General features: G+C 44.9%; 57 protein-coding genes and 3 pseudogenes (1 of these 60 running past the window's edge). 6 read left to right on the top strand and 54 right to left on the bottom strand.

Features of this window, described 5'->3' with window-relative positions; translation table 11 throughout:
• The 11 genes from C6P11_RS05560 to C6P11_RS05510 all read right to left on the bottom strand — a co-directional run.
• On the bottom strand, positions 1 to 694 hold the 5' portion of the coding sequence (locus C6P11_RS05560; protein WP_135519372.1) for a SepM family pheromone-processing serine protease. Its footprint begins 362 nt before the window's first position; only the first 694 of its 1,056 coding nucleotides appear in the window; the start codon lies at positions 692 to 694; its stop codon lies beyond the left edge, outside the window.
• Between the two features lie 3 nt (positions 695 to 697).
• Complete coding sequence (coaD, locus tag C6P11_RS05555; protein ID WP_135519369.1) at positions 698 to 1,177, bottom strand: pantetheine-phosphate adenylyltransferase; 480 nt, start codon at positions 1,175 to 1,177, stop codon at positions 698 to 700.
• Positions 1,177 to 1,734 (bottom strand): 16S rRNA (guanine(966)-N(2))-methyltransferase RsmD, encoded by a 558-nt coding sequence (gene rsmD / locus C6P11_RS05550; RefSeq protein WP_135519366.1) that lies wholly within the window; start codon positions 1,732 to 1,734, stop codon positions 1,177 to 1,179. Before rsmD ends, coaD begins: the two co-directional genes overlap by 1 nt.
• The gene (locus C6P11_RS05545; protein ID WP_135519363.1) at positions 1,734 to 2,045 is read right to left on the bottom strand and encodes a YlbG family protein; all 312 of its coding nucleotides are present in this window, start codon (positions 2,043 to 2,045) and stop codon (positions 1,734 to 1,736) included. Before C6P11_RS05545 ends, rsmD begins: the two co-directional genes overlap by 1 nt.
• Positions 2,046 to 3,275, bottom strand: coding sequence for an FtsW/RodA/SpoVE family cell cycle protein (locus C6P11_RS05540; RefSeq protein WP_135519360.1), 1,230 nt, complete (start codon positions 3,273 to 3,275; stop codon positions 2,046 to 2,048). It abuts the gene before it with no gap.
• Positions 3,276 to 3,417: 142 nt separating this feature from the next.
• Positions 3,418 to 5,262, bottom strand: a complete 1,845-nt coding sequence (gene typA, locus C6P11_RS05535; RefSeq protein WP_135519357.1) for a translational GTPase TypA — start codon at positions 5,260 to 5,262, stop codon at positions 3,418 to 3,420.
• An 89-nt stretch (positions 5,263 to 5,351) separates the two neighbouring features.
• On the bottom strand, positions 5,352 to 6,134 hold the full coding sequence (locus tag C6P11_RS05530) for an inositol monophosphatase family protein (RefSeq protein WP_135519354.1): 783 nt from the start codon (positions 6,132 to 6,134) through the stop codon (positions 5,352 to 5,354).
• A 3-nt stretch (positions 6,135 to 6,137) separates the two neighbouring features.
• Positions 6,138 to 6,425 (bottom strand): UPF0223 family protein, encoded by a 288-nt coding sequence (locus C6P11_RS05525; RefSeq protein WP_135519351.1) that lies wholly within the window; start codon positions 6,423 to 6,425, stop codon positions 6,138 to 6,140.
• Between the two features lie 5 nt (positions 6,426 to 6,430).
• Positions 6,431 to 7,018, bottom strand: coding sequence for a peptide deformylase (gene def / locus C6P11_RS05520; RefSeq protein ID WP_003609338.1), 588 nt, complete (start codon positions 7,016 to 7,018; stop codon positions 6,431 to 6,433).
• Positions 7,019 to 7,064: 46 nt separating this feature from the next.
• Complete coding sequence (locus tag C6P11_RS05515; RefSeq protein WP_135519348.1) at positions 7,065 to 7,547, bottom strand: hypothetical protein; 483 nt, start codon at positions 7,545 to 7,547, stop codon at positions 7,065 to 7,067.
• 1 nt (position 7,548) lies between these two features.
• Positions 7,549 to 8,142, bottom strand: coding sequence for a hypothetical protein (locus C6P11_RS05510; RefSeq protein ID WP_135519345.1), 594 nt, complete (start codon positions 8,140 to 8,142; stop codon positions 7,549 to 7,551).
• A gap of 184 nt (positions 8,143 to 8,326) precedes the next feature.
• Here C6P11_RS05510 and C6P11_RS05505 point away from each other — a divergent pair, with 184 nt between their 5' ends.
• Entirely contained in the window at positions 8,327 to 8,539 is a 213-nt protein-coding gene (locus C6P11_RS05505; protein ID WP_003609333.1) for a DNA-directed RNA polymerase subunit epsilon, read from the top strand.
• A gap of 3 nt (positions 8,540 to 8,542) precedes the next feature.
• A complete protein-coding gene (gene rnjA, locus C6P11_RS05500; RefSeq protein WP_003609332.1) occupies positions 8,543 to 10,222 on the top strand; it encodes a ribonuclease J1 in 1,680 nt (559 codons plus the stop codon).
• A 50-nt stretch (positions 10,223 to 10,272) separates the two neighbouring features.
• Here rnjA and C6P11_RS05495 read toward each other — a convergent pair whose 3' ends face one another.
• The 8 genes from C6P11_RS05495 to C6P11_RS05460 all read right to left on the bottom strand — a co-directional run bounded on the left by C6P11_RS05495 (position 10,273) and on the right by C6P11_RS05460 (position 19,086).
• A complete protein-coding gene (locus C6P11_RS05495) occupies positions 10,273 to 10,809 on the bottom strand; it encodes a flavodoxin domain-containing protein (RefSeq protein ID WP_135519343.1) in 537 nt (178 codons plus the stop codon).
• A gap of 113 nt (positions 10,810 to 10,922) precedes the next feature.
• Entirely contained in the window at positions 10,923 to 11,612 is a 690-nt protein-coding gene (locus C6P11_RS05490; RefSeq protein WP_135519341.1) for a YjjG family noncanonical pyrimidine nucleotidase, read from the bottom strand.
• A 79-nt stretch (positions 11,613 to 11,691) separates the two neighbouring features.
• Positions 11,692 to 12,636 carry a diacylglycerol/lipid kinase family protein gene (locus C6P11_RS05485; protein ID WP_135519338.1) on the bottom strand — a complete coding sequence of 315 codons (945 nt, stop codon included), beginning with the start codon at positions 12,634 to 12,636 and terminating at the stop codon, positions 11,692 to 11,694.
• Positions 12,637 to 12,781: 145 nt separating this feature from the next.
• Entirely contained in the window at positions 12,782 to 13,306 is a 525-nt protein-coding gene (gene msrA, locus C6P11_RS05480) for a peptide-methionine (S)-S-oxide reductase MsrA (protein WP_135519335.1), read from the bottom strand.
• 26 nt (positions 13,307 to 13,332) lie between these two features.
• On the bottom strand, positions 13,333 to 14,175 hold the full coding sequence (locus tag C6P11_RS05475; RefSeq protein WP_135519333.1) for a MetQ/NlpA family ABC transporter substrate-binding protein: 843 nt from the start codon (positions 14,173 to 14,175) through the stop codon (positions 13,333 to 13,335).
• A gap of 412 nt (positions 14,176 to 14,587) precedes the next feature.
• Complete coding sequence (locus tag C6P11_RS05470; RefSeq protein WP_135519330.1) at positions 14,588 to 15,925, bottom strand: FAD-dependent oxidoreductase; 1,338 nt, start codon at positions 15,923 to 15,925, stop codon at positions 14,588 to 14,590.
• A 254-nt stretch (positions 15,926 to 16,179) separates the two neighbouring features.
• Complete coding sequence (locus tag C6P11_RS05465; RefSeq protein WP_135519327.1) at positions 16,180 to 17,901, bottom strand: ABC transporter permease/substrate binding protein; 1,722 nt, start codon at positions 17,899 to 17,901, stop codon at positions 16,180 to 16,182.
• A gap of 6 nt (positions 17,902 to 17,907) precedes the next feature.
• Positions 17,908 to 19,086 carry a quaternary amine ABC transporter ATP-binding protein gene (locus C6P11_RS05460; RefSeq protein WP_135519325.1) on the bottom strand — a complete coding sequence of 393 codons (1,179 nt, stop codon included), beginning with the start codon at positions 19,084 to 19,086 and terminating at the stop codon, positions 17,908 to 17,910.
• A 252-nt stretch (positions 19,087 to 19,338) separates the two neighbouring features.
• Between C6P11_RS05460 and C6P11_RS05455 the strand changes: the two genes are divergently transcribed.
• Positions 19,339 to 19,959: a TrkA C-terminal domain-containing protein gene (locus C6P11_RS05455; RefSeq protein ID WP_135519322.1), complete on the top strand. Its 621-nt coding sequence runs from the start codon at positions 19,339 to 19,341 to the stop codon at positions 19,957 to 19,959.
• Between the two features lie 52 nt (positions 19,960 to 20,011).
• Here C6P11_RS05455 and C6P11_RS05450 read toward each other — a convergent pair whose 3' ends face one another.
• From C6P11_RS05450 to parE, 3 genes are all read right to left on the bottom strand, one after another.
• Positions 20,012 to 20,938: a manganese-dependent inorganic pyrophosphatase gene (locus C6P11_RS05450; RefSeq protein ID WP_135519319.1), complete on the bottom strand. Its 927-nt coding sequence runs from the start codon at positions 20,936 to 20,938 to the stop codon at positions 20,012 to 20,014.
• Between the two features lie 146 nt (positions 20,939 to 21,084).
• Positions 21,085 to 23,544 carry a DNA topoisomerase IV subunit A gene (gene parC, locus C6P11_RS05445; protein WP_135519317.1) on the bottom strand — a complete coding sequence of 820 codons (2,460 nt, stop codon included), beginning with the start codon at positions 23,542 to 23,544 and terminating at the stop codon, positions 21,085 to 21,087.
• Positions 23,545 to 23,561: 17 nt separating this feature from the next.
• Positions 23,562 to 25,583, bottom strand: a complete 2,022-nt coding sequence (gene parE, locus C6P11_RS05440; protein ID WP_135519314.1) for a DNA topoisomerase IV subunit B — start codon at positions 25,581 to 25,583, stop codon at positions 23,562 to 23,564.
• Between the two features lie 224 nt (positions 25,584 to 25,807).
• Here parE and plsY point away from each other — a divergent pair, with 224 nt between their 5' ends.
• Positions 25,808 to 26,437 (top strand): glycerol-3-phosphate 1-O-acyltransferase PlsY, encoded by a 630-nt coding sequence (gene plsY, locus C6P11_RS05435; RefSeq protein ID WP_135519311.1) that lies wholly within the window; start codon positions 25,808 to 25,810, stop codon positions 26,435 to 26,437.
• 121 nt (positions 26,438 to 26,558) lie between these two features.
• Here plsY and C6P11_RS05430 read toward each other — a convergent pair whose 3' ends face one another.
• The 31 genes and pseudogenes from C6P11_RS05430 to C6P11_RS05285 form a co-directional block, all read right to left on the bottom strand.
• On the bottom strand, positions 26,559 to 27,440 hold the full coding sequence (locus C6P11_RS05430; RefSeq protein WP_135519308.1) for an aldose 1-epimerase family protein: 882 nt from the start codon (positions 27,438 to 27,440) through the stop codon (positions 26,559 to 26,561).
• 127 nt (positions 27,441 to 27,567) lie between these two features.
• Positions 27,568 to 28,488, bottom strand: coding sequence for a tyrosine recombinase XerC (gene xerC, locus C6P11_RS05425; protein WP_135519305.1), 921 nt, complete (start codon positions 28,486 to 28,488; stop codon positions 27,568 to 27,570).
• A 2-nt stretch (positions 28,489 to 28,490) separates the two neighbouring features.
• A complete protein-coding gene (gene topA, locus C6P11_RS05420) occupies positions 28,491 to 30,611 on the bottom strand; it encodes a type I DNA topoisomerase (RefSeq protein ID WP_135519302.1) in 2,121 nt (706 codons plus the stop codon).
• Between the two features lie 141 nt (positions 30,612 to 30,752).
• Positions 30,753 to 31,391: pseudogene (gene dprA / locus C6P11_RS05415) on the bottom strand (DNA-processing protein DprA).
• A 267-nt stretch (positions 31,392 to 31,658) separates the two neighbouring features.
• Positions 31,659 to 32,423, bottom strand: coding sequence for a ribonuclease HII (locus C6P11_RS05410; protein ID WP_135519299.1), 765 nt, complete (start codon positions 32,421 to 32,423; stop codon positions 31,659 to 31,661).
• On the bottom strand, positions 32,410 to 33,288 hold the full coding sequence (gene ylqF, locus C6P11_RS05405) for a ribosome biogenesis GTPase YlqF (protein WP_135519296.1): 879 nt from the start codon (positions 33,286 to 33,288) through the stop codon (positions 32,410 to 32,412). Before ylqF ends, C6P11_RS05410 begins: the two co-directional genes overlap by 14 nt.
• A gap of 45 nt (positions 33,289 to 33,333) precedes the next feature.
• Entirely contained in the window at positions 33,334 to 33,555 is a 222-nt protein-coding gene (locus C6P11_RS05400; protein WP_003607899.1) for a YozE family protein, read from the bottom strand.
• A complete protein-coding gene (locus C6P11_RS05395) occupies positions 33,555 to 34,169 on the bottom strand; it encodes a YpmS family protein (RefSeq protein WP_135519293.1) in 615 nt (204 codons plus the stop codon). The genes C6P11_RS05400 and C6P11_RS05395 overlap by 1 nt, the downstream gene beginning before the upstream one ends.
• Position 34,170: 1 nt before the next feature.
• A complete protein-coding gene (locus C6P11_RS05390) occupies positions 34,171 to 35,055 on the bottom strand; it encodes a GDSL-type esterase/lipase family protein (RefSeq protein ID WP_135519290.1) in 885 nt (294 codons plus the stop codon).
• 85 nt (positions 35,056 to 35,140) lie between these two features.
• Positions 35,141 to 35,986: a DegV family protein gene (locus tag C6P11_RS05385; RefSeq protein WP_135519287.1), complete on the bottom strand. Its 846-nt coding sequence runs from the start codon at positions 35,984 to 35,986 to the stop codon at positions 35,141 to 35,143.
• 164 nt (positions 35,987 to 36,150) lie between these two features.
• On the bottom strand, positions 36,151 to 37,017 hold the full coding sequence (locus tag C6P11_RS05380; RefSeq protein WP_135519284.1) for a DegV family protein: 867 nt from the start codon (positions 37,015 to 37,017) through the stop codon (positions 36,151 to 36,153).
• Between the two features lie 17 nt (positions 37,018 to 37,034).
• Positions 37,035 to 38,273, bottom strand: a complete 1,239-nt coding sequence (locus C6P11_RS05375; protein WP_135519281.1) for an MFS transporter — start codon at positions 38,271 to 38,273, stop codon at positions 37,035 to 37,037.
• Positions 38,274 to 38,275: 2 nt separating this feature from the next.
• Positions 38,276 to 39,569 (bottom strand): annotated as a pseudogene (locus tag C6P11_RS05370) (alkaline phosphatase family protein).
• A 10-nt stretch (positions 39,570 to 39,579) separates the two neighbouring features.
• Positions 39,580 to 39,996 carry a MarR family winged helix-turn-helix transcriptional regulator gene (locus C6P11_RS05365; protein ID WP_135519278.1) on the bottom strand — a complete coding sequence of 139 codons (417 nt, stop codon included), beginning with the start codon at positions 39,994 to 39,996 and terminating at the stop codon, positions 39,580 to 39,582.
• 76 nt (positions 39,997 to 40,072) lie between these two features.
• The gene (locus tag C6P11_RS05360; protein WP_135519275.1) at positions 40,073 to 40,726 is read right to left on the bottom strand and encodes a copper homeostasis protein CutC; all 654 of its coding nucleotides are present in this window, start codon (positions 40,724 to 40,726) and stop codon (positions 40,073 to 40,075) included.
• 147 nt (positions 40,727 to 40,873) lie between these two features.
• Positions 40,874 to 42,586 carry an NFACT RNA binding domain-containing protein gene (locus C6P11_RS05355; protein ID WP_135519272.1) on the bottom strand — a complete coding sequence of 571 codons (1,713 nt, stop codon included), beginning with the start codon at positions 42,584 to 42,586 and terminating at the stop codon, positions 40,874 to 40,876.
• A 24-nt stretch (positions 42,587 to 42,610) separates the two neighbouring features.
• Positions 42,611 to 43,552 carry a riboflavin biosynthesis protein RibF gene (gene ribF, locus C6P11_RS05350; protein WP_135519269.1) on the bottom strand — a complete coding sequence of 314 codons (942 nt, stop codon included), beginning with the start codon at positions 43,550 to 43,552 and terminating at the stop codon, positions 42,611 to 42,613.
• A 125-nt stretch (positions 43,553 to 43,677) separates the two neighbouring features.
• Complete coding sequence (locus tag C6P11_RS05345; protein ID WP_135519266.1) at positions 43,678 to 44,823, bottom strand: DNA/RNA non-specific endonuclease; 1,146 nt, start codon at positions 44,821 to 44,823, stop codon at positions 43,678 to 43,680.
• Positions 44,824 to 44,914: 91 nt separating this feature from the next.
• The gene (locus tag C6P11_RS05340; RefSeq protein ID WP_135519263.1) at positions 44,915 to 45,229 is read right to left on the bottom strand and encodes a PTS sugar transporter subunit IIB; all 315 of its coding nucleotides are present in this window, start codon (positions 45,227 to 45,229) and stop codon (positions 44,915 to 44,917) included.
• Positions 45,230 to 45,373: 144 nt separating this feature from the next.
• Positions 45,374 to 46,594: pseudogene (locus C6P11_RS05335) on the bottom strand (NAD(P)/FAD-dependent oxidoreductase).
• Positions 46,595 to 46,724: 130 nt separating this feature from the next.
• On the bottom strand, positions 46,725 to 47,636 hold the full coding sequence (gene truB / locus C6P11_RS05330; protein WP_135519261.1) for a tRNA pseudouridine(55) synthase TruB: 912 nt from the start codon (positions 47,634 to 47,636) through the stop codon (positions 46,725 to 46,727).
• A gap of 195 nt (positions 47,637 to 47,831) precedes the next feature.
• Entirely contained in the window at positions 47,832 to 48,188 is a 357-nt protein-coding gene (rbfA, locus tag C6P11_RS05325) for a 30S ribosome-binding factor RbfA (RefSeq protein ID WP_135519258.1), read from the bottom strand.
• A 26-nt stretch (positions 48,189 to 48,214) separates the two neighbouring features.
• A complete protein-coding gene (gene infB / locus C6P11_RS05320; RefSeq protein WP_135519255.1) occupies positions 48,215 to 50,476 on the bottom strand; it encodes a translation initiation factor IF-2 in 2,262 nt (753 codons plus the stop codon).
• A 12-nt stretch (positions 50,477 to 50,488) separates the two neighbouring features.
• Positions 50,489 to 50,794: a YlxQ-related RNA-binding protein gene (locus tag C6P11_RS05315; RefSeq protein ID WP_135519252.1), complete on the bottom strand. Its 306-nt coding sequence runs from the start codon at positions 50,792 to 50,794 to the stop codon at positions 50,489 to 50,491.
• Positions 50,784 to 51,083 carry an RNase P modulator RnpM gene (gene rnpM, locus C6P11_RS05310; RefSeq protein ID WP_003607921.1) on the bottom strand — a complete coding sequence of 100 codons (300 nt, stop codon included), beginning with the start codon at positions 51,081 to 51,083 and terminating at the stop codon, positions 50,784 to 50,786. The genes C6P11_RS05315 and rnpM overlap by 11 nt, the downstream gene beginning before the upstream one ends.
• Positions 51,084 to 51,095: 12 nt before the next feature.
• On the bottom strand, positions 51,096 to 52,235 hold the full coding sequence (nusA, locus tag C6P11_RS05305; RefSeq protein WP_003607922.1) for a transcription termination factor NusA: 1,140 nt from the start codon (positions 52,233 to 52,235) through the stop codon (positions 51,096 to 51,098).
• 18 nt (positions 52,236 to 52,253) lie between these two features.
• On the bottom strand, positions 52,254 to 52,940 hold the full coding sequence (locus tag C6P11_RS05300; RefSeq protein WP_135519250.1) for a ribosome maturation factor: 687 nt from the start codon (positions 52,938 to 52,940) through the stop codon (positions 52,254 to 52,256).
• Positions 52,941 to 53,099: 159 nt separating this feature from the next.
• Positions 53,100 to 53,246 (bottom strand): hypothetical protein, encoded by a 147-nt coding sequence (locus tag C6P11_RS10960; protein WP_167849537.1) that lies wholly within the window; start codon positions 53,244 to 53,246, stop codon positions 53,100 to 53,102.
• Positions 53,247 to 53,346: 100 nt separating this feature from the next.
• Positions 53,347 to 54,501, bottom strand: coding sequence for a hypothetical protein (locus C6P11_RS05295; RefSeq protein WP_135519247.1), 1,155 nt, complete (start codon positions 54,499 to 54,501; stop codon positions 53,347 to 53,349).
• Positions 54,502 to 54,525: 24 nt separating this feature from the next.
• Complete coding sequence (locus tag C6P11_RS05290) at positions 54,526 to 54,855, bottom strand: hypothetical protein (protein ID WP_245299788.1); 330 nt, start codon at positions 54,853 to 54,855, stop codon at positions 54,526 to 54,528.
• A 4-nt stretch (positions 54,856 to 54,859) separates the two neighbouring features.
• Positions 54,860 to 55,660 (bottom strand): matrixin family metalloprotease, encoded by an 801-nt coding sequence (locus C6P11_RS05285; protein WP_135519244.1) that lies wholly within the window; start codon positions 55,658 to 55,660, stop codon positions 54,860 to 54,862.
• Positions 55,661 to 56,041: 381 nt separating this feature from the next.
• Between C6P11_RS05285 and C6P11_RS05280 the strand changes: the two genes are divergently transcribed.
• On the top strand, positions 56,042 to 56,398 hold the full coding sequence (locus C6P11_RS05280; RefSeq protein ID WP_135519241.1) for a hypothetical protein: 357 nt from the start codon (positions 56,042 to 56,044) through the stop codon (positions 56,396 to 56,398).
• Positions 56,399 to 56,464: 66 nt separating this feature from the next.
• Here C6P11_RS05280 and C6P11_RS05275 read toward each other — a convergent pair whose 3' ends face one another.
• Positions 56,465 to 56,683 carry a hypothetical protein gene (locus tag C6P11_RS05275; RefSeq protein ID WP_135519238.1) on the bottom strand — a complete coding sequence of 73 codons (219 nt, stop codon included), beginning with the start codon at positions 56,681 to 56,683 and terminating at the stop codon, positions 56,465 to 56,467.
• Positions 56,684 to 56,881: 198 nt separating this feature from the next.
• Between C6P11_RS05275 and C6P11_RS05270 the strand changes: the two genes are divergently transcribed.
• Positions 56,882 to 57,671, top strand: a 790-nt coding sequence (locus C6P11_RS05270) for a transposase (protein ID WP_167849536.1), incomplete at its 3' end; no start/stop codon positions are given.

The raw sequence follows: 57,671 nt of genomic DNA, 5'->3' as shown, positions 1-57,671 counted from the left end.
CCGCCGTAACATTTCGATCAGACGTCACATCGACAGCGTCTGTCAGCGCGATACCGATACCAGGTACTTTCTTAGTCCCGGCCAAAGCGACCGTCTTACCGGTTGCTTCTTTTGTCTTACCATTATGTTCGTAGTTAATCGTCAGTTTTGAACCCACTTTATTTTTGCGGATGTAATTTTGAAATCCCTTTGCAGATTCAAATGACTTACCATCGACTGAGGTAATCAAATCGCCAACGTGCAGGTGCTTTTTAAAGTTAGAGTTGTCTTGCACTGCCATGACATAGATACCGTTAAACGTGCGCTTATACGGAACCCCAGCTGCCTTAAACGCTGTTACTTTAGCTTCATTCACCGCAGAATCCATGTAAACCTTGTTAATGGCCACATTATCTGCTTGTGAGCCACCACCATTAGCTTCGTAGGATGTCATTAATGATGCTGTTGGATCGAGCCACGCCATAATAGCGCCGATTCCATTGACTTGCGACATGTAAACGGCTGTAATCATATACTCACCGTCAACTTTAGGATTTTTGCCGTCTACCTTGATATAACCAGACAGATTGTCAGCCTCGCCAGGCGTTTCAGCATATAGTGGCAATGGACTGACCAGTACCAATAACACCAACACAGCCGCGATAATGCCAGAAATTTTCAGCCATTTATGGGATTTCTTTTGTTTTTCAGCCATATGCTACTTCTCCGCAAACTTCTCAGCAAGCGCATTAGCAACTGGTCCAGGTACCAATTCATGCACATCGGCGCCAAAACTAACAACTTCTTTCAATATAGAGCTTGAGATGTTTTGGTGCTCTGGGCGTGCCATCAAAAAGACCGTCTCAACCTTGCCCAAGAAATGATTCATTTCAGCAATGTCACGTTCGTATAGGTAATCAGTTTCGTTACGCAAACCACGTACCAACGTATCAGCGTTGATTTCTTTCATATACTCAATCGTCAAACCAGCCATTTCACGTACTGAAACATTTGGCAAATCAGCAACAGATGCCTCAATCAAGGCAATCTTTTCTTCAAGTGAGAAGAGATACTTTTTCATCTTGTTAGTGCCGACACCAATGACAACCTCGTCAAAGAGCGTTGCAGCACGCTTAACAACATCTAGATGTCCATTTGTAAATGGATCAAAACTACCCGGAAATAATACGCGACGCATTATGCTTCCCCCTTATATTGATATAACTTGACCACCGTAATGCCGTAATCCTTTTCCTTTAAGAAGTCAAAATTAGGCATATCTTCTGGTAGGTTTGCATTTTGATCAGTTTCGGCCACAATCAACGCATCTGGCGCAATCAAGTTTGCCGCAACAAGTTTTTCAAGGTCAGCGGTAATTGTTTGCTTGGCATATGGCGGATCAAAGTACAAGACGTCAAATGGTTGTGACCCCATCAAACGTTGAATGGCTGCATCTGCCGTACTCTTAATCACCGTGAATTTCCCTGGTGCTTTTGTAATCGCGATATTTTCGTTAATGGTCTTGATCGCCGCAAATTGACGGTCAACCAACACTGCTTCGTCCAAACCGCGAGAAACACCTTCGATACTTAACCCGCCCGAACCAGCATACAAATCTAATGAACGGCCACCATCGAAATAAGGACCAATCATGCTAAAGATTGCTTCTTTTACCTTATCTGTAGTTGGTCGGGTTGCATCACCCGGGACCGCCTTCAATGGGCGACCACCAAATTCTCCACTCACAATACGCATTACAATTCCTCTTCTTCAGCCGGCTCATCCGCCAATTCTGATGGATCAACCGAAAATTCAAATGCCTCACCTTGGCTACCAATGGTTGTATCAACCTCAGGCCAGTGCGAAACATCAACAGATGCCACGAAGCCCAAGCGTTCAATCAACGCTGACTTTGATGCAACATCCTCTTCATTCATATAAATAACAGCATACTTCATTTTCTCTGAAATATAACTGACAACGCCAAAACGACGCAATTGGCGCGCTTGGCGAACATTTTTCAAATAAACCACGACACTTCGACGTGGCGTTACTTCAAAAGCCATTTATTCACGCTCCCGTAAACTTTCATTCTTTTTCAACACACCAATCATGTTAAAGGCGATTCCAAACGTAATTCCCCATGACATCAATGATGATCCACCATATGAAATCAATGGGAACGTCACACCAGTAATTGGCACGACGCCCACGACACCACCAAGGTTAACCAAAATTTGGATACCAATGTAGGCAGCAATACCGTACAACGTTAAGCGAATTTGCATGTTACGGGCCTTCACCGCGTAGATGACCAAACGCCAAATGATAAAGCCAAATACAGCAAGAATAATTAAAATCCAAGCAGCACCTAACTCTTCACCGACAATCGCCATAATAAAATCGGTATTCGGTTCAGGCAGATAACCCGCTTTTTGAATACTATTTCCTAAGCCGCGACCCCAGAAACCGCCGTTTGAAATAGCGTAGTAAGAATTAATCAACTGGTGACCGGCATCTTCTGTCTTCCAAGGATCGATGTACGACTCAAAACGCAACAACTGATAGTGCATCAATGGTAACTTTTCAAGCACTGGCAACAGCACCGGTACCAAAATCAGCACACCAATGACAATCCCAACCATTGTAATTAAACCCGTTGGTCGAATACCAGAGGTCAAAAATATAATCGCAAATAGCGCAAACAAAATCAACGCACCACCAAGATCGGGCATCAAACCAGTTAGCAAGATACCAACTCCTGGTGCAATGAAATCCTTATAGTAATGGAGGCGTTCTTTTACACCCGCACCAACTTTATACGGATTAACAACATTACGGGCAAAGCGTTTGGCAAACCATAAAATCATGGCTACTTTAAAGTATTCAACCGGTTGAATTCCGAATGTGCCAATATAAATCCAGCCTTTTGCACCCGAGGTAACTGGTCCAGCGATCAACGCTATGGCCAAGGCGAAGTCCGTCGCAACTAGGAATACCGATATCAGGTAATTAACCCTAGTCGACGACCAATTAATGTTGACACTAAATATCAAAAGCATCGCAGCCACGCTAATAACGCTGAACAGGGCTTGCTTAAATAAGAAAGATGTAGAAGATCCTGAATTCATATTTGAACTAGCTGAATACACCATTGTCACACCGAAGACTAAAACGCCGATGATTAATAGTAGCAAGACCAAATCGAGATATTTAAATTTTTCTTTGACGCGTTTTGGGGTCTCGCGGATGGTTCTTAACAACCGATAACCACGTCGCTTTTTCACAGCTTGCATCGCTCAGGGCTCCTTCATTAAAGTGGATAACTTGTTATATTTTAGCACACTTCACCCCTGAACATTTCCAACTTCACGAAATCACAAAAAACGCCCTTCAGCATGATGCTAAAGGGCGTTCTATTTGTCTAATTTAAAAAGATTAGCCTTGTTGAGCAATCTTCTTACGCTTAGCAGCCTTCTCACGCTCGGCCGTAACCAAAATTTGCTTACGGATACGTACGTGTTCTGGCGTTACTTCGGCGTACTCATCATCGTCCAAGAACTCCAATGACTCTTCAAGCGTCATATCACGTGGCGTCTTGATTGAGGCAGTTTGGTCCTTGTTTGATGAACGAACGTTCGTTTGGTTCTTTGCCTTCGTAACGTTAACTGAGATGTCGTTGTCACGGCTGTTCATACCAACAACCATTCCTTCGTAGATGTCATCACCAGGGTGAATAAACATGATTCCACGATCTTCAACACCCATGATAGCGTACGTCGTTGCTTGACCTTGGTTAATTGAAACCAAAGTACCGTTACGACGACCTGGGTTCCAGTTCTTAACAACTGGTGCGTACGTCTCAAACGTGTGGTTGTAGATACCGTATCCACGAGTCAATGACATGAATTCAGTTGAGTAACCGATCAATCCACGTGAAGGTACCAACCACTCCATACGAGTCGTACCAGTACCAGTTGGCTCCATGTTACGCATCTCACCCTTACGTTGGTTCAATGAATCGATAACTGATCCTGAGTACTCGTCAGGCGTGTCGATTTGAACAGCTTCGAATGGCTCTGATTCAACGCCGTCAACTTCCTTGAAGATAACTTGTGGACGTGAAACTTGCAATTCGAATCCTTCACGACGCAAAGTTTCGATCAAGATTGACAAGTGCAACTCACCACGTCCTGATACCAACCATGCACCAGCTTCATCAGTGTCATCAACACGCAATGAAACGTCAGTGTGCAATTCGCGGCGCAAACGATCTTCCAATTGACGAGCCGTCACGAATTTACCTTCGCGACCAGCAAATGGTGAATCGTTCGTACGGAACGTCATTTGCAAAGTAGGCTCATCAATACGCAAAACTGGCAATGCGTCCAAGTGTGATGGTTCAACAACAGTTTCACCAACTGAAATTTCTTCCATACCTGAAACGGCAATCAAGTCACCAGCAATAGCTTCGTTGATTTCAACACGGTCCAAACCGATGAAACCAAACAACTTCGTAACACGGAAGTTTTGCGTCGTACCATCAAGCTTCATAACAGTAACGTTGTCGCCAACCTTGATCTTACCACGGAAGACACGTCCGATACCGATACGTCCAACGAAGTCGTTGTAATCCAACAATGAAACTTGGAATTGCAAAGGCTCGTCTGAGTTATCTTCTGGCGCTGGAATCGTTTCGAATACAGTGTCGAAGATTGGCTTCATTGTGTGCTCTTGCGTTGCCAAGTCAGCATTCAATGATGACGTTCCGTTCATAGCTGAAGCGAAGATAACTGGGAATTCCAATTGGTCTTCGTCAGCACCCAATTCGATAAACAAATCAAGCACTTCGTCAACAACTTCAGTAGGACGAGCACCTGGACGGTCAACCTTGTTAACAACAACGATTGGCGTCAAGTTTTGCTCGAAGGCCTTCTTCAAAACGAAACGAGTTTGTGGCATCGTACCTTCAAAGGCATCAACAACCAACAAAACACCGTCAACCATACCCATGATACGCTCAACTTCACCACCGAAGTCCGCGTGTCCTGGCGTGTCCAAGATGTTGATTTGCTTGTCCCCAACCTTAACGGCTGTGTTCTTAGCCAAAATCGTGATACCACGTTCCTTTTCAAGATCGTTCGTATCCATGGCACGATCGCCAAGTTCAGTACGCATATCAAGCGTGTCTGATTGCTTAAGCAATTCATTAACCAACGTCGTCTTACCGTGGTCGACGTGGGCGATGATTGCAATGTTACGGATGTTTTCGCGCTTTGCCAAAATCCTATTCTCCTTGACTATACGTCACTTTTATTACTCTAATCGGTGTAACAACTAACAAATACGAGCCGCTGAACACGCGGCCCGGCTTATAGGTCACGTTCAATTGACATGATATCGTTATATGCTTGTTGTGTTGCCACTAGAACTGCTCCTGATAATAACATATTCACAGGTTGATCGTCAATTTTTCCGACTTTAAACCCTAATGCTTCACCAAGTAACGTCCCAGCAGCGTAGTCCCAAGGCTTCATAACACTGGCGTAAGCAACTGCTCGACCAGTCAAAACATATAAGTATGAAATACCTGCAGAACCATAGACACGGTACCCAATTGCTTGCTTCGCAATTTCAGGGAAACCGTATTGTTCATATAAGAGGCGTGCTCCTGACAAAATAACCAAACCATCTGCTAACGACGTGTTAACAGGCTGATTTAGTTTTTCATCATTGTGGTAGACCCCATATTCTGGACCACCGTGTACAATGTCGTGATTGACAACGTCCATAATCCACGCCATTACCGGCTTACCGTCTTCATAGACCGCCAGCATGGTTGCAAATTCAGCATGTTGCTTCACAAAATTCATTGTGCCATCGATAGGATCAACAAACCAAACACGGCCGTCCAGACTGTTAACTGCATCCCCAAACCCTTCTTCACCAAGAATCTTGGCATGTGGATCAAATCGTCGAATCGCATCCACATAGAATTGTTCAGTTTCTCGGTCAACATTCGTCACTAAATCGCGATGTCCTTGCTTTGTTTCGACCTGCATCCGTTGAGAGACACGCTTCAAAACATTATCGTGGACAGTATCTAGCCAACCAAGAACAGTTGTATCCAGCTTCTTTAATTGTGTCTCGTTCAACTGCTAGCCCTCCATTTTAAGGCGCTTAGTAGACGCTTGTTGGGCTGCCTGGATCGTCCGGTAGATACTGTAGTCTGATTCCACCCCGAACTCACGATCAAGTTGCTTCTCTTCAGCTTTACTTGGCACAACTGTTTTGAAATCCTTGTAAGCTGCTAAAAGCGCTTCACGATCCACGCCACCCTCGTACGCTGCAGAAACAGCCGAGTACAGTGCGCTTACCTTAATGATATCGTCTGTTGTCCACCCATCCAACATTGGATAGTTAAAATTCTTATCACCACTGACCATTCGGATTACCCGATGTAACGCGTGCCATCAGATTCTGACCATGGTGTCGTCTTGCTGATGTGATCGTAGTATAGCGTCCCGTGCAAGTGATCGATTTCGTGTTGGAAAACGATGGCTGGGTAACCTTCCAACTTCAACTCTTGGAAGTCGCCATTTTCGTCTTGATACTTAACCGTAATACGGTATGAACGCTCAACATAACCAGGTACGTCTTCGTCAACTGACAAGCAACCTTCACCCATTGACAAAGCTGTTTGCTTAACTGATTGACGCGTAATAACTGGGTTGTAGATTGTGCCCTTAAAGAAGTACGTTGGCTCAGCATCTTCGTCAATATCTGAGTCATCAACATCTTCATCAGGAATCAAAATTGATGAAAATTGTTGTGAAATACCAACTTGTGGAGCAGCAAGTCCAACACCTGGGCGAAGACCGTACTTTTCGTTTTCCTCTTCATCTTGGCTGATGATTAGGTATTCCATCATGTTCTTCGTGGCTTCCTTCACTTCATCAGAAAGTGGGAACGTCACCTTTGCAGCTTGTTGGCGCAAAACGGGATCGCCATCGCGCACGATATCCTTCATCAAATACATAGCTCTTCTCCTACCATTTTGTTTCTTAATAACAAGTATACCAAACTTAAACCGGTTGGTTCAATTTACGCAAATCGCGCAAGTAAGCAGCCGTTTCATCATTAATAACGTGGGCCACATCAACGTGAAGCATTGGCTTACGGTTGTCGTACCACACATCTGTGACGACCAATGCCATATCCGTGTCAGAAGCGCTCACTAAATTCTGATCTTCCGTGTATTCTCGCAAGGCGTTATTCAACGCTTGTCGAATGACCACGACTTCTTGGCGCTCCTTAAATGGGATTTCAAACTCAAATGCCATCACTTCATGTCCCCAAATATTGGCCACCAACGTCGAAGTTGGTCGGTTCATTGGAAAAATCAACAGTTCATTTGATAAATCCTTCAAGGCAACTGCCATTGCTGCGTTCACGACTTGTTGCGAGGCGATAATTTGGCGTTCCGTCAAACGACGTCCGTAACGACGATAAATCGTGACTGCAATGACACCGAGTAACACAATCAGTCCAATCCATACAAACAACATATTACTTACCTCGTGAGTCACGGTAGGCCGTAATGATGCGTGATAGTTTGTGCGCAATGAAGTCACTTTGCTTGCTGTCCTTTTTAGCTGGCGACGTCACGCGCAATGAGCGGAATGTCGCTGACAATAGCACAAAGTCATGGTACAGGCGATCTGTTGACGTTGCGCGTTCAGGCAAATCTGTATATTGCGCGGCTAATGAAAAATCGTTGTAGTTACGCACGAAATCTTCTAAAGGTGTCACCAGCACAAAATGACCAGCCTGGCGCTTAGTCAATTCAACTGCTGACAAACCAGCAATCATCGCTTGGAGTTCTGCTTCGTATGCAGATGAGATGCCCGTTGTTAGTGTCGCGACCTGTTCGGCTGGTTCATTTACAGCCAGCGTTACATAGCCAGCGATACCGCGATTCAAATTAACGTCCCATAACCCACCAACGTAAATATACGTTGCCAAATCGGCTGGTAGCGTTGCTTTCAAACTATTGGCCAAAGCAACTTCTTCAGGCGTCGTTGTTGGCACATATGCGCGTTTGAATTTTCCTTTAACACCACGCACATTGTCTTTTAATCGTTGCCAGATGCTTTTTGTCATCACTGCAAACCTCCGTTTCATTAACTTAAGTGTAACCGAAACACGGCAAAAAAACGACTGGTTGCTTATCGACGTCATATCTCATACATCCGGTGTGAATATGGTATTTAATCCGCATTTCTGATAAACTTACATATAAGATTGTTCGGTACAAGACAGTAATTAAAAAGGAGATTAACCGATTATGATTTTTAAGGTTTACTACCAACCTACTATGAAGCAAAACCCAAAGCGTGAAAACACGCAATCACTTTACATTGACGCTGTTGATCAACCAGCTGCTCGTTTGGCTGTTGAAACAAACACGGATTACAACGTTGAGTTGATTGAGCAATTGTCAGAAAAGGCTTTGGCTTACGAGCAACAAAGCCCTAACTTTAAGTTGACGGAGTTCTAATCTATGGTAATGAATCTGGATGTACGTCCAGACGAGACAGCCGTATACGCATTGGGTGGACTTGGGGAGATTGGTAAGAACACATACGGTATTCAATATGGCGATGAAATCATCGTTGTGGATGCTGGTGTTAAGTTCCCTGAAGACGAATTGCTAGGAATTGACTATGTTATTCCTGACTATACCTACCTAAAGGAAAACCGCGACAAGATTAAGGCGTTGGTTATCACCCACGGTCACGAAGACCACATCGGTGCTATCCACTTCTTCTTGAACGCAGTTAACGTTCCTGTATATGGCGGACCTCTCGCCTTGGCATTGATTAAGAACAAGTTGGATGAACACGGCTTGTTAAACAGTACCGAACTTCACGAAATCGATGAAGATACTGTTCTTAAGTTTGACAACATGAGTGTTGAGTTCTTCCGCACAACTCACTCAATCCCTGATACGTTCGGTGTGGCTGTTCACACCCCTTCAGGTACAATCGTCGAAACGGGTGACTTCAAGTTCGACCTGACACCAACGACTAAGCAGCCACCTAACCTACAAAAGATGGCCCGCATCGGTTCTGAAGGTGTCTTACTTTTGATGTCTGACTCAACAAACGCTGAACGAGATGAATTCTCAAAGTCAGAGCGTTGGGTTGGTAAGACGATTGACAAGTTGTTTGATGAAATCGATGGTCGTATTATTTTCGCCACGTTCGCCTCAAACATGTCACGTGTGCAAATGGCAACTGAAGCTGCCCTTGCCCACGGTCGTAAGATTGCCGTCTTCGGCCGTTCAATGGAAAGTGCCGTTACCAACGGTTTGGCACTTGGCTACTTGAACATTCCAAAGGAGATGTTGGTTGATGCACACGAAATCAACCGCCTCCCACCTAACGAAGTGTTGATTCTTTCAACAGGTTCTCAAGGTGAGCCGATGGCAGCCCTTGCCCGTATCGCGAATGGTACGCACAAGCAAATTTCAATCCAACCTGATGACACAGTTATCTTCTCAAGCTCACCAATTCCTGGTAACACACAATCTGTTAACCGCGTGATTAACGAACTTGAAGAAGCTGGCGCTAACGTTATCTACGGTAAGGTGAACAACATCCACACTTCTGGTCACGGTGGCCAAGAAGAGCAAAAGTTGATGTTGTCATTGATCAAGCCAAAGTACTTCATGCCTGTCCACGGTGAATACCGTATGTTGAAGGTGCACGAAGGTTTGGCTCACGATGTTGGTGTTCCTAAGGACAACACATTCGTGCTTGATAACGGTGATGTTCTTGCTTTGACGGCTGATTCAGCTCGTTTGGCTGACCACTTCCCTGCTGAAGATACTTATGTTGACGGTAACGGAATTGGGGATGTCGGTTCTGCAGTTTTGCGTGACCGTCAAATGTTGTCACAAGATGGTTTGGTTGTCGTTGTTGCAACGATCGATTTGAAGAATCAAGAAATCACGGCTGGTCCTGATATCTTGTCACGTGGATTCATCTACATGCGCGAATCTGAAGAATTGATCAATGAAGGTCGTAAGGAAATCTTCCACGCAATCTTAACTGCAATGCGCGAGCCAAACGCAAGTGAGCACAGCATTCGTAACGCTGTTGTATCTCAACTACAACGCTTCTTGTATGACAAGACGAAGCGCCGCCCACTAATCTTGCCAATGTTCATTTTGATCTAAAAACAAAAACACCTTCGTAACTTGCATAATGCAGTTACGAAGGTGTTTTTTTAGTTCTTTTGTAAGTTTTCTAACAAATGTTCAATTGGTGTCATATCGGTCATATCCGTTTGACGTGACTCAACCATTTCTACCAATCGTTGTTCTGTTGCCGTTCGTTCACCCATGGCCTTGCGCTTTTCAAAAGCGTACATTACCTTGAGTAACATCTTATCCGATGTTGAGACCTTATCAATATCAATCTTACCACCCAGCAGTGAAACACTCGCACGTGGCATGTAATCATGGACTTGATCTTCCAAAAATTGAATTGTTTCCTTATCTTCTGGATCTATCATCCCCACAACGAAGACCCGTTCAACAATATCTGGATCAAAGGCATGCGCAATTTCTGGCAGTCCCGCCACCGTACGTCGGTAAATCGACGCAAACACATAAACCTTTTCAATCCCTGGCTCAGCTGCCAGTGCCGGACATTTATGATAATCGCAGACCGGTAAATCCAACGCCGTCGCAAAATCCTTTGCGTATGCTTCGGTGGTTCCATATTTTGATGCATAAATAACAACTGCATTCGTCTTTGACATAACGATATCCCCCTACCCTTATTTTACTTAAGTGTACCGCTGACATTTGACTTACTTATGCAACAAAAAAGAAAAGCATCAGCTTATTTTTGGTTGATATTGTTCGTAATTACTTATTTGCTCACAATTTGCATAATTGTTGGCAACTCATTTACTTCATAAGTTGCTTGATATGGCGTTTCATTTACTTGTTGGTGAAGATTTACCCAAATCGTGTCCAAATTATAACGATTACCACCTTCAATATCTGACGCCAAACCATCCCCAATCATGATTGACTCTTCACGCACCATATCTTGACGGTGCCCAAAGATAGCATCAAAGAATTCAGTTGATGGCTTGGCGTGACCAATAGCATCTGAGATGAACACATCGTCAAAGTAACGACCAAATCCGGTATGTTCTAGACGTAGTTCTTGCGTGCGTTGTTCACCATTCGTACCGGCAATCAACTTGTAGCCTTGTGCCACCAAATTCTTAAGCAAATCTTCGGCACCATCTAGCACAAAATAATTTTCATTTAGATAATGACGATATTCTTTTTCCAGCGCGATACCGTCTACTGCACGGTCGAATTCAGCAAACAGTTTACCGAATCGTGTGTTATGGATTTGATCCTTATTAATTTCACCACGTTCATATGCCGCCCATAGTCCGCGGTTGATTGTTTGATACGTTGCGAAGGCGTCGTCAACTTGGTTTTCTAGACCGTGATCCCGAAAAATATTCATCAATCCCACTTGCTCGCCCTTGCGGAAATCTAGCAATGTGTCGTCCAAGTCGAAAATTAGGTGCTTATACATGTTTTGCCTCGCTTCTACTGGTTATTTAAACTCAGTATACCAAAAAGCACCGGTCAAAGACCGATGCTTTAGAAAAATATTATAGCCAGAATGGATATGGACGGGTTGTTACCATCAAATCATAGGCACGTGACCCAAGTTCTTCCCCATCCGCATGGCCAAATTCTAGGCGCGATGTGCGTACGCGAATTGATGACGCCGTAAAGCGGTGCACCTCTGAATAACGATAATGACGACCGCGGACCAACTGGCCAAGCAACCACAAAATCTTAATGAAGAATTGTGGACGTTCAATCATAATTAAGTCAATCTTGCCATCAGTTGGATCTGCATCTGGCATAATCTTTACACCACCACCGAAGTACGGGTGATTTGATACCGTCAACAGGTAACCACGTGGCGTGTAAAACTTACGACCATTCGCAATAATTTCAACTGGAAAACGATCTTGACGTGACAGCGCCTCAATCAGAGCCACGCCGTAAGTCGCTTTGCCGAGCTTTAACTTATTAAGAATATTCTTGATACGTGAGTTATTCGCAATTTCAACCGTCGTTGCGTCAAACCCAATCCCCACGTTATTCAAGAAGAAACGTCGTTCACGCTTAACCGCATCCATGTACTCACCAATATCAATTGACTTTGGCTCGTTAGCTGCAACTTTCGTTAAAATGGCTTGCATCATTTCAACTGGTGTACCAGTAATACCATGCGCGCGTGCAAAATCATTTCCTGAACCCGCTGGAATATAGGCCAACGGAATACTTCTTTTCGTATCAAAGGCAAGCAAGCCATTGATAACTTCATTTAGTGATCCGTCACCACCGACAACAACCAATTGTCGATCTGACGCGTCTTCATATTTAGCATATTGATATGCCCATTTACGCAATTCCCCTGGCGCAGTTGATAGTCGACTATCAAAATCCACCCCAGTGTTTTTTAAGAATTGCTCAACCTCTCCCCAGACAACCATGGATTTTCCCGAACGTGCTGCCGGATTGACAAAAAATGTGTAATGCATCTTTTTGCCATCTCTCTTTCTTTTTGTCATTAATTAGTATACAAAAATTAATACACCTCGTCAGCCAAAATAGGGGTACGGTCACAAAATGGTCGATTTTTACGCATACAAAAAGCCAGAACCAATTCGGTCCTGGCCACGTTTGTTACTTAACACCCCAATAAGATTCTTTGTAAGCATCACGTGCTTGCTTTTCTTCGGCATACACGTCCGCATGCTTCTTGTAAAACTCCTGGTGATCCTCTTCGGCCTCCCAGAATGTCGTTGCGTCTTCAATCGTCGTCACAATCGGTGACTCCCCAAAGATTCCCGACGCTTGTAATTGGTCTTTTGACGCCTCAGCAATTGCCCGTTGTTCATCTGAATTCACAAAAATAACTGGGCGATAGTTATCACCACGGTCTTGAAATTGCCCCATTGCGTCTGTTGGATCAGCCGTCTGCCAATAAAGTGTGACTAGATCTTCGTATGACACAATTTCATCGTCAAACCAGATTTTGACGGCTTCGGTATGTCCGGTTTCATGAGCTTTAACTTCTTCATACGTTGGATTAGCTTTAAACCCACCCGTATATCCCGAGCGGACTAGCTTGATACCTGGTAAGGTTTCAAACGGCTGTACCATGCACCAAAAACACCCCCCTGCAAAAATTGCTGTTTGTTCTGCCATTATGACTTCCCCCTAATGTCGATTGATTACTTCAACTTAATATCCCAAGCTGCAATTTCAGCTGAACCGTATAGTTGCTTCATGTGCTTCTTTGTTGATTCCGTTTGGTAAGCCTTAACCACTTGCTTGTAAATCTTCTTGTTTTGCGTTCCCTTGCGTGCTGCAATAATGTTGATGTAGCCCTTGTTGGCCTTGTTAACTGGCTCGACGTACAACGCCTTATCGATGTCCAGCTTGGCATCCAAAGCATAGTTGGTGTTAACAACCGCCGCGTCAGCACTCTTCAAAGCTGAAGCTGCTTGATCAGATGCCACTTCCTTAATTTTGAAATCCTTCTTGTCCTCAGTAATATCCTGGGCACTTGGCAACTTCACATCATGGTTGTACTTAATCAAGCCGGCAGCTTCCAGCACATCCAACGCGCGCTTTTCGTTTGACGGATCATTTGGCACAACAATCGTACCGCCCTTAGGCAAATCGGCCAGCTTCTTGTGATTGTCAGAATAGATGCGAATTGGTGTCACGTAGGTCTTACCAACACTGACCAACTTGCCCTTGAAATTTTTGTTCTGAACGTCGAAGTAATTAATCGTTTGGAAGGCATTCAAATCAATTGACTTGTCGACCAACGCTTGGTTTGGCTTGATGTAATCCGTAAACAACTTAAGCTTAATATCGATACCATACTTTTTTGCAGCATCCTTCTTTACGTACTCCCACAATTGACGGTCAGAGTCACCCACCAACCCAACCGTTACCGTCTTGTCCTTTGAGGCCGCTGATACAGCATGTGGTTGACTAGCAAAGACTGCCAAACCCGCCACTGCAACAACCGTTCCCAATACAACCTGCTTCTTTGAAATTCCCATTTTCATATCCTCCATAAACCGCAGCTAAAAACAAAAAAGCCCGTTCCTATACGTCGCCCCAAAATTAGGGCTCGATATAGAAACGGGCTTACCGTGATACCATTCTACCTTCATCATGCCAGTCACCCGACATGAACTTACAACGTGCAGACAGGGAGCGAGATGATGCTGTGTCGATACGCGTGTCTGGTAACGGAGACCAATCCGTGTGGTATTTACAGACTTGCTGTTCATGCCACCCAATCACAGGCCATTTTCATCATCAAATCGCACGTACCGTCACACCGACCCGATACTCTCTAGGCTTTGAATCAATCATTACTTTCCTGATCACTTTGTTTTTAACTGTCGTTTTTTCTTTATGAGCATTATATTAGTGTTTTCTCATTTTAATGTCAACGCTTTTTTAGAATTAATTTTCGTTAACGGCCTTCAATGCTGTCGCACCAACGAAATTAACCGGTTGCGTGAAGTTAGGTTGGAAGAAGAAATCGGCCATCGCTAGGTCATCGATTGTCATTTTGTTTTGAATGGCTAATGACACAACATTGGCTGCCTGTGAAATGTCATGCTCTGACATAAAGGCTGCTCCTAGCACACGGCGTGTCGTTTTATCCCAAGTCAATGTTGTTAAGACCTTGGTCGTTGAAAGCATAAAGTCAGGACGGTAATCCTCCTCATACACCGTTTCTTCAACTTCAATCCCACGGGCTTCGGCACTCGCTTTATTCAACCCCGTACCTGCCATTGCAAAGCCGTAAAGTTCAACTGCTGACGTGCCTTGTGTGCCTGTATACGCCAAGTGATGGCCATCAATATTACGCGCAACTAGCATGCCTTGTCGAATGGCATTCGTTGCCAATGGAATATAATCCACTGCCTCGGTTGGATTGTAAAAGACCGTGGTCGCATCCCCAGCGGCGTAAACATCAGGTACGCTTGTTTCCATATATTCGTTGGTCTTAATGGCACCGTTTGGTAACATCTCAACTTGCCCTTGGAACAAATCCGTATTTGGTAAGAACCCAATGCCAAGCACAGCGATATCTGCTTCATAGGCCCCCTTGTCAGTCACGACACGAATACCACCGTCTGGCAAATCTTCAAAGGCTGCTACGCGTTGTCCTAATGCTAAGGTAACGTCGTGTGCAACAAATGCCGCCTCTAGACGATCAGTCATCACCGGACTAAAGTTTTTCGGCAAGACACGATCCAAACCATCAACCAGCGTGACTTCCTTACCCGTCACTGAAAATTGTTCCGCAATTTCAGCACCGATATATCCAGCACCAATCACCACAACACGCTTCAAGCCGTCCGCAACATTTTTAATACGGTTAGCATCTTCCCATGACTTAGCGAAGTAAACACGATCACTATGAATACCGGGAATATTTGGGACCAACGGCTTAGACCCCGTTGTAATCACAATCTTGTCAAACGTTTCAGTTGTGATTTCATCCGTCAGTAAGTTCTTCGCACGAATTTGCTTAACATTCAAATTCGCTTCGACCACTTGGTGTTGCATCTTCATCGTAATGCCTTGTTCCGTCATCGATTCTGGTGATTCATAAAACATACGTTGCTCGTCTGACACGTGGTTTCCTAGCCATAGTGCGATACCGCATGACAAAAACGAAACTGTCGTATGTTGTTCATAGACCGTGATGTCGGCATCTGGGTGCAGCTTCTTGATTTGCGTGGCTGAGAACGTGCCAGCGTGTGTACTACCAATAATTGCAATTTTCATGTTGCGATTCCCCTTATTTTGCTTTCCCTTGTGCATTTGCAAACCAGTCATTAAACAACAACTTCACAATAGGTCGCGACTCCTTTGTTGCGCTTTAGAAACACCCACATGTTTCTAATTACGGTTTATTATTGTCCGATAATTGGGTATTGCACAAAATAATAGTAACAAACTTCACAAAATAATCAAACCTTTTTCAAAAACAAAATTAAAAAACGCCCGAGATTTCTCTCGGACGCTCTTATCGACGCTATTTACTTAAACCAGCTATCAACCTGCTTTTGATGATCAGCAATCCATTCCTTGGCTGCTGCCTGCGGTGACTTGCCGTTTTGGATGGCTAACATGACTGATTCCATGTCTTGCTCATCCCACTTAAACTTATCCAACACACGGTAGGCCTTGGGTTTATCTTCCTTAAGTCCCTTACGCGTGAACGTATTGATTGATTCAGATTTTCCAAATGAACCCTTTGGATCAGCCAAATACTTCAAGTCGTACTTTTGGAACATCCAGTGTGGCGTCCAACCAGTCACCACGATATCTTGCTTATCCTTAATCGCCTTACCAAGTGCCACAGTCATGGCACCTGATGATGACGGCGTCAACTTCCAACCATTGTTGGTCAAACCATAATCAGCCATGGCCTTTTCAGCAGCGTTCGTGACCCCAGCTCCGGGTTCGATACCTGTCACCGTTTTATTAGCTTGTGTGGTTAAATCACTAATGCTATCGACGTCCATATACGCTGGCACAACCAACCCAGTCTTAGCACCAGTCAAGTTAGGCCCAAGCATATCAATTTGTGACTTGTACTTTTTGTATTGCGCCGCGTGCGTGTTTGGTAACCAAGCCGACACTGATGCATCCGCTTGTCCATTCGCAACTGATTGCCACATGATTGAGTTATCAAGTGGTGTCAGGTTAACGCTATAACCGTGTTGACGCATTGCTTCAGCCAACACATTACTTGAAGCAACTTCTGAGTCCCATTGCACATAAACAAGGTTCAATGTGTCCTCTACCTTCTTACTGTTGGCAAAGGTATTCACAACCCCTGAACCAACCATCGCAACAGCCACGACAATCGCTGTCCACATCTTCCAGTGGTGCTTTGAAGTTGGTTGCTTATCAGCCGGCTTGACGTTCAATTTTTGTGTAAAGCGATCAATGATGATGGCCAAGATAACCAAGGCCAGTCCATTCACAAATCCCTTACCAACATCCGCGTTTTGCACCGCTGACAAGACACCACGACCAAGTCCTGGCGCACCAATCATTGAGGCAATCACAACCATTGACAAGGCCAACATAATCGTTTGATTTACACCGGCCAAGATCGTATTGGTTGCCAGTGTCAGCTCAAGCTTAAACAACTTTTGCTTCGGCGTTGATCCATAAGAATCTGCCGCCTCAACCAAATCCTTTGGCACTTGGCGAATCCCTAAGTTCGACATACGAACAGTTGGTGGCAGCGCAAAGATAACAGACGCGAAGACACCAGGGACGACACCAATACCAAAGAAGGCAACCGCTGGAATCAAATAAACGAAACCAGGCATCGTCTGCATAAAGTCCAAAACCGGTTGGACAATCTTAGCAACCGTTTCCTTCTTGGCCATCCAGATACCCAAAGGCACCCCAATAATGATTGAGACCAGACTAGAGACCAAGACCAATGTAAAGGTACTCATCAAATCTGACCACAAATTTTGGTTGGCAATCAGTAGCAGCCCTAAGAAAGTAAACAATGGGAACCCCCACTTTTTACCGCATACTAGGATTGCAAATACCGTCAGGCCGATAATGACCATCCAGCTTGGCATTGCTGTTAAACCATTGGTAATACCGTTCATCAAGTGGGTCCCGCCATCTTGAATGACATTAAAGAACCCACTCAAAGTGGTCGTTAGCCAGTTAACGGCCGTTTCGACCCAGTTGGCAATCGGTAATTTACTTATTAATACTGTATTCATCGGTAACTATTGTACCTCCGTTTCAGACAACGCTTCTAGGACGCGACCACGAATGATAACGCCAAGCAAACGGCCATTGTCTACTACCGCCAGTGGCGTCGGTGCATCATAAATCAGTGGCATAATGTCAGCCACCAACATATCACGGGCAACTGTTGGCATTTCTGTCATGACGTCACGCAACCCAATGTTTTCACGACGAGCACGCAAGGCGTCCTCACTGCTGATGAATCCTTGGAAATGACGACGACGATCAACAGCGACCAACCCACTCACTTCTTCAGTACGCATCTTCTTCAATGCCACTGCTGGTCCATCAACATCAATGTTCGTTGTAATTGGTGGAATCATAATACGTTCAGCCGTTAACACCTTTGAACGGTCGACATCTTCGATAAACGCACGGACATAATCGTTAGCCGGCGCAGTCAAAATTTCCTCTCCAGTACCGACTTGTTGAATTTGTCCATCCTTCATAATGGCAATGCGATCACCAATGCGGAGGGCCTCGTTCAGATCGTGGGAAATAAAGATAATTGTTTGACTCGCATTTGCTTGCAAATCCAACAACTCATCTTGCATATCACGACGAATCAAGGGGTCAAGTGCTGAGAAAGCCTCATCCATTAGCAGGATTTCAGGGTTATTTGCCAACGCACGGGCCAACCCAACACGTTGTTGCATCCCACCTGAAAGTTGATTAGGATATTGGTCCTTAAACGCCAACAAATTGGCATTATCAAGTGCCTTCTCAGCTCGTTCACGCCGTTCTTCCTTTGGCACACCTTGCACCTCGAGACCGTACTCCGTATTTTCTAAAATCGTACGGTGTGGAAACAAGCCGAAGCTTTGGAACACCATACTCATTTTCTTACGACGTACTTCCAATAATTGTTCCTTTGACATCGTTGAGATATCTTCACCATCAATTTTGATTGACCCTGATGTGGGCTCAATCAAGCGATTCAACAATCGAATAAGCGTTGACTTACCCGATCCTGATAATCCCATGATGACAAAAATTTCTCCCTCTTCGATGGACAAGTTCGCGTCATAGACACCAACTGTCGCACCTGTCTTTTTCAAGATTTCTGTTTTAGAAGCTTGCTGCTGGACCATTTGCAAGGCCGGCTTAACACGTTTCCCAAAAATCTTGGTAAGATGTTCAATTTCCACCTTAGCCATATCTTCATATTCCTCCTACTTGATCGAATTTCTCTCACTTTCGATAAGTGACAACCCTATTGTAAACATGAAGTTGTCACTTGCGTCAAATTTATTTATGTAGACCAACGTGTACCGAAAACGGGACACACCCCAATTTGATAGGCTTACAAGTAGGTCTACCAATTAATAATTGATTGTTTCTTATCAACGCATTATCAGCGAATATGATATGCTTATCTTAATTATGTATTCTAAATTTGGAGGGATATTATGGCCGGACTAAAGCAGCCTCGCTATCGTGTCATTGCATTACGCATCGCTGAGCAAATTAGCGCTAACCAACTCAAGGTCGGCGATAAAATTCACGCCCGCTCAACCTTAGCAACGACATTTGGCGTATCATCAGAAACTGTCCGTCGCGCGATTAGTGTACTCGGTGACTTAGGCATCGTGGAAACCACCCATGGTAGTGGCGCTAAGGTCCTATCTCGCCAGAAGGCCCAGAAATTCGTTGAGAGCGAAACAGAGGTCAACGGGCTACAAGACCTTCAACTATCGCTCACAGAGCAAATTAAGGCCCAGCAGGCCGGTTTAGATGCTTTGAGTAAGGATTTACACCGGTTTGTGGATCAATCACAACACTACCAACAACATAACCCGTTGACGCCCTTTGAGTTGGCATTAACAGAGCCATCCACGTTATTTGAAAAATCATTGAGTGAACTGAATTTTTGGCATCAAACTGGCACAACTTTGGTTGGCATTTCGCATGAGGACAAGCTGGTCATCTCACCTGGCCCGTATGCCAAAATCCATCAAGGTGATACGCTTTACTTTGTTGGGGATGAAAACAGCGTCCAAAACGTTTATAACTTTTTCTACAGCAACTAAAAAAGACGAGCAAGAAATAAAATTTTTGTTCGTCTTTTCTGTTTGTATTTAATTATGCGTTGAACGCGTCAGTAAGTGGAGGAACCACTTGCTTCTTACGTGACACAACACCTGGCAATGAAGCACGGCCATCGGCCAACTTCACGTCAAAGGCTGCTTCAACCTTATCCAAGTTGTCACCCAAGACCAAGATATCTGAATCTGAGTCCAAGATGTTCGTAACAACAAAGACAAATGTGTTGTAACCTTCTTCAGCCAATTCAGCTTCCATGGCTGCAACAACTTCATCACGGCGTGAGAAGACATCTTCAACGTCAACCGTGTTAACTTGACCGATGCGAACCGTTGAACCATTCAATTCGAATGACTTAGCGTCGCCGTCAATCAATTCCTTAGCTGAACGTGATGACAAGTCAGTACCGGCCTTCAACATTTCCAAACCGTATGCTTCGTAGTCTTCCAAACCAGCAATCTTAGCCAAAGCTTCCAAAGCAGGCTTGTCCATTGGCGTCGTCGTTGGGCTCTTCAACAACAACGTGTCAGAGATGATAGCTGATGCCATCATACCAGCGATTTCTGCAGGAATTTCAACGTTAAGCGTTTGGAATTCGTAGTACAAAACAGTTGCTACAGAACCCCAAGGCTTGTTGATGAAGTACAAAGGTACAGCTGATGAGAAGTTAATCTTGTGGTGATCGTATACACCGTAAACAGTTACGTCAGCAATGTTAGCAACTGATTGTGCGGCCTCGTTGTGGTCAACCAAAACTACTTCTTCAGTGTCAGCTGACTCGATTACGCGAGGAGCGTCAACCTTAAAGTAGTTCAATGCGAATTGCGTTTCTGCGTTAGGCGTACCCAAAGCCACTGCTTCAGTGTCTTGATTGTATGCCTTGTTCAACAAGTATGACGCAGCGAATGCTGAAGCAATCGTGTCTGTGTCAGGGTTTTGGTGTCCGAAAACCAACATCTTAGCCATCAGATAAATCTCCAATTTCTTTTTGTTATTTCAATGTATTAACTATACAACATTTTTATGGTGTAGGCACGTAAATTGGTGAAAAAGTATCGCTTTGGATGCAAAAACACACCATCAGCACAGTGCTAACGGTGTGTTTAACGTTTTTAATTCAAAACCAATGGTTGCACGTAGGCATGCATGCGAACTGGTGTACCAGCCGCTTCGACGTCAATGATAAAGCTACCATTGCTGTAACGTTGACCCATTGGGTGATCCTTTGGTGAAATGTCGAATTGCTTGTCGCGATCCGTCATCACCGTTAATGGTGTTGGCTCATGTGCATCAACGACCATCATCGCTGCGATACGATGTGGATCCTTCTTCAACTCACGCATAATCGCGACACCCTTACGTCCGCGACTCGTTGCTGAAATTTCAGTAACTGGCATCCACTTGAAAGCCCCACGGTTTGAGACAACCGCAATCGCTTGCTTATCAGTTGCAACAGCCATCTTAACCACACGGTCACCAGCTTCAAGGTTCATTGCCTTAACACCAGCTGTTCGGTTACCAGTTGTTGGGACTTCATCAAGTGAATAACGAAGTCCCATCGCATTTTCTGAAGCTAGCACGACTGACTTTCCAACTAGCTTCTTGTCATCAATCAATTCCAAGCCGACAATCGTTGCATCATCGCTCTTAAGCTTGATTAACATGGTTGCCTTCTTCTTGTAGGTACTACGTGGCGCCAAATCAGCAAACGGCGTGCGCTTAATCAAACCGTCACTAGTTGCCACTACCCATTCACCAGCCATATCATCGACAGATGCCATGATACGTACATCAATCACAACTTCATCATTGGCCAAGCCAGTAATGGTTTGTGACAAGTGTTCGCCGGAATCCTTCCACTTAAACTCAGGCAATTCGTGGACTGGACGATAAATCACATTACCCTTGTTTGTGAAGATAAACGCGTGTTGTAGCGTATTCACCTTTTCAACAAATACTGGTTCATCATCATCACGTAGGCCATTCTCGTCACCGGATGCCGTGTAAGAACGTACTGAAGCACGCTTAACGTAACCAGCACGTGACACAAGCATCACAACATCTTCGTCAGCAACCGTCACTGTTTGGTCAATCTTCAATTCTTGCACTTCGGCTTCGATTGACGTACGACGTGGCGTGTTGTATTCCTTCTTGATGGCTTGTAGTTCAGCCTTCAAGACCTTACGCAACGCCTTAGGGTCTGACAAAATTTCGTTGTAGTTCGCAATCTTTTGCGCCAAGTCTTCAAACTCAGCTTGCAATTGTGTCACGTCGGTATTCGTCAAACGGTACAATTGCAACATCACGATGGCTTCAGCTTGTGGCTCCGTGAAGTCATAGCTATCAATCAAGTTTTGCTTAGCATCCTTACGATCCTTAGAACCGCGGATTGTGGCAATCACTTCATCCAAGATTGAAAGGGCCTTAATCAAACCAGTCACGATGTGTTGACGAGCTTGGGCCTTCTTCAAATTAAATTGCGTACGCTTCGTAATAATTTCAACTTGGTGTTCCAAGAAGGCTTGCAACGCCGTCTTCAAGCCAACACGTTCAGGGCGTTGGTTGTGAATGGCAACCATGTTGAAGTTGTACGTCACTTGCAAGTCTGTCTTCTTGAACAAGTAGGCCAAAATACCCTCTGCATTGGCGTCCTTGTTCAATTCGATAGCAATTGATAATCCTTCACGGTCAGATTCATCACGCACTTCCGTAATGCCGGCAACGTCCTTGTTTAGGCGGATTTCATCAATCTTCTTAACCAAGGCTGCCTTGTTCACTTCGTATGGAATCTCTGAAACCTCAATTTGAGACTTACCACCCTTCAATGGCTTAATCTCAGTCTTTGAACGCACAATAATGCGACCACGACCGTTTTCATAAGCTGAACGGATACCATCGGCACCTTGGATAATACCACCCGTTGGGAAATCAGGTCCCACAACGAATTGCATCAAATCATCCAAAGACGCCTTAGGGTGCGCTAGCAAGTAAACCAACGCATCAATTACTTCACCCAAGTTGTGCGGTGGAATATCCGTCGCATAACCGGCTGAAATACCTGTTGCCCCGTTCACCAATAGATTTGGGAAGTGAGCCGGTAGAACCGTTGGCTCATATTCCGTGTCATCGAAGTTAAGAACCATTTCAACGGTCTCTTTATCCAAATCGCGGAGCATTTCACCAGCCAACTTTGACAAACGTGCCTCGGTATAACGCATTGCAGCAGGCGGATCATTATCGATTGAACCATTGTTTCCGTGCATTTCAATCAGTGGTGCACGCAACTTCCAATCTTGTGACATACGCACAAGTGCCTCATAAATTGATGAGTCACCGTGCGGGTGGAAATTACCCATGACGTTTCCGACAGACTTAGCTGACTTACGGAATTGCTTGTCATAGGTATTACCATCTTTGTTCATCGCATACAAAATACGACGTTGTACGGGCTTCAAACCGTCACGGATGTCTGGCAAAGCACGTTCTTGAATGATGTACTTTGAATAACGACCAAATCGGTCACCCATCACCGCTTCTAGGCTGAGCTCTTGAATGTTTCCTACTTCAACCATTCAGTTTCAAATCCCTTCTAGTCTTGCCAAGTTTCAATGACTGGCGCAACAAAATCATCTTCTGCCTCGGTTGCTGGTTCAGCAACTTCTGTATCTTCTTCAAGCAAAGTGTTACCTTCTTCAGCCAAGGTAAAGGCTACGTTAGCCTCAATCCACTTACGACGCGGTTCAACCTTATCACCCATCAACGTCGTCACGCGCTTTTCAGCCAACATGGCGTCGTCAATCGTGACACGAATTAGGGTACGTTGTGCGGGATCCATTGTCGTTGCCCAAAGTTGCTCGGCGTTCATCTCACCAAGACCCTTGAATCGTTGCAATGTGTACCCACGACCAATCTTCTTTTCGGCCTCGGCCAATTGTGAATCAGTCCAAGCGTACTCGATTGATTGCTTCTTACCAGTTCCCTTACGCAACATGTATAGCGGTGGCAAAGCAATATAAACCTTACCAGCGTCAATCAATGGGCGCATGTACTTGTAGAAGAACGTCAACAACAACGTTTGAATGTGAGCACCATCATCGTCCGCGTCGGTCATGATAATAACCTTATCGTAGTTGGCGTCATCGACATTAAACTCAGGGCCAACGCCAGCACCAATCGTGTAGATAATGGTTGAGATTTCTTCGTTCTTCATGATGTCAGCTAGCTTAGCCTTCTCCGTGTTCAAAACCTTACCACGCAATGGTAGGATGGCTTGGAACTTACGGTCACGACCTTGCTTAGCTGAACCACCGGCTGAATCACCCTCAACCAGGAACAATTCGTTTTGTGCGGCATTCTTAGATTGGGCCGGCGTTAGCTTACCTGATAGCAAACGTTCCGTCTTACCCTTCTTCTTACCTGAACGCGCTTCTTCACGAGCCTTACGGGCAGCTTCACGGGCCTCACGGGCACGCAAGGCCTTACGAATCAAACTTTGTGAGAATTCACCATTTTCCATCAAGTAGAAGCCAAGTTGTTCAGACACAACGCTATCAACGATTGAACGAGCTTCAGGCGTTCCCAACTTATCCTTGGTTTGACCTTCGAATTGCAACAATTCTTCAGGAATGCGCAATGAAATAACTGCTGAAAGCCCTTCACGAACGTCAGAACCTTCTAGATTCTTGTCCTTATCCTTCAACAAGTTTACCTTGCGGGCGTACTCATTGAACGCCTTCGTCCATGCTGAGCGCAAACCAGCTTCGTGGGTTCCACCATCTGGTGTACGAACGTTGTTAACAAATGACATCGTTGTTTCTGAGTAACCGTCGTTGTATTGGGCAGCCACTTCAACCTCGACACCTTGGGCAAAACCATCAAAGTACATGATGTCGCCTAGTGTGTCTTTATCTTCGTTCAAGTAACTAACAAATGCCTTAATACCCTCTGGATAGTGGTATTCTTCTGAACGTTCTTGGCCAGCACGTTCATCAGTCAACGTAATCTTAACATCACGCAACAAAAAGGCTGATTCACGCAAACGCTCGGCCAAAACATCAAAGTTATAAATTGTCGTTGAGAAAATCGCAGGATCTGGCTTAAACGTTACCGTCGTACCATTTGATTCCTTCGTCTTACCAAGCTTGTTCAACGTACCATCTGGGTGACCACCGTTAATAAAGTGCTCTTGGTACTTTTGACCGTCACGGACAATCGTAACCGTTAAACTCGTTGACAAGGCGTTAACAACTGATGATCCAACACCGTGCAAACCACCAGACGTCTTGTAGCCACCTTGACCAAACTTTCCACCAGCGTGGAGCACCGTCAAGATAACTTCGGGGGTTGGCTTTCCTGAAGCGTGCATCCCGACCGGCATACCACGACCGTGATCGACAACCGTAATTGCGTTGTCCGCGTGAATCGTCACATTAATTTCATCACCAAACCCAGCCAATGCTTCGTCGACTGCGTTGTCAAAAATTTCATAAACCAAGTGGTGCAAGCCTTTGCCATCAGTTGAACCGATGTACATTCCTGGTCGCTTGCGAACCGCCTCCAATCCTTCAAGGACTGTAATGGAATCATCCGAATAAGTATTCTTGTTTGCCATGGACGCTTCCCTTCTTGCTTTTTTAATCTGTCGTCTTACGTGAAAAATTTCTTTTTCAAAGCGTTCCGTTCTTCATAATAGCCCAACAAAGGCTCTGGTTGCAATAGTATTAAATAAATTTAAAGGTAACAGATGTTTCAATCGTGGTAATATATTAACTGTTCTGTTATTTGAAACAGATAGCAATTATTCTATTTAATACTATTTTATAAGGAGTATTTATCTTGACGATTTTTCATTTTGTCATAAGTTTTTTGCTGGCCTACTTTTTTGGATCAATGCCATTCGGTTACTGGATTGGCATGTTGTTCTATAAGAAGAACATCCTAAAGCTGGGCTCAGGAAACATCGGCACAACCAATACATTCCGTGTATTGGGTACCCGTGCCGGCATTGCCGTGCTATTACTTGATATCTTCAAGGGGTCTGTTGGTGCCCTAATGGCTTACATCTGGGGTCCAGCGCCCGCTTGGACAGTGATGGTGGTCGGTCTTGGAGCCATTCTTGGTCACACATTCTCAATGTGGATTGGCTTTAAGGGTGGCAAGGCCGTCGCAACCTCAATGGGTGTGCTGTTGATGTATACCCCTACTATGTTTGTGATTGCCTTTGCGATTTTCCTAACGGTTATCTTGCTAACAAGCATGGTATCAATGGCTTCAATGATTGGTTTCACACTGGTAACGCTACTATCAATCTTCTGGTTGCATGACTGGCTGCTATCAATCATCGCCTTTGCTTTGACGATTTTTGTATTCTACCGTCACCGTGAGAACATTGTCCGCATTAAAAACGGTACTGAATCAATGGTGCACTGGGGCCTTGGTTACTGGCGCAGCCAATCAAAAAACTAACTTCAATTATGCATTTGAAACACGGCTACAATTCGTAGTCGTGTTTTTTTATTATGCACCCTGTGTCAACACTATAATAAAAAACCTTGCCACCATGTAGCAAGACTAAATAAATTGCTGATTAGAAAAATGTTAGTGAATATGAACCCGTAAATGTTTGAGCTGGTGCAAGTGTATTAATACCAAACTTGTGACGCAACTCACCGTCGGCATCAACCGTGTCAGCAATACCCCACCATGGCTCGATTGCCACAAACGGCGCTTCCTTGGCATATGGTGTCCAAATGCCCACATACTTAGCATTTTGAATGTGCATCGTCACACCATGCGACTCGTTCAACTTTGCCAAAACAATTGAAACGGGATTTTGATCCAAACGCAAAATAATCGCGTCGTCCTTGTAGTCATCACGACGCAAACGCAATGGAATGCGTGAATCAAACGTTGATTCCAAGTTGTTGTCCAAATATGGGCCAACCAACTTGGCACGTTGATACTTGCGTTGTGGTTCAACATTGATGTAGTAGTCCGTAAACTTCTCACCTTCTTCAAGTGGTGCACGGAAGCCTGGGTGTCCACCAACTGAGAAGTAGATGTCATGCGTATCCGTGTTCGTCACAACATACGCAATACCAAGTGTATCTTGCTCAGTGAGACGGTACAAAACGTCAAATTGGAAGTGGAATGGGTAAATTGAAAATGACTCTTCATTATCAACCAAACGGAAGTGAGCTGTCGTGGCCGTCTTTTCAACCAAATCGAATTCATTATCACGGGCAACTCCGTGTTGCGCCATGAAGTAAGTCTTATCGCGATACTTGTAACGATCACCACGAAGGCGGCCAACGACCGGGAACAAATTAGGTGCGTGACGACCCCAGAAATTAGGGTCGGCCGTCCACATGTATTCCAAACCTCTTTCCTTGTTCGTAACACTCGTTAATTCAGCTCCCATTTCTGAAATAACGACCGTAATATTATCATTCTCTAACTTGACTGACATGCCACTGTGCCTCCTGTAAGCGTTTTCCAATATTTCAATTATAACAAATATAAGCATGCTTTTCTATTCAAGAACCATGAATTTTGTATGCAAAAAAGAGGCCCACTTGCGCAAGCCTCTAATTCAGTTACTCAGTTGCACGTGGGAAAAAGTCACGATAACTTTTCTGCAAGGCATCTGTTGTAACGTGGGTATATATTTGGGTTGTGCTGAGACTACTGTGGCCGAGCAATTGTTGCACGGTACGTAAATCAGCACCATTATTCAATAAGTCAGTGGCAAACGTATGCCGGAACATGTGCGCCGACACAACCTGTGTCAGTCCTGCCTTTTTGGCGAGCTGCTTAAGGATATACCCAATCCCGCTCGTCGTCAGTGCTTGACCACGTTGGTTAACGAATAGCTGGTCATGAACCGTGTCGGACTTTGCCAGCAATGCTGGTCGCGCATCAGTTAAGTAAACTGCCAATGAATCAGCTGCATACTGACCGTATGGCACAATGCGCGTCTTATTTCCCTTACCAGTGATGGTAATGATGCGCGCCTGTTGGTCAATCATCCCCAACGTCAACCCTGCAACTTCGGAAACACGCGCCCCGGTACCGTACAAAATTTCCAGCAACAGCCGATTACGTAATCCCAGGAGACTTGTATCTCCCATCACCACTTCAAACAACTTGTTTAACTCTTTTTCGTAAAAGTATCGTGGCAAATGCCGTCCCGCTTTTTTCAGTTGCACACCAGCAAATGGATTACTGGTCACAAATTCATTGCGTTCCAAGAACTGATAAAAGGCACGTAACGAGCTCACTTTGCGTGCAATTGTCCGACTCACATCCCCTTTTTCATAAAGGGCTGATAAGTAAACACGCACATCATATTGATCAACGGCTGTAATATCAACCGTTTCCTGATCGCCAGTCTCTATTAAGAAGCGTTCAAACTCGTTAATATCTGACCGGTAAGCCTTTTGGGTGTCATCTGAATACTGGCGTTCAACACGTAAGTAGTCCAAAAACAACCCGGTTAATTTCGCCGTATCTGCCATCCTTATGCCTTCTCAGTTTCTTGCTTCTCAGCCTTATCTGAAACTTCTTCGTCATCCTTTGGCGTTGTACCATCGGCACGCGTCTTTTCAGTTGGCTTGTCCCATGATACGAAATCACAATCTGGGTAACGTGAGCAACCGTAGAACGTACGACCACGCTTGGTCTTGCGTTCAACAATTTGTCCGATACCACACTTAGGGCAACCAAGACCGATTTCTTCAACAATCGTTTGCGTGTTACGGCAATCAGGGAAGCGTGAACAAGCGTAGAACTTACCATAGCGTCCCATCTTTTCAAGCATCGGTGCACCACAGACATCACAGTTAAAGCCAGCCAAGCGATCCTTCAAGACGATCTTTTCCATCTCCACTTCAGCCTTTTCAAGCTCTTGTGAGAATGGCTTAAAGAAGTCATCGATGACCTTCACCCAGTTTTCCTTACCGTTTTCAACGTTATCCAAATCGGTTTCGACTTGGGCGGTAAACTTGATGTTCGTGACATCCGGGAAGAATTCTTGCACCGTGTTTTGAACTAATTCACCCAATTCAGTTGGCACGAACTTCTTCGCATCAATATGCACGTAACCACGCTTTTGAATCGTCTCAATTGTAGCAGCATACGTTGATGGACGACCAACACCATTTTCTTCCAGCGCCTTAACCAAAGCAGCTTCGGTATAACGAGCAGGTGGTTGCGTAAAGTGTTGTTCAGGTGATGTCTTTGCCATTTGTACCAAATCGCCAACTGCTAATTCAGGCAACTTGTTGTCCTTTTCCTTAGCTGCTGGATAAGCCTTGGTAAATCCAGCAAACTTAGTCTTTGAACCATTAGCACGGAACATTACCCCGTTTTGCTCAATCGTGACAGCCATCGTGTCCAAGATTTCTGGCGTCATTTGACTAGCCACAAAACGTGACCAAATCAATTGATACAACTTAAATTGATCATTCGTCAACTTATCCTTGATTGAAGCTGGCGTACGGAAGACAGACGTTGGACGAATGGCTTCGTGGGCGTCTTGAGCACCTTCTTGTTGCTTACCTTGAACTGGCTTTGTTGCCGCATACTCGGCACCATATTCTTCATGGATGAACGTTGAAGCGTCCGCCTTAGCGATTTCAGAAATACGCGTCGAATCAGTACGCATATACGTAATCAGTCCAACACTACCTTCTTTACCGCCCAAGTTGATACCTTCGTACAACTGTTGCGCAGCCATCATCGTCTTACGCGTACGGAAGTTCAATTGCGTATTCGCCGTCTGTTGCATCGTTGACGTTGTGAAGGCTGGTTGTGGGTTACGCTTACGTTCCTTCGCTTCAACCTTTGTGATATCAAAGTCACCCTTTTGATCAAGGCGCTTCATCACATCTTGAACCGCATCGTTATCCGGCAACTCCGTCTTCTTACCATCAACGCCGTAGAAGACCGCCTTAAACTTGGTCTTATCCTTCTTGAATTCTGAATCCAACGTCCAGTATTCATCTGGTTGGAAGGCTTGAATTTCGTTCTCACGCGCAATAACCAATCCCAATGCGACTGATTGCACACGTCCAGCTGACAACCCCTTCTTAACCTTCTTCCACAAGATTGGTGAGATTGAGTAACCTACCAAACGATCAAGGACACGACGTGCTTGTTGCGCATCAACCAAATCCATGTTGATCTTACGTGGTTGCTTAAAGGCATCCTTAACGGCATTCTTGGTAATTTCATTGAAGACAACACGGTTTTCGCCGGCGTCTAAGTCCAAGTCAAGAATATGTGACAAGTGCCAAGCAATTGCTTCTCCTTCACGATCCGGGTCGGATGCGAGGTAAACGTGCTTAGCTGCCTTAGCTTCCTTCTTCAAACCCTTAATCACATCCCCTTTTCCGCGGATGTTGATGTATTTAGGTTCATAATTATTTTCAATATCGACACCCATCGTTGACTTAGGCAAGTCGCGGATGTGACCAATACTTGCAACGACCTTATAAGAACTTCCCAAGTACTTTTCAATCGTCTTGGCCTTTGATGGTGACTCAACGATAACTAGGTTCTTCTTTGGCTTAGCCTTAGACTTGGTCTTTGAAGCCGTCGCACGCTTCTTTGCTGGCTTCTTTTCAGTTGTTTCTGCCATGTGCGTGGACCTCTTTCTTTTAGATTTTTCTGTTTTCTACTATATACAGTAAGTATTATGCTTTAACAATAATGTACTATACACTACCAGTCTAGACTTTGACAAATAACAACCGTTTCGTATGTGCACCATTTAACAAATTCAGAAGGAATTTCGGATGATATCTGCCGGGGATAATGCAGGTATTGCGCCGGCAGAGATTAAGGCATTTGTCCCACTAGAAAGTGTCGTATCGATTCGACCTGGCACTGCATAAATATCCCGATTTGCAGCCAACGCCTGATTAGCCGTGATTAAAGAACCCGAACGATTTTTGGCTTCCACTACTAAGCATGCCGCACACAGTCCGGCAATAATGCGATTACGTTCCGGAAATTGATGTTTAGCCGGTCCGACCCACGGCAAATATTCCGACACAACAACGCCAGCGTCAGCCACCTGGCTTTGTCAACTATCCCGGCGACGCGGATACGCAACATCAAGTCCTGTCCCAATAACACCGACCGTCGCGCCGTGATGAGCTAACGTTTCGCGATGAACGGCTTCATCAATACCGCTTGCTAAACCAGATATCGTTATAATCCCTGCTTCAACGAATGTCGGCACAAACCCTTTAACAATTTGTTCCCCATACGTCGACATTTCGCGAGTGCCGACAATCGCAACGCCCGGATAACGTGCAAACGAAAGATTCCCTTTGTAAAACAACACCACTGGCGGACAATCAATTTCCGCTAACCAGTTTGGATAATCATCGTCAGCAATCGTGACATAATCCATCATTTTAAGCTTTTCCAATTGTGACCTGGCGACATCCGATTGGCAAAAGGCGCGACTGCTAGCACGTTGCTGCACCGGAACTCCTGCTAATTGATGGACCTCGTTTATCGAAAGTTCATTTACGCCGTGCGCAATCATATATTGCCAAATATGCGTTCTGCCAACAATTCCAACACCAGGGACCAGCAATAACCATAATAAAAAATCACGTTGTTTCATAGCATCCTCCTAGTAAGAAAGAGCTGAAACAACGTGATTTTTCCAATTTTAATCCAAATAATTTTTAACTGGTGCAAATGTTTTGCGGTGAATAGGTGTCACGCCATTCATTTCCAAACCAGCCAAATGTTCAGCGGTTCCGTAGCCAGCGTTATGTTCAAAGCCGTAGCCCGGATAATCAATCGCATAAGCTGCCATCAATTCATCACGAAAATTCTTCGCAAGAATAGAAGCCGCCCCGATTGAAATACTGCGGTCATCCCCTTTGATTAACTTTTCTTGGGGCAGTGGCAAATCAACCGTCATCGCATCAATCAGTAATCCATCAACTTGTACCGACAAGTTTTCGATTGCCTGCTTCATCGCCACACGTGACGCCTCATAGATGTTGATTTCGTCGATTTGTTCAGCATCAACAACCCCAAAGGCATACGCAACCACTTTATCCTTGATGTCTTGATCAAGTGCCAAACGCGCCTTTTCAGACAGTTGCTTTGAATCATGCACTGCAATCAGGTCAAACGAGTCATCAATGACGGCAGCTGCTGCAACCACGGGACCAGCCAAGGGGCCACGGCCAACTTCATCAACACCCGCCAAAACAAGACCATTCTGCCAGGCATCTCGCTCAAACGTTAGGCGTTCTGAAAAAGCCTGCGCTTGGGCAGCTTGTTTAGCCAACCGTTTATCGTAACTCACTAGCAGTTTCTGGACACCAGAACGTTCATCCGCGCGCCAAATAGCCAACTGTTCTGGTGCGACATCGCCTTGCAACGCCACCTTAATGGCTGCGATTGTCTCAGGCTTGGTCATCTTGTACAACCCCAATGTTGTCCTCAGGCATTTCAACCGTGTATTCACCCAACTTACCGCGACGCAAATCAATCAACAAACGCTCTGATGCACGATCGTAGTCATCCTTAAAGCCAAGCTTTTGCGTGATAAGCAACAACAACTCAACGTCTGTATTGTTATCCCAGGCATCTTCTGGCAAGTGGTAACGGGCAATAATGGCTGCTGGGTTATACTCGCGCATAAACTTCAACGTTGCCAAGGCGATGTCATCTTGGTTGATCAATTGATCCTTAATGGCTCCAGTCATCGCCAAGTGCTCACCAACACGTTGGTCCTCAAACTTTGGCCAAAGCACACCAGGCGTGTCCAATAGCTCCAAGTTCGTTGGCGTCTTCAACCATTGCAACTTCTTCGTCACACCTGGACGGTCACCGGTGATGGCAACGTTCTTCGTCACCAAGTGATTCAAAAGCGTTGACTTACCAACGTTTGGAATACCAGCAACCAACGCACGGATTGGCTTGTCCTTAACACCCTTTTCTTCTAGGGCAGCCCACTTGTCAGCTAACACCTTGCGGGCAGCCTTCGTCATAATTTGGGGCGTCTTGTGACCACGTGTGTCCAAAGTCACAACTTCCATCCCTTGAGCTTCGAAGTACTTCTTCCAAGCCTTCGTACGTTCTGGATCAGCCAAGTCGGTCTTTGTCATAACCAACAAACGAGGCTTTTGACCCAAGACCTCATCTAGTTCTGGGTTACGTGATGAAACTGGGATGCGAGCATCAACCAATTCAAACACAATATCAACATACTTTAAATTTTCGCGCATTAGTCGGAAGGCTTTGGCCATGTGACCAGGGAACCATTGAATAATTTGAGCCATAAGGTTCTTCCTTTCGGGTGCTTATGTATGACGGCCGAAACCGTCTTAATCTTCTGATGCTAAGTAACGCGTCCACGCTTCGTCAAAAACTGACATACTGTGTAGGTAAGACGCGTTTTCTTCTAAGTAACGTGATAATTCATCAAAATCTTCCGCTTGCTTAGGAAATTGTTGGTCGTAGAAGGCCGCATTCGCAAACGTCTGAACTTCGTCAAAAGTCATTGGATTGCGTTGGGTCATCAACCACGAAAAAAATGGGCGTCGCATTATTTGCTATATCCTCCACGGAATAAAAACTTGTCCTTAGCCGGATCAATCGTCACCGCTTTCACGCGCATCCCCTGCACTTTCGGCGTTTTTCCGAGATCAATCAAAATCGTTTGTTCTGATGTGTCGATGGTTAACCACTTCGGCAAATCGACCATGTTACCAAGATAACCCATAACATACTTCACAGGCAATGGTAGTTGACCAACCGCCACTGACTTCGCGTGGAGCAGAATGCCACCGTTCTTGGTAACTTCAGGCACCATCTTCATCCCAAAATCAACGTTCTGGCCCAGGAGCTTGTACGTACCATACACCATCATACCTGACTTTGTCATCTCAAAACGGAATTTGTCCTTCAAAGCCGGGTCGTTATTCAAATACTGTTCAACAATCGCATTGAGTTCTTTGCGATCTACCGCAACCGTAAATGACGCTTGGCCAATTTGCGGCTTAGTATCCGTTACTTCAGTGCGATCCTGCGGCAATAGAATCAACACAATCACAAGCGCGACCAATGCGACCAACGTGATTCCGATTCCGGTAATGATGCCTTGAACACGTTCACGAGATGGCATTACCACGCCAAAACGTGTCACTTTACGTGGTTCCATGTTACTTCTCCAACCAATCTTCAGTGTGCTTTGCCATGCGCTTTACTAGCAGCGCACTCATTTTGTCATACCCCTTATCGTTAGGGTGATAGTGATCAAGCGTCGTAATGTAATCATTCAACTCTTTATCGCTTTTACCATTCAGCGTATCCGTAACCATCTCATTATTGAGTGAGCCACGGTTGGCCTTTTCAGCCTCAGCAGCCAGCTTTTTACGAGCTGCTGATGTTTGATATTGACCGTACGTCAGCGTATTAAATGTTGACACATAATAAACACGATCATCAGCCGATGCAAGATTGGCATTGATGCCATTATAAATTTTGACATCATCATTCAAGTCCGAACGGTTAGCCAAATAAACATATAACGGGTTGTAATTGCCAAACAAGAATATCGGCGCGTCGGGATTCTTCTTTTCGAGATAGTTAATGAGTTTCGTTAAATTTTCGGTGTAATCTGGCATACTGGCCGTCACCTTGTCCGTAACGTCCCGCTCAGACCTTGCGAAAATCGCTTTAAACAGGGTTTGTTGTAAGTCGTTACCGCCAACCGTCATCACCAACACATCTGCGGATTTAATGTCTGATACGGCCTGTTTATTCTTTTTAACGCGCTTCAAAATTTGATCCGAACGATCACCCGCCTTACCATAATAGGCGGTCTTAACTTTCACATCGTACTTGTCAGTCAATAATTTTGCTGTTCGCTTTGTGTATCCTTGTTGCTTAGTGGTATCACCAACACCTTCCGTTAAGGAATCACCAACGGCGACCAATTTAACCGTTTGCTTGTTAGCAGCATAAGCTGGCACGCTGGCACTCAAAGTTCCAAAACCGGTCGCTACTATAAGTGTTGCGGCCATCGCTTTAAATTTGCGTTGCACTCTGCTCACCTCCTTAACAAAGCTTCGACTTACTATTTTACCATAGAAAAAGCGTTCCGCCCGGGGACGAAACGCTAATTTTTTACTACTTCACTTGGTAACTGAAACCAATTGCGCCAGCGCCGGTGTGCGTTGACACAGTTGGTGACGTTTGTTGCACAACAATCTTAATGTCTGGGAAGATTTCATTAACCTTATCAGCCAATTCTTGTGCCTCAACTGGAATACCAGCGTGAGAAATACCAATTGCTTCGATACCGTTTGGTGCAGCTTGCATTTGCTCAACAATGCTCTTCAAGTAAGCACGCGTTGACTTAGCACCACGCCCCTTAACTTCAACATTGATATTGCCTTGTTCGATGTGCGCACCAATCTTGACGTTCAAAACACCAGCGATGAAACCGGCCGTCTTTGACAAGCGACCACCCGCAACTAGGTTATCAAGGTTTGACACCGTCAAATACAATTGTGTATTGTCGTGCACACGCTTGATTTCTGCAAGAATATCTTCCTTTGAGGCCCCCTCAGCAGCCATCTTAGCAGCTGCTAGCACTTGGAAGCCAAGCGCGCGATCGATAAAGTCTGAATCAAGGACAGTAATGTCACCTTCAACCATCATCGCTGCTTGTCGGGCTGCATCAGCAGTACCTGACAAGCCCTTCGTCAAGTGAATTGAAATGATTTGAACATCATCGCCAACCAATGACTCGTAGACTTCTGTAAACACACCCAATGAAGGTTGTGATGTTTGTGGCAAATTCTCGGCTGCCGCCATCTTATCCATGAATTCAACCGGTGACAATGTCACACCATCTTGGTAGACCGTGCCATCAATCATAATTCCCAAAGGAACTACCTTAACATCGTATTGTGCAACTTCTTTAGGCGTCAACATTGCTGTTGAGTCAGTGACAATTTTAACTTGGGCCATGTTTTTAATTCCCCGTTTTTTGTAAATAATTTAATGTGCCTATATTATCTCATTATCATGCCGATAATTCAAGATACTCAAGTGGCACAACATGTTATCTAGTATTGTGCACTAGATGCTAAAGGCAGCTGCCACCAATGACAACTGCCCTCAAAAAATATTGTTTATAGTGAATCCGGTTCGCGAATCCAAGCCAAAGCCAAGGCACCAGCACCCAAGTGAGTTCCGATAACTGGGCCAAAGTACGTCAATTCAATTGGCATATCTGGGTGGCGTTGTTGCAAATCTTCACGCCAAGCAGCTCCTGCTTCTTCAGCATTCGCGTGAATAACCATTGCACGCAATGGATACTTAGAGTTTGCACGCGCTTGATCGAACAACTCTTCCGCATACGCCATGGCCTTCTTCATGGAGCGCACCTTTTCGAATGGCACAATGTAGTTTGACTCATTATCAAATGTCAAAATAGGCTTGACCTTCAACATTGTTCCGATGATCGCTGATGCGTTTGACAAACGACCACCGCGTACCAAGTTTTGCAAATCATCCACAATGAAGTATTCGTCCATCGTTTGTTGCAACTCGTCCATCGTCGCAATGATGTCAGCAGGCTCAGCTCCAGCTTGCGCCATTTGCGCTGCCTTCATAACCAAGTGACCCATCAAACGTACGGTAATCTTTGAATCATAGCCGTAAACCGTAAAGTCATCTACAGCATCAGCCAAGCCAGCAACCGTGTTAACGGTTCCTGAGATCGTTGAAGCCAAGTTAACGACGATTGCACCATCGTAACCATCCGCCTTCAACGACTCAAACAATGTAATCCATTCCCCAACAGCCGGTTGTGACGTTGAAGGGAACGTCTCTGACGTAGCCAACTTTTCATAAAATTCAGAAGTGGTCAAATCAACCCCTTCGCGGTAGACTGTGCCGTCGATAATAACCGGAATTGGCATCACCTTAATGTCTAGCGCAACCACTTCATCTCGACTTAGATAAGCCGTTGAATCCGTTACAATCGCAATTTTCATCTCAAAATCCTCTCAAATTAATTGTTAGTTGTAATGTTCTTTGGCAAACGCACAAAAATAATCAAGCCAATCACGAACAGAACTGACAGTGTGCCAGCGGCAAATTGCACGCGTCCCGTCACCTGTGACACAATTCCGAAAATAGCTAGTCCAATAATCGCTGAAAACTTTCCAAAGATATTAAAGAACCCAAAAAACTCACTACTACGTTCTTTAGGAATAATTTGTCCTAAGTACGAACGCGACAAGGCTTGCATCCCACCTTGTGATGAGCCGACACCAAACGCTAGCAACCAAAATTGATTAGGGTGATTAATAAAAATTGCAAATAATGTAATACCGATATAAATCAGCATCCCCATAATCAAAATATTACGATTACCAAAGCGATCGGCTAACCAGCCGTACACAATTGAAAATGGAAAGGCAATTAGTTGCACCGCCAACAAGACAACAATTAGTTGACTGCTTGGAATGCCAATTGCCAACGCGAATGAAGACGCCATTGTGAAAATGGTGTTCACCCCGTCAATGTAGAAGAAATAAGCCAAAAGGAATCCTGACAAAACAGGATAATGGCGCAAATCACGAATGGTTTCACCCAAACGTCGAACGGCCGATCGAACCGGGTGGTCATTTGCTGGCAAGGCATAAACCTGGCGCACATTCTTAACGAATGGCACGGTAAACACGAACCACCAAATAGCTGACAACACAAACGCAAAAATAACAACGCCGTGCGCTGATAGGAAGCCACGTCCAATCATAAAGATAATGAACGGCACAAGGCCTCCCAAGTACCCAAATCCATAACCAGCAGAACTAACCCGATCCATTCGATCTGGTGTCGTGATATCTGTGATGTAACTGTCATAAAAAACATTAGCAGATGAGTACCCAACAAATGATAACACAAAGACTGCTAACAATAACAAAAGATTGTCAGCTGGCACGGCTGCTAAGCCGAGCGTGCCGACAATCCCCAATGCCGTAAATATATAAAACAAGCGTCCCTTCATGCCTTGGAAATCAGCCAAAGCACCCAAAATTGGCGCTAAAACGGCGGCCGCAAGCGTTGCAACCGAATTGGCATAGCCCCAATAAGCGGTTGCGTGGGTCGCTGAAATGCCACCATTCGCTGCAACTGACGTCAACCAAATTGGTAGCACTGCCGTTACAACGATGATGCCGTACGCTGAGTTCGCCCAATCATAAAAGATCCAGCTCCACTCAGTTTTATTAAAAAGCTTCTTCATTCTTACTCCTTAAACGCCTCGTCGATCACATGACCAGCAGTTGGCGTATTAAATTGTAAGCCAAGCAACTTAGCCATCGTTGGTCCCTCTGACGTTAAATCAATATCCAACGCCAATTCTTGACCAGCCTTAATGTCAGGTCCGTTCAAAATAAGAGTCGTCGTGTAATCCTCATTGTCTGGGTGGTAGCCGTGAGTTCCCTTGTAACGGTCAACTTCACCACGTTCCAACATTTCATTTGTTACTTCTTCAACCACTGCTGGTCGACGCGTTTCGTCGGTGAAGTAGTAGCCCTTTTCTGCCTCCACCATCAAAGATGCTTCCGGATCAGCCCCAAACTCAACGAGTTCGCTGTGATCGTAGACTGCCTTAACACCTTCGACTTCACTGACCATCTTTTGCACTTGTTGCAAAAGACTCGCATCCTTCAAGTACACATATGTTGCACCGTCTGTGTGCTTAGCAAGTACTTGCCAGTTACGGGCTACGCGACCATTGTGCGTTGCACGAAGCCAACCACGATCAGCAAACAACATGTTCAAGTGAATCATCTTTGACACGTTCATTTGGTAGTGGTCACCCAAGACCATGAAATCCGTGTCTTTAAAAATGCCAGCATCCTTCGTTGCTTGAATCAAATCACCAACGTGTTGGTCCAAACGAGCCAAAGCATCCCATGCTTGTTGTGTACGAACGCCATAGCGGTGACGGTGTGAATCCATGTCCACCAAGTGAATCAACGTCAAATTTGGCTTCTTTGTCTTGATGGTATCAACTGCTGCTGCCGTAATGAAATTATCTAGTTCTGGTTGCTGGATGCCCTTACGCAAGTGTCCAAACTTACGATCCATTTGCAACAAGAACAACGTTGAACTGGCGCGTAGTGACGTCGTATATTGGTTCGTCCAAATACGATTTGGGAAAATTTCAGCAATATTCCAGTTAATCTTAGCGCCGGCCGTTACGGGCCACAAAAAGGCAGCGGTTGTCATGCCGGCTTCACGAGCCAAATCATACACCGTTGGCACCTTAATGTGCTTTGCGTACCAGAACCAATCTGGTGATTCACGTTCTGGTTGCATGAGCGTCGCATTAACCACACCGTGCGACTTTGGGTAAGTCCCCGTGATGATTGATGTGTGAAGGATAGGTAATTGACGGATAAACGCCCTTAACTTCCTTAACCCACGTACCATCTGCGATTAAACTTGCAATGTTTGGCAAAAATTGCAATCGTGCGGCCAAATCCGCGCTTCCAAGTGCGTCCAAAGAAATAACAACTGCATGCTTCGCCATGCTCTTCCTCCTACATTTGCTTACTTAATGAGTTTTCCAAACGATTCAATAGGATGCGAGCCATGCTTTTTTCTTCAGCCGACCACAACTTAAAAATCGTTTCCTCATAATGGGTGTGTTGTTGGTTGACAGCCGTCAACACATCGCTCCCCTTAAGCGTTAATTCATAAATCAATTGGCGTCGATCACGGCCCACCGCAATATTTGATACCAATTCCTTTTTCAACAATGAGCTCAATTGACGAGACAATGTTGAATTATCCAAGCCAGTTTCCTCAGAAAGCTTATCTTGGGTATCGAACCCCTCAGAAACATGGTTCAACAATTGCCATTCCGCAATGGTAACGCTTTGTTCCTTCGTGATTCTCGTTAAAATGGATTTATATTGTTTTTCGGTATCGCGTAACGCTTCTAAGACAGTTTTCATGCCGTCCTCCTGATTTAACTAACTAATTATACGCTTTTTGTATTACACATGTGGGACAAAAAGCCTGCACTTACGTTTACAAAGCGGTTGTCGCGACTAATGAAACAATCTTTGAGCCGTGTAATTCAGACACATGCAACTCGTCTGCCAACCAAGTTGCGTTTTCGAACGTCACCCCACCACCCGGTAAAATCGTCAATCCAGCTGGTGCATGCGCGATGGTGTCCTTCAAATGCCCCACCGTTTCGGTAATCGGTTGCGCTAAATCACTGCCGTGCGTCAAAACGCGTACAACGCCATAATTCGCCAACCAGCGCAGTGCTTGCGGCTGGCACTCTGGCTTAATATCGTCAAACGCCATGTGGTAAACCACCTGCATTGGCAGAGCAGCCTCAAGTAGTTTCACCATACGGTCACGAGCCAAACGCTTTTCTTGATCAACAACCCCAAATGTCACCATTTTGACACCCAAAGCCCGGAAATGAATCAGTGACTCGCGCATCGTGTTAATCTCGGCGTCTGAATAATCAAAATCGCCGCCACGTGGACGAACCATGACAACTAAGTCAACGTCAGCATCCTGGGCCAATTTAACGGCTGTCGCAACTGTCTCATCATCTGGTGTAAGGCCACCTAAGTCTAAACGACTATTCAATTCAACGCGATTTACACCAGCGGCGATTGCTGCACGCATTGTGTCCAAATCAGCTAAAGCAATTTCTTTAATCATGACGCACCCTTCTGTATTCTAATTCCCATTTTACTAAAAATGGGACAATGATTACAGAGTTGTATTCTTGATTAAGAGACCCTTAATGTTTAGGACACAATAAAAGGCTGGATTTCGGCGAATCCGGCCTTTTATTATTAACTATTGTTAATTTTGAGCTTGCACTGGCTTGTTTTGACGTAGCTTTTGAACCATCGCAAAGTCAGGCGTCACCGCCATCGTTGTTTGACCTTCAAAAATAACAAATCCAGGCTTTGAACCATTTGGCTTACGCAAACGACGAACTGGCAAGTAATCGACCGGTACATTTGCTGAATCGCGGGCCTTTGAGAAATAGGCCGCCAACATTGCGCCTTCAAGCAACGTTTCCTCAGAAGGTTCAGCATCGTGAATAATAACGTGAGAACCAGGAATATCCTTCGTGTGCAACCAAATATCAGACTTAGCGGCTGTCTTCATTGACAAACGTTCATTTTGCAAGTTGTTCTTACCAACTTCAATCAACGTACCATCCGTAGCATAAAACTTCTCAGGTTGACTAACTTGTGGCTTCTGCTTCTTCTTGCTTTGCACACGCATGTAGCCTTCTTGAATCAACTCTTGGCGAATTTCTTCAATATCCTTTGGCGATGCAATATCGATTTGGGCCAACAAGTTCTCAAAGTAATCCACTTCTTCTTGTGCCATGGCAATTTGCTCATTTAGGTACTTAACAGACGTCTTCAACTTGTTGTAACGCGTAAAGTACTTTTGGGCATTCTGAGATGGACCAATTTGGTTAGACAACGCAATCTTCAAAGGCTTGTTGTCATCGTAATAGTTAGGCAACTCAATTGACGTCATGCCACGCTCGATTTGGTGCATGTATGTCGTCAACAATTCACCCTTAATCTTGAATTCATCAGCATTGTCCGCTGCGTCCAATTCAGCTTGTTGCTTCTTAATCTTGGTCTTGTTCTTCTTCAATTCGTTACGAACAACACGCAAAACAACCGCTGCTTGTTGTTGCACACGATCACGCTCTGACTTCTCAGCAAAGTAACCATCCAACATTTCACTAAGCGTAGGGTATTCCACCACATTCCCGGCCAGTGTCAGCCAATCAAACGGTGCAAAGTCAACGCCCTTATCAGTTGAAATTAAACGGGGCGCTGGCTTGTCAAAGCGAGCAAACCAGTCTTGTGCCAACTTCATGGCATCGCCTTCTTGTTGTAGCACAGTAGCCAATTCCAAAGCTGAGTCGCGGGCGAATCCTTGGAAGGTGTGTTGGATTCCCTTGGCCAAATCAGCCACGTCGGGGTTGTCCAAAATCAAGTTTGCTAACCCATCCAACGTTTCATATGGGTTCACAACATCTTGCTTTGGTGGCATCACATACGTACCACCAGGCATCAGCGTGCGCACACGGTTTTGATCCGCTGGCACGTGCTTAATCAAATCCAAAATGCGTTGCGTTGGATCATCAATCAAGAACAAGTTTGAGTGACGGCCCATCATTTCAAGAATCAAAGACGTCTTCTCTTCATCACCCAATTCATTACGGCCTGATGTGGTGAACTTAATCATACGGTCGTTTGCAACTTGTTCAACACGCAACAATTGTGCGCCTTCCAAGTGCTTACGCAACATCATCGCGAAGTTGGGTGCTGTTTGCGGATTCGTGTACTTAATACGTGAAATTTGAGCACGCGCAAACGAAGGGTGCGCACTCAGAAGCACTGGATAATTCGTACGATTATTACGAATCACCAAGAAAATTTCATTGGGATATGGTTGGTGAATCTTCATAATGCGACCACCAGCCAATGTTTCATTCAACTCTCGCACCATTGCGTGCGTAAAGAGACCATCAAAAGACATGATTTGTCCCCTTTCTTTTTTCGATTAACGTTCTGCTAAAAAGCGACGTGAGACAGTTTCGTCATCCGCTAGCTTAGCGATTAGTCCATCCATGCCATCAAACTTCATTTCACCACGAATGTAGTGGTGCCAACGAACCTTAACATGCTCACCATAGATTTCAGATGCAAAATCAAACAAGTTAATTTCAACAGTCTTAGGACGATTCTCACCAAACGTGACGTTGTAACCAATTGATGCCATACCACCATACCATTGCTCACCGACTTGTAGCTCAACGGTATAAACACCAATACCAGGCAATCGCTCACCCGGCGTCGTTTCAATATTCGCAGTTGGATAGCCCATCTCACGACCACGTGCTTCACCGTGAACCACGACACCCGTTGTTTCATATGGTTGCGTCAACAAATCGTTCAGCTCGTCCACACGGCCTGCATCGACCAATTGACGGGCACGCGTTGAAGCGCCTTCTTCACCGTCAACATCAACACGAGCCACTTCAATGACATCAAAACGGTTTTGCGCATAAGCAGGTAGGTGCGCCATATCAGCTGCAGCATCACGAGCCCCATAAGTGTGGTCGAACCCAGCTACAACTGCTTGGGCATGCAACCCAACCATATATTGATCAACAAAATCTTGTGGCGCAACCTTAGCTAGTGCTGACGTAAAGTTCACAACATAAGCAATGTCGACACCAAGCGACACCAACAACTCAAGCTTACGTGGCAAAGTTGTCAAATAAGTGAGTGGGGCATCATGCGTCTTAAACACGATTGACGCATGTTGATCATAAGTCAGCACAGCCAACTTCACCCCACGACGTTGTGCTTCAACTTGCGCGCGGTTGATAACCGCACGGTGACCAGCATGAACGCCGTCAAAAAATCCCATTGCCAACACAACTGGCTCATCAGCGATTTTCTCATTATCAAATGGGTGATGTAATGTTATAACTTCCATTTCAACTGCCCTCACATCCAAAAATTTCAATGCCCTTATCATACCATAAAACCCCGCACTAGGCGGGGTTTAGTCAGTAATAGTCTTGATTTAACGCTATTTATAAATGAATGAGCGTTTATTTATTATTCTGTCATACTGTGACGCTTCCCCGCTTGAATCGCTTCATTTTCCGTCATCTGCACGACGTTATTCATGTTCGTACTTGATGGCATGCGGTCAGTCCCATACCAGTAAACCTTGCTTGAACCACCACCGGTCACATAAACAACACGGTCGCCCTGCCCTGCTTCTGGCTGAGTGGCTGGTTGTGTCGCAGGTTGCGTTGATTCAACCGGTGTAGCGGCGACTGGAGCAGCAGCCTTTTCGACCGTACCAGTTGCCATACCAGTTGCGTAGTCAATCGTTGCATTTGGGCTCACGTTAGCCAGATAAACGACTGTTGCACCACCGTTTCCGCTTGTCTCATGTTGTGAACCAAAGCGAATTTCAATGGTTTGCCCATTTTGATCGTAGCCAACGTATGCCAAACGTACTTCACGCGGCAACAATTCATCCCCTGAATACAAAGGGGTTACTTGATAATCCAAACGATAATTTGGGTGCAAGGCCAACCAGTTATCTAGTTGGTTCTCATAGTACAACATGCTATCCGAATTACCTTGGTCCATACCAGAATAGTTCCCTGAATTCATCCAAGCCGTCTCTGGTACCAAATTACGTGGTTCATCATTCAACCCTGAAAATTGGTAACCAACCAAGTGACCACGGGCCATTAACCAAGCACTCTTTGAACCATCACCATAGTACATCTTGTAGTTGTGCCAACCAACCGGGTCATATGACAAACTTGGCGCACGCTTTGCAGTTGGTTCTTCATCATTCGACAATTGAATGTGACTATCAACTGCTCGGTGCAAATGATCAAGCGGTTGCATCACCATTTGACGTGATGTCGCATACGCCAATGGCTGTTGCACCGCACCCGTTAGGCCATGATCATCAGCCTTCGCCAATCCCTTGGTTGCATCACTTGCTTCAGAACTGCTCGTTGAACTCGCCACTGAAGATGACTTTTCCGTTGACGATGATGCAGATGATGAGGTTTCAGATGAAGACTTCGAAGAAGACTTTTTCACCACTTTATGTGATGTCACCGACGAAGACGTTGTTGTATCAGCCGAATCCGACTTGTCTGAACCACCACTAAGCGCACTGATACCCATCAGTGCCAAGATAACAATTCCTGCTACCTTTAATTTCTTACCCATATACCTTACTCCTTATGCATTTTTGCATAAGATAAGTATACAGAAAAACGTCTGCTAAATGCAGACGTTCATAAAATGGTCATATTTTTACTTAGCTACGTTCGGCAGCCAAGGCAGCTTGCAAAATTGCCTCACCCTTCATCATGCCATAATCCATCATGTTGATGTCCACAACTGGATAGTCAGCCCCGTACTCTTCTTCATAACGGGCATGCATGTACTTCACTTGTGGTGCAATCATAATTACGATTGGTTGATCCTTTGCGATTTGGTCACGAGCGGCCATGTCTGCCACGCCAACCGTGGAAACGTCCAAGCCATCCTTTTCAGCTGCATCATTCATCTTATTTGCCAACATTGAAATTGACATTCCAGCCGCATCAACCAACACAATATGCTTCGTCATAATCATTACCCCAAATTCTTATCTTCTCTTATGTTACTGCGCAAAAATGACAGCGCTTTCAATAACTAAATTTTAAATCACGCACAATTAATAAGCAAACAAAAAGAACTAACCCCGTTGTCAAAGTTAGTTCTTTTGTGTTTATTAGTGATACAAATCGAAGCGACCCTTCGATAGCACTTCCTTCATACCACCAGTTTCCATCAATGACTTGTTCATGATAACCTTCTTCAACATTGAAGCTGGGTATCCCTTCACCTGATGGTCAGTGCCGACCACACCGATTGCACTGGTATTACCAATTGAGCAAACCGTTCCCAATGACTTGTAGCTAAACTCAGTCAACTCGTAATCAGTAATGTCCGCGATAACATTCTTAGCTGCAATTTCACCCATAACCAATGCCAGTTGAGCCGTCGTTGGCAAAAGTTGCTCACTCTCTGGATCAATCGCTGCGGCGACGTCACCAACCAAGTAAACATGACTATCTTCCGGATCTTGCAAGTAACGGTTCACTGAATTACGGTTTCGCTTGCCCGTGTAACCTGAATCAGCCATCACGTGTGAACCACGGACACCAGTCGTCCAGATAATCGTGCCAGCGACCACTTCACCTGGCACGACTGTTTGACGGTCTGAGTACTTCAACACGCCTGGCTCAACGGAATCAATGCCCTTTCCAGACTCAATCACTGCGCCTCAGCCACGCAAAACGTCAATACCGTAGTTAACCAACTTTTCTGAGAAGACACTCAATGGACGTTGTGCACCGTCAACCGCCATAATTTGGATTTGATTTGGTGCAGCCCCCGCGATTTCAGCATACTTCTCGCGTTGCTCAGACAATGCACCCAACAACTCAACACCCGTAAAACCAGCTCCGGCTACCACAATGTGCAAGTGGCGTGGGTCATTATCTTCACGGTATGCGTGCATCTCGTCTTCGATATGTTGATAAATACGTTGCGCTGATTCAACTGAATCCATTGCCAACGCGTTTTCTTGCACACCTGGAATACCGAAGTCCTCTGACTCGAATCCCAATCCTACAATCAAATAGTCATATGACAATGCTTCGTGGTTGGCCAATTCAACGCGACGTGCTTGCTTATCAATCTTTATCACCGTGTCTTCTACGAAATACGTCATCTTATCATCAACCACATGGTCAATCGGATACGTAATTCGATCAGCATCTAACGCACCAGCTGCTACTTCATGCAAGTCAGTTGCTTCGTAGTGGTATGGGTTGCGATCAACGAGCGTAATCTCCAAAAATGAGGCGTCACCACGCTTTTGCAAATGACGTAACGCCATCAAGCCAGCATAACTGGCCCCCAAAATGACAACTTTGGGCTTTTCCATCATATTATCCCCCAATAATATCAAGTATTCTTACATGTAGAATACTGGCTAAATATGAATATTTTTAACATGAGCCCTTATCCCACACAAAAAAACGAGCCCACGTAAAAAACGTGAACTCGTTAAAAGATTATTCAATTGAAAATGTTCGGAATGGGCGGTATTGATCCTTATCTTCACGCCACTCAAAGACTGATTTCACATCACCATCGTGGGTAATCACAATCTTCTCATCAACCGGTTCATGCACATTCTTTGGCAATCCAATACCATTCTTTACCTTTGCCCATTGTTCATCAGTGATTGCCACATGTGGATAATGAGCAACCGCGCTACCCAATGGTTGTAACCAAGCATCTACATTACCCGTTTCGTCCATCATCGCTTGGATGTCGGCCAAACTGTGGGCTTGTGACAAGTCGTAGCCACCCGCCTTTTGACGCGTCAATTGACTCATAACGGCTGGAACACCCAACGTCTTTCCCAAATCAACAGCCAACGTGCGGATATACGTTCCCTTTGAGACCTCAGCTACAAACGTAAACTTTTGTGTCCCGGTCTCGGCATCAAATGTCGTATCAGACGTACGCTCAAAACGATAGATTGTCGCATGGCGTTCTGGTCGTTCAACCGTTTCACCGGCACGTGCGTACTCATAAAGGCGCTTACCATTCACTTTAACTGCTGAAAACATTGGTGGAATTTGAATAATGTCACCAGTTAGCTTGGCCATTGCATCAGCAATTTCTTCATCGGTGAACGGACGTGTCAATGGTTGAGATTCAACCACTTCACCATCCAAGTCTTCCGTCGTTGTCGCAAAGCCAAATGTCACTTCACCAGTGTAAATCTTGCCTGATTCTTGCAAAAATTCGATTGTCTTCGTTGCCTTTCCCAAGGCGACTGGCAAAACACCATCAACAGAGGGATCAAGCGTACCTGCATGCCCAATCTTCTTCATGTGCAAAATCTTGCGGAGCTTAAACACCACATCGTGTGACGTCATTCCTGTCTCTTTGTAAACTGGCAAAATACCATCCATGATTCAGTCCTCAATTCTCATTTAGTCTATCACAGCAGCTGTTGGTCTAAAACCCCTGACTTCAGTCAGGCGCAAGACCAACGACGCACCTGATAAGGGCGACTTGGTCACGTCGGAGGTCTAAGACCTCCGACATTCCCAGTCTGCTTTATGTATGAAAATAGCGACCCATCACAGGTCGCCATTCTCTAAATATTAGTCGTTTTGGTGCAATTGACGAATCAAATCATCAATCTTGTTACCATATTGGACAGATTCGTCCTTAACGAACTTCAATTCTGGCGTCTTGTAGATTTGCAAACGTGAACCCAATTCCTTACGAATCAAGCCAGTTGTAGCTTCCAAACCAGCAGCTGCCTTTTGATTAACAGATGCCAACTCAGACAAGACACTGTAGTAAATCTTTGCTTGTTGCAAGTCACCGGTAACTTCAACACCAGTAACCGTCACACCTTCAACACGTGGGTCGCGGATGCGCTTAAGCAACAAATCGTTCACTTCACGTTGGATTTCTTGTTCAAGACGTCCAACACGGAAATTTTGTTGTGCCATTCTTAGCTCTCCATTTTCTGAGGGAATTAGCGAGGAATCTCAACCATTTCGTAGGCTTCGATAACGTCACCAATCTTCTCGTCGTTGTAGTTTTCAATCGTCAAACCGAAGTCGTAACCGTTCTTAACTTCCTTAACGTCATCCTTAAAGCGACGCAATGAAGCCAACTTACCATCGTAGATAACGATACCATCACGGATCAAACGAACTGATGAGTTACGCGTAATCTTTCCTGACGTTACCATTCCACCAACGATCGTACCGATCTTTGAAACCTTGAACAATTCACGAACGTCAGCCGTACCAACGATTTCTTCGCGGAATTCTGGATCCAATTGACCCTTCATAGCAGCTTCGATTTCGTCGATAGCGTTATAGATAACGTTGTGCAAACGAATATCAACCTTGTCAGCATCAGCTTGTTGCTTAGCTTGTGGCGTAGGACGAACGTTAAATCCGATGATGATAGCACCAGATGCTTCAGCCAACGTTACGTCAGATTCGTTAATCGCACCAACGGCCGTGTGCAAGATATCAACCTTAACACCATCAACGTCGATCTTACGGAATGAACCAGCCAAGGCTTCAACAGAACCTTGCACGTCGGCCTTGATGATAACAGGCACTGACTTCATTTGCTTTTCAGCCATCTTGTTGAACAAGTCTGAAACTGAAACGACGTTGTTACGGTTACGCTCGGCGATCAAAGCACGCTTTGCACGCTCTTCACCAGCAGCACGAGCCGTCTTTTCGTCTTCGAAGACAACGAAACGGTCACCAGCTGATGGCACGTCGTTCAAACCAGTAATTTCAACTGGTGTTGAAGGAACGGCTTCCTTAACACGACGACCGCGGTCGTTCGTCATCGTACGAACACGTCCGTATGTGTTACCCACAACAATTGGGTCACCAACGCGCATCGTTCCTTGTTGAACCAAGACCGTAGCAATCGTTCCACGACCCTTGTCCAAACGAGCTTCGATAACTGAACCAGCGGCACGTTGGTCAGGGTTAGCTTGCAAGTCCATCACGTCAGCCGTCAACAAGATCATCTCCAACAATTCGTCGATGTTTTGTCCAAACTTAGCTGAGATGTTAACGAAGATAGTGTCACCACCGTACTCTTCTGGAATCAACTCGTATTGCATCAATTGGTTGATAACGTTTTCTGGGTTTGCACCAGGCTTATCAATCTTGTTAACCGCAACGATGATTGGCGTTCCAGCAGCCTTGGCGTGGTTAATAGCTTCGATTGTTTGTGGCATAACACCGTCATCGGCAGCCACAACCAAGATCGTGATATCAGTGATATCAGCTCCACGCGCACGCATTGCCGTAAAGGCCGCGTGTCCAGGCGTGTCCAAGAACGTAATCACACGACCTTCATCAGTCTTAACTTGGTAAGCACCGATGTGTTGCGTGATTCCACCAGCTTCGCCTTCCGTAACGTGTGAGTTACGCAAGTAGTCAAGCAAGGTCGTCTTACCGTGGTCAACGTGTCCCATGATCGTAACGACTGGGGCGCGTGGTGCCAAGTTTTCAGTGTTCTCTTGCTCTTCTTCGAAGAACTTGTCGATGTCGGCGATGTCGACTTCAACCTTTTGCTCAGCTTCAATACCGTAATCGGCAGCCAAGATTTCGATTGTGTCAGCATCCAATGATTGGTTTTGGTTAACCATCACACCCAACATGAACAACTTCTTGATGATTTCCGTTGCATCACGGTGAATCAACTTAGCGATATCTTGTACGTTCATACCAACTGAGTAAACCAAAGTCTCTGGCAATGGTTGGTCCTTACGTATAGTAGGTGCTGGACGGTTCTCGTTGTTACGGTTACGTCCTGGCCCCTTCTTACCCTTCTTGTTGTTACGGTTGTTACCGTTCCAGTTGTTGTTAGGGCGACCGTTGTTGTTACCACCGCGGTTGTTGTTGCGGTTGTTATTGTTGTTACGGTTACCGCCTTGGTTACCGTTACCGTTGTTGTTTGAACGGTTTTGGTTACCTTGGTTGTTGTTACGGTTTTGGTTGTTACCACCGTTGTTTTGTGCAGCCTTAGGAGCAGCTTGCGCGTTTTGCGCAGGCTTCTTAGGTGCCTCAGCCTTCTTTTCGGCCTTTGGCGCTGGCTTAGCAGCTGGCTTTACAGCGTTCGTCAACGTCTTCACAGCGTTATCGTCAATCGTTGACATGTGGTTCTTAACGTCCATACCAGCCTTTTCAGCTGCTGACACCAAGTCCTTTGATGAAACATTCAATTCCTTCGCCAATTCGTAAATGCGCTTGGTCATGTGTCATCCTCCCTAGTTTTCTAGATATTCCCGCATCTTTTTAGCAAATCCGCGATCTGCAACAGCAATCACTGTTCGCGCTAATCCGGTTGCATCAGCTAATTCTTGACGTGTCAAAGCGGTTGTAAATGCCACGTTATAGCTGTTTGTCTTATCTGTAAATTTCTTCATGCTACTTTGACCACCATCGTTAGCGAAGAAAACCAAACTGGCTTTCCCGTTACGAATAGCACCAAGTACCATATCCTCACCTGTCACTAGCTTACCAGCACGGCGCGCTAGGCCAAGGAGATTTAATAGCTTTTGCTTATTTTGCATCGCCGAACAATTCCTTACGTGCTGCTTGGTGATCAACGTATGCAATCAACTCATCATAAAAGCTGTCATCTAGCTTCGTTTCAAACACACGGTCAAACGTGCGCTTCTTCTTAGCCATCTCAGCAACTTCTACTGACAATGAGATGTAGGCCCCGCGACCATTAGCACGGTTGGTTGGATCAAGCTCAACGTTACCCTCGGGGGTGCGTACGACGCGCACGAGTTCCTTCTTTGGTACCATTTCACCAGTCACGATGTCTTTTCGCATTGGAATCTTACGTGGCTTCATGAGCATACCTCCTTAGGCTTCGTCAGTTTCCTCGAAGTCGTCCGCAACATCAGCTTCAACAACTGGTGCGTTTGCGGCTTCTTCTTCGCGGTTCGCCATGTCAGCAATCACTGCATCGCGTTCGCTTTCAGGCTTGATGTCAATCTTGAAGCCCGTCAAACGTGCAGCCAAGCGAGCGTTTTGTCCACGCTTACCAATAGCCAATGACAATTGGTAATCAGGAACCAACACCGTAACGGCACGGTCGTTTGTTGGATCGAAGATAACTTCAACAACTTCAGCTGGGTTCAAAGCATTCTTGATGAATTGGGCTGGATCTTCAGTCCATTCAACAATATCCATGTTCTCACCTGACAACTCGTTAACAACGGCTTGCACACGTGCACCACGTTGTCCAACCATCGTACCAACGGCATCCAAGTTGCTGTTGTGTGAGTAGACCGCAATCTTTGAACGGTCACCAGCTTCACGGGCGATTGACTTAATCTCAACCGTTCCATCGAAGACTTCAGGCACTTCAGCTTCAAACAAACGCTTTACCAAGTCAGCGTGCGTACGTGACACAAAGACTTGAGGTCCACGTTGTTCGTTTTGAACTTGTGAAACCAAGACCTTGATCTTGTCACCCATACGGTACGTTTCGTTTGGCATTTGGTCACCTTGCTTCATGGCAGCCTCTTGGTTACCTGGCAAAATGATGTACAAGAAGCGTGAGTCTTGACGCTCAACTTCTCCCGTAATGATTTCGTTCTCATAACCGATGAACTTGTCATACACAACACCACGCTCAGCTTCGCGAACCTTTTGCATGATGATTTGCTTAGCTGTTTGTGCAGCCAAACGTCCGAAGTCAGCAGGTGTGACTTCGAAACGGATTTCATCACCGATTTCGTAAGCCTTGTTCAATTCCAAAGCTTCTTCCAACGTAATTTGCTCGTAAGGCTCGTCAATTTCTTCAACGACAGTCTTAACTGAGTAAACCTTGATGTTACCCTTCTTTTGATCGAATTGAACTTCAACGTTTTCTGATTCGTCATAGTTCTTTTCGTAGGCCTTCTTCAAAGCCTCTTCAATCGCTTCTACCAAGACTTCAGCCTTGATACCCTTTTCTTGCTCCAAAGCGTCAAGAGCTTGAACTAATTCCTTACTCATTTGGATTCTCCATATAAATTAGAAGTTATTTGCTTGACGTGCTTGTGCAATTGCAGCGCGTGGGACTTCGACTTCAGAATCATCATCCATCGTAATCGTCAACGTCTCATCTGAGACTGCCGTCAACTCACCAGCAAAGTCTTTCTTACCATCAATCTTTTGGTACGTCGAAACGCGAACCATCTTGTTCATTGCCCATTCGAAATCTTCAGGGGTGGTCAAAATGCGTTCTTGACTGATTGTTAGGTTAGCAGACTTGATGTCGGCGCGTGGCACCGCAATTGTCTTGCGCTTTCCCTTAACTGTGATTGCCAACGTCAATTCGTCGTCAGTCACCGCCGCTAATTCACCGTCAATTTCGTTTTGTCCGTCCATCGGTTGGTTTAACTTCACGTGAATATACTTTTCAAGGGCCCACTCGAAATCTTGTGGACGCTTTAGTTCACGTTCCGCACCAGGTGATGAGACATCCATTAGGTATGCCTCTGGGAATGGATCTGGTTCGATTTGGTCCAAACGTTCACCGATCAATTCAGTCAACATCACCAAATCGTCCATGTTAATTGCGCCATCAAGACGATCAACCAACACACGCAAGACCATATCTGAATCTTGCTTTTCATAAATCACGTCCCATAGGTCAAACCCGTGGTCTGCCAACTCAGGCGTGAGGACAGCTTGCACTGTTTCTACAACGTTTGCCATGTTTTCCCTCCCTTCGTTCCGAAAATCATCTATGTCAGAGGTAAAACCCTAAAAAAATGAGCGGCCAAGGAAATTCGTTCCTGGCCACTCAACTAAGAGCTTATTCATTAACAGTATCTACAATAACACTTTTATATGAAAAGTGCAACTGCAATACCATTAATTTGATGTCACTAGTTCATGCTTTTCTGTACGTTCAACCTGTTCGGTTTTATCAGAACGTGCTTCTGCCTTTTGACTAATCCAATAACCAACGAATGCAACAACTGCAGCTAACAAACTTAAAATGCTCATTACAAATGCCATCGTGATTACCCCCTTTGTCGCAAAAATCATCAACTAACTTTCAATCAATATAGTTATTATAGTCGATGCCTCGGCAACTGGGTGGATTTAGTTCCATATTTTACAAAAAACTCTTGATAAACCCTAGTTTCGTCATCAAGAATTGTGCTGCAACAGCCACCACACTCATACCAATTGAAATAGCTGAGAAAGTACGCGCTTTATCCGTCCAGATTGATGCCTTTGGTAAATCTGAAATAGAACTAATCAAATCAGGCTTCCTAACCGCTTGCACTTGCACTTGTGTTTGCGTCGCATTCACTGATGCTGGTGTACTCTGTACAGACGAACCAGATGTTTGGTTCGTTGCAAGGTTTGTCTGATTGCCAGCGTTAGCTACTGAGCCAACCACTGACGCAATTGGCGTTGCAACAACTGGGGTTGATGTAGACACCACATTTGACGCCGTAACTGGCGTTGTGGTTGCAACTGAAGCAGCCTGTGCAATCACGTTCGGTGCCACACTGACACTCGTGTCCGACTTTTGCATCACTGGCTTGTTGATGTGTGACGCTTGCGATCCCTCACTTTTGGCCGTCACATCAGCGGGTGTTGCTGAAGTAGCTGGCACCAAATCCGCGATTGAAGCACCTGAGTGTGGTGCAACCGGTCCAACTGGTGCAACGATTGGTTCGTTTGGCACAACGGCTGATGAACTCATGTACTGTGGTTCATTTGGTACCATCGCTGATGATGTCATATATTGTGGTTCATTTGGCACAACCGCTGATGACGTCACATATTGTGGCTCAGCCGGCACACTGTCAGTCCCAGTAACAACATCAGACTGCGCAACCCCGTCCTGATCAACGTTTAGAGTGAAATGTGCCACTGATCCTGAAATGGCCGACAAATCCACATAGAACTTACCGTCATTTACACTATAAATGTAGCCTTGGTCAGCCGTGATTGCTGAATTTGCGACTAGATTATCCGGCAGCGGAATCAGACTCATGCCAGTCAAATCACCATCTTGATTCAAATATTCAATACTTGAACCACCATTTTCACCATTCGTTTGTGTCCATGTAACCGGGTTGCCAGCTTCATCAACCAAGTTAATCACAATTTCTTTAGGATTGTTCACCGCTTCCGTTTCTACACCAGAAGCATACGGTGATGCTGCAACTGGGTCAGTTTGCGTTGTAACCGTTACGCCAATCATCGATAAACTAGCGATTGTTACAAGTAGCAACTTTTTATTTCTCATGTTCATGTTAGACGCCCCTTTCGCCCTTATTTATCGAACTGTATAGCTGAGCGCCACAGCCTTAAAGACCCAAGCAACGACCAAAAATACTAATGGCAAGTTCGCTAACAACCCTTTTGTAAGTCCCCGCAGCAATACGGTATACACAACTCGTGATACTGACAATAGAATGGCCGTCGTCAAAACAGCCAATGATAGCATCATCCAGAATTGTGAATTAGGTTGTACAAACATGTCAAAAATGCTCGTCACTACGTACAGAACGATAATGCCCATTGTCTGGGTGCCCCTTCTGTCAACTTTCTCTTTTAGTGTCTTGCGATAATCACCCTTACCAGACACAACCACATTTGATGCCATTCTCTTACTCTTTCACTTCAGCGACAGTCGCCATTTGTTGCATTTGCTTAACAACCTGGCGATGCCAAACAACTACACGCACTACAACCAATAATGATGCAACTGCTAAACCAATAACCATCGTCCAAAAAACAGTCGGCAAGTGTGCAACGCGTGCTTCAAACATAGATGTTCGTTGCACCATCATACCTTGCGAAAGCCACGACTTTTTTGTCGCCAACTGTTGAATGGCTCCTGTATCAACTTGCCACGGTAAATGACTCGCATCCCACTCTGAAATGGCCTGAATTGGACCTAAATTCACTGGGTACATCAAATCATTTTTGTCCTGCAAATTGTGCTGCAGACCCATCGCGTGACCAATTTCGTGCGCTAATACGCTCGTTAGAAAGCTGTTTTCAGTCGCATATGATGTTAAGTCATAATCTTCCTGAATCCCCTTGGTGTGAATCACAATCTGCTTCACACCTTGCATATCAGCTGTTTCACCTAGCACATCAGCCGCAACCTGTTGCGTCTTACTGTTACCTGTAATATTGTTTGCGTCGTCAAATGAAATCGTAATCGTTGTGACATTTGGCGTTGCTGTCGTTCCTTTAAACATCTGCGGATCCTGCAAGGCAGTCGTCCACATCGTTTCAGCTTTAGTCACAGCCTTCGCCTCAGATACTGATGCATTCAATAATTGCACCTGAAAGCGCGGTGTTTCATCGGCCTTCACATTTTTGGGTGCACTCGTTAAAAGCATCATGACACCAATTATCGCTAATACACTCCGAAAGCAAAGCTTCGTTGTCTTTGCCATGTGACACTCTCTCCTCAATTATCTCTCACTCGTTTACACGGTTTCGAAACAATCAAAACGCATTATACGCGTCTATCCCGTTCCCATCGTACAAACTTTTTTCGTTTAGCGTAAAAAAATGAAGGGGTAACATAACCACAGCTACCACTTCAGTACCCTAACCGATAAAATTTCCCTTACTAAATGTCATTATAACAGCCTTTTGATAGATTTTTCAGAAAAACATCAAACTGTAAACTTTAAAGTCAACCTATATTTTTTAAAGAACGAACAAAAAATTGATAAGTCTACCAAATGCGCATTCTTAGTGTGACTCTCAAACACTTTAACCAATCGCGACTATGCTAGAATGAAGGCATCAAAAACATTGGAGCCATTACTATGCAAACAGATCAACTTGTTTTAGCTGCAATTAATGTTGTACGACAAGCATTTGGCCACGGTCACTTCATCGCCGATGCGGCAAACGCGACTGACGCGATTCACCAATATCTTGCATCTGCTGCCAGTGTGAATGACGATACAATCGCGATTGACGTTTATGAAGGCACAACGCAACCCATCATCGTGTTCACTTACAACCACGACGCCCAAATCATTGCGGGTGAAACATGGACGTGGATTATGATGGACGAAGCAGTCATTTCTGAAGGCGTCCCTTTCCAACTTGTTAGTCCCGACACCGTCGACCGATTGCACCTACAACTTAATCAGCAACTAGCGCATTATGCTAAGTAAAGAAAACCCTGTAAGTTTGGATTCACACCAACTTACAGGGTTTTCTTCATATTAGATGCGTCACTATCATCTATATTTCTCAAGGAGTTCCATATCAAAGCCTTGCTCAAGTGCTTGTGAATTTAGGAATTCTTTGATTTTGTCGTATTTACGTTTTGATTTTTCTTTTCTAATAAGTACTGACCGCACAACACTTTCAACCATGTTTAGCGGTTTTGCAATCTCAGAAAAGTCAGTAAACAATTCACTAGCTAATGCATAGTTTAACCGATCCATTTCGCTCATTTGAGGATTTTCCGCAAAAAATCGTTTTACCCGGATTATTCATCAAGACAAACAAAAAACTGCTGAAACAGCAAGTTAATACCGTTTCAGCGGGTTTTGCGCTTTCACCCGTTGGGTGAAAACCATAGGAGCTCTTTTTTATGATATTTTGTTAGTGAAAAACAAACCAAATACTCAAAAATTGGAGCGTCTAAAATTATGACTCAAAAAGTATTACCTAGCAACCCTTTAGTTGCAGTTTCAGACAATGGGGCACCAATTACCTCGGATGGTGGCAACGTACTGCTTAGTATGTTTCTGAATTCACCTGTAGTTTCCAGGCTCTTTAATAACGTTGAATTCAACGATAATCGCAAAAATCCACACTATGCTAAGGTAGAATTGTTATTGCAAATGCTCATTCAAGTTATCGAAGGTTATCGCAACGACGACGTTGCAGATTACTTGACCCAAGATATCGAACATCGACTTGTTTATGCGCAAAACATGGCATCTCAACCAACTATTTCCAGATTTCTATCACATCTCACGAACGAAGACATTGATGAGCTACAAGAATTAAATCGTCGTATTGTCTCTTTAATTGATGAAATATCAGTCAACACTGAACTGGTGCTAGATTTGGATTCAACCTACTTTGAGACCTTTGGTCATCAAGAAAAAATTGGTTTTAATTATCACTACTTGAACGTCGGTTACCATCCGCTTATCATGACCGATGCTTTAACTGGAACCGTACGTCAGGTATCGTTGCGAAGTGGCAATACCTATACCGGTAATGGTGCAACTGAATTTGTGCAAGGGTATCTGTCAACTAGTCTATCCGCTCAACATCAGACAATTATTTTGCGTGGTGACAGCGGCTTCGCCACGCCAGACTTGATGGAAACGTTAGAAGGCAACAATATTTTTTATACCATCCGATTGAAGTCAAATCCCCGATTGAAGCGTATGGCACTTGATGGACGATATGTTAATCTCGACAATC

It is taken from the genome of Weissella confusa, assembly GCF_004766315.1.
Classification (GTDB): domain Bacteria; phylum Bacillota; class Bacilli; order Lactobacillales; family Lactobacillaceae; genus Weissella; species Weissella confusa_A.
This window is presented reverse-complemented; position numbering and strand designations above follow the sequence as displayed.

Excerpts from the sequence above, each read along its gene's own strand:
- C6P11_RS05465 (WP_135519327.1), bottom strand. The coding sequence starts at position 17,901 with ATGAATACAGTATTAATAAGTAAATTACCGATTGCCAACTGGGTCGAA.
- C6P11_RS05545 (WP_135519363.1), bottom strand. The coding sequence starts at position 2,045 with ATGGCTTTTGAAGTAACGCCACGTCGAAGTGTCGTGGTTTATTTGAAA.
- parC (WP_135519317.1), bottom strand. The coding sequence starts at position 23,544 with ATGGTTGAAGTAGGAAACATTCAAGAGCTCAGCCTAGAAGCGGTGATG.
- C6P11_RS05475 (WP_135519333.1), bottom strand. The coding sequence starts at position 14,175 with ATGGGAATTTCAAAGAAGCAGGTTGTATTGGGAACGGTTGTTGCAGTG.
- ribF (WP_135519269.1), bottom strand. The coding sequence starts at position 43,552 with ATGGAAGTTATAACATTACATCACCCATTTGATAATGAGAAAATCGCT.
- rsmD (WP_135519366.1), bottom strand. The coding sequence starts at position 1,734 with ATGCGTATTGTGAGTGGAGAATTTGGTGGTCGCCCATTGAAGGCGGTC.
- C6P11_RS05290 (WP_245299788.1), bottom strand. The coding sequence starts at position 54,855 with ATGGCATCAAATGTGGTTGTGTCTGGTAAGGGTGATTATCGCAAGACA.
- C6P11_RS05315 (WP_135519252.1), bottom strand. The coding sequence starts at position 50,794 with ATGCAAAATAAGCAAAAGCTATTAAATCTCCTTGGCCTAGCGCGCCGT.
- parE (WP_135519314.1), bottom strand. The coding sequence starts at position 25,583 with ATGGCAAACAAGAATACTTATTCGGATGATTCCATTACAGTCCTTGAA.
- C6P11_RS05275 (WP_135519238.1), bottom strand. The coding sequence starts at position 56,683 with ATGAGCGAAATGGATCGGTTAAACTATGCATTAGCTAGTGAATTGTTT.
- coaD (WP_135519369.1), bottom strand. The coding sequence starts at position 1,177 with ATGCGTCGCGTATTATTTCCGGGTAGTTTTGATCCATTTACAAATGGA.
- C6P11_RS05455 (WP_135519322.1), top strand. The coding sequence starts at position 19,339 with ATGGCCGGACTAAAGCAGCCTCGCTATCGTGTCATTGCATTACGCATC.
- C6P11_RS05400 (WP_003607899.1), bottom strand. The coding sequence starts at position 33,555 with ATGCGACGCCCATTTTTTTCGTGGTTGATGACCCAACGCAATCCAATG.
- msrA (WP_135519335.1), bottom strand. The coding sequence starts at position 13,306 with ATGGCAGAACAAACAGCAATTTTTGCAGGGGGGTGTTTTTGGTGCATG.
- C6P11_RS05510 (WP_135519345.1), bottom strand. The coding sequence starts at position 8,142 with ATGACAAAAAGCATCTGGCAACGATTAAAAGACAATGTGCGTGGTGTT.
- C6P11_RS05285 (WP_135519244.1), bottom strand. The coding sequence starts at position 55,660 with ATGGCAAAGACAACGAAGCTTTGCTTTCGGAGTGTATTAGCGATAATT.
- rnpM (WP_003607921.1), bottom strand. The coding sequence starts at position 51,083 with ATGAAGCCACGTAAGATTCCAATGCGAAAAGACATCGTGACTGGTGAA.
- C6P11_RS05280 (WP_135519241.1), top strand. The coding sequence starts at position 56,042 with ATGCAAACAGATCAACTTGTTTTAGCTGCAATTAATGTTGTACGACAA.
- C6P11_RS05340 (WP_135519263.1), bottom strand. The coding sequence starts at position 45,229 with ATGACGAAGCATATTGTGTTGGTTGATGCGGCTGGAATGTCAATTTCA.
- C6P11_RS05385 (WP_135519287.1), bottom strand. The coding sequence starts at position 35,986 with ATGGCCCAAGTTAAAATTGTCACTGACTCAACAGCAATGTTGACGCCT.
- C6P11_RS05495 (WP_135519343.1), bottom strand. The coding sequence starts at position 10,809 with ATGTCAAAGACGAATGCAGTTGTTATTTATGCATCAAAATATGGAACC.
- C6P11_RS05360 (WP_135519275.1), bottom strand. The coding sequence starts at position 40,726 with ATGATTAAAGAAATTGCTTTAGCTGATTTGGACACAATGCGTGCAGCA.
- def (WP_003609338.1), bottom strand. The coding sequence starts at position 7,018 with ATGTATTTGATGAAGGATATCGTGCGCGATGGCGATCCCGTTTTGCGC.
- C6P11_RS05395 (WP_135519293.1), bottom strand. The coding sequence starts at position 34,169 with ATGGAACCACGTAAAGTGACACGTTTTGGCGTGGTAATGCCATCTCGT.
- C6P11_RS05375 (WP_135519281.1), bottom strand. The coding sequence starts at position 38,273 with ATGAAGAAGCTTTTTAATAAAACTGAGTGGAGCTGGATCTTTTATGAT.
- C6P11_RS05365 (WP_135519278.1), bottom strand. The coding sequence starts at position 39,996 with ATGAAAACTGTCTTAGAAGCGTTACGCGATACCGAAAAACAATATAAA.
- C6P11_RS05300 (WP_135519250.1), bottom strand. The coding sequence starts at position 52,940 with ATGGCAAACGTTGTAGAAACAGTGCAAGCTGTCCTCACGCCTGAGTTG.
- topA (WP_135519302.1), bottom strand. The coding sequence starts at position 30,611 with ATGGCAGAAACAACTGAAAAGAAGCCAGCAAAGAAGCGTGCGACGGCT.
- C6P11_RS05295 (WP_135519247.1), bottom strand. The coding sequence starts at position 54,501 with ATGAACATGAGAAATAAAAAGTTGCTACTTGTAACAATCGCTAGTTTA.
- C6P11_RS10960 (WP_167849537.1), bottom strand. The coding sequence starts at position 53,246 with ATGGCATTTGTAATGAGCATTTTAAGTTTGTTAGCTGCAGTTGTTGCA.
- C6P11_RS05515 (WP_135519348.1), bottom strand. The coding sequence starts at position 7,547 with ATGTTGTTTGTATGGATTGGACTGATTGTGTTACTCGGTGTCATTGCA.
- rnjA (WP_003609332.1), top strand. The coding sequence starts at position 8,543 with ATGGTAATGAATCTGGATGTACGTCCAGACGAGACAGCCGTATACGCA.
- C6P11_RS05490 (WP_135519341.1), bottom strand. The coding sequence starts at position 11,612 with ATGTATAAGCACCTAATTTTCGACTTGGACGACACATTGCTAGATTTC.
- C6P11_RS05450 (WP_135519319.1), bottom strand. The coding sequence starts at position 20,938 with ATGGCTAAGATGTTGGTTTTCGGACACCAAAACCCTGACACAGACACG.
- C6P11_RS05505 (WP_003609333.1), top strand. The coding sequence starts at position 8,327 with ATGATTTTTAAGGTTTACTACCAACCTACTATGAAGCAAAACCCAAAG.
- C6P11_RS05430 (WP_135519308.1), bottom strand. The coding sequence starts at position 27,440 with ATGTCAGTCAAGTTAGAGAATGATAATATTACGGTCGTTATTTCAGAA.
- C6P11_RS05380 (WP_135519284.1), bottom strand. The coding sequence starts at position 37,017 with ATGAAAATTGCGATTGTAACGGATTCAACGGCTTATCTAAGTCGAGAT.
- C6P11_RS05460 (WP_135519325.1), bottom strand. The coding sequence starts at position 19,086 with ATGGCTAAGGTGGAAATTGAACATCTTACCAAGATTTTTGGGAAACGT.
- C6P11_RS05470 (WP_135519330.1), bottom strand. The coding sequence starts at position 15,925 with ATGAAAATTGCAATTATTGGTAGTACACACGCTGGCACGTTCTCAGCC.
- nusA (WP_003607922.1), bottom strand. The coding sequence starts at position 52,235 with ATGAGTAAGGAATTAGTTCAAGCTCTTGACGCTTTGGAGCAAGAAAAG.
- C6P11_RS05410 (WP_135519299.1), bottom strand. The coding sequence starts at position 32,423 with ATGACCAAGCCTGAGACAATCGCAGCCATTAAGGTGGCGTTGCAAGGC.
- C6P11_RS05485 (WP_135519338.1), bottom strand. The coding sequence starts at position 12,636 with ATGCATTACACATTTTTTGTCAATCCGGCAGCACGTTCGGGAAAATCC.
- C6P11_RS05355 (WP_135519272.1), bottom strand. The coding sequence starts at position 42,586 with ATGTCTTTTGATGGTCTCTTTACGCACGCAATGGTGCGAGAGTTGAAT.
- truB (WP_135519261.1), bottom strand. The coding sequence starts at position 47,636 with ATGGATGGTATTTTGCCAGTTTACAAAGAGACAGGAATGACGTCACAC.
- infB (WP_135519255.1), bottom strand. The coding sequence starts at position 50,476 with ATGACCAAGCGCATTTACGAATTGGCGAAGGAATTGAATGTTTCATCA.
- ylqF (WP_135519296.1), bottom strand. The coding sequence starts at position 33,288 with ATGGCTCAAATTATTCAATGGTTCCCTGGTCACATGGCCAAAGCCTTC.
- C6P11_RS05345 (WP_135519266.1), bottom strand. The coding sequence starts at position 44,823 with ATGGGTAAGAAATTAAAGGTAGCAGGAATTGTTATCTTGGCACTGATG.
- xerC (WP_135519305.1), bottom strand. The coding sequence starts at position 28,488 with ATGGCAGATACGGCGAAATTAACCGGGTTGTTTTTGGACTACTTACGT.
- rbfA (WP_135519258.1), bottom strand. The coding sequence starts at position 48,188 with ATGGCACAACAAAATTTCCGTGTTGGACGTCTTGAACAAGAAATCCAA.
- C6P11_RS05540 (WP_135519360.1), bottom strand. The coding sequence starts at position 3,275 with ATGCAAGCTGTGAAAAAGCGACGTGGTTATCGGTTGTTAAGAACCATC.
- C6P11_RS05525 (WP_135519351.1), bottom strand. The coding sequence starts at position 6,425 with ATGGTCAGTGGTGATAAGAATTTTAACTATCCAATGTTGGATGGGTGG.